Here is a 55745-nt window from a genome sequence, read left to right as displayed (position 1 = left end):
GGTGATCCGCCGTTTCGTGTCACCCGAGGGCCGACGGGCGAGTGCTCTCCGTGCCGGCGAAGGCGATCCGCCAGGGCTGAACGGGCAGCGGGCGGCTGTCCAGGGCCTGTCCGGCGGATCATGTGACCGTCTCGCTCCGACTCCGGTTCCGGCTCCGGCTCCGGCTCCGGCTCCGGCTCCGGCTCCGCGCATGATCCGTCGGGGCCACCCGCACCTCGTACCATGTAATACATGAAGAGAATCAATGACCCTTACGAGGTGGGTGAAGGCGTTCCCTCCGTCGAGGTCTTCCGCCGCCTGCGCACGGACGCCGGCCTCTCGGACAAGGCCCCCGAGGCAGTCGCCATCGCCCTGCCCAACACGTGGTACGGCGTGATCCTCCGCCACGAGGGCGAGCCCATCGGTATGGGGCGGATCATCGGCGACGGCGGTACCGCCTTCCAGATCGTCGACATCTGCGTGCACCCCGCACACCACGGACGCGGTCTCGGCAAGCGCATCATGGCCGCGCTCACCGAGGAACTGGAGCGCCGGGCGCCCGCCACCGCCTATGTCTCGCTGATCGCGGACGGCCCCGCGCGCTTCCTCTACGAGAAGTTCGGCTTTGCCGACACCGCTGGGCATGACTCGATCGGCATGTATCGCTTGATGAACGGGAGTTGAGGGACCTGCTGGGAGTGCGTACGCCACCGGACAGGGCCTGGCGCTCTCCGCTCAAGCGGAGGTGAGCCCGACCCGGCGGGCGAGCTGCTGGGCGAGCTGGGTGCGCTCCCCGCAAGAGGCTGCCCCGCCTCCAGGCGCCCGGCGGGGGGGATTCGTTCGGGTGATGTCAGTGAAGTGGGCGTTGCTCGTGGGGGGTGGGGTCGTTGGGGAGTCTGCAGTTCTCGAATCGACCGCTGTCGATCGCCATCGGCCGCCGCCCGTCCGGGCGCTCCCCGCGCTTCGCAGGAACGTATCTGCTCAAGCGTCGCGGGAACGCTCGGCGGTGGTGCGCCCCGACCCCCGACGTGGCCACCGCCACCGTCACGACGGATACGGACACGGACACCGTGAAGAAGCTCATCGCGACCGCACTCTTCGCCGACGCCTTCGCCGCCGGCACCGCCATGACCGCCCCCGAGGAGCTGACCAGTCGCACCTCCGACCTGCCGGCGGCCGACACGCTGTACGACCTGCTGCAGGCCGACCCCGTCGAGGAGGCCCCGGCCGTCCCCCAGATGTGAGCGTGCGGGGCCGGCATCGTCGCGTGCGTGGTCGTGCCCGCCTGGTGGGGCGCCAACCGTCGCATTCGGTGCGGTCAGGCGTCCGTCCGCCGACCCCCGACCGCCACTCCGCCGGGCCGGCCCGCCCTCCGACGCAGCCCGGCCCCGCTCTCCGACGCAGCCATGCCCCGGGCTTCGCCGAGGCCCGGGCGGCAGGGAGCGAGATCGAGACAGTCTGACGTGCCGCGGGCTACCGGCCCGGGCGGCGATGCTCACCCACCGTACGGGCGGAGTCGCGGCCTCCGCCCCGCTCGTCCGCCATCGCCCTGACCACGGTCTTCTTCGTGCCGCTCCTGCTCGTCGTGGCACAGTCCAAGGGATCTCTGGCCGCAGCCCGAAGGGCGGCCTGACCCGCCTCCGGAAGGGCGTCCGGCCTGGGGCTCGGCCTGCCCGGCAGGCGGCTCGGACGGGTCCTTGACCTGCCCGTTGCCCTGTGCCCCTCGCGTCGGAGCGTGCTACGCAGGACACTTGACGCCGACGTGTGACGACGGGCGTTCCGGGGACCGAGGTCCGGGGCGCGGCTCTCGGAGGGGGACGCATATGCGGGACAGCCATCGGGCGGATGCCGAGAGGCTGTTGGTACGGGCGGTGGAGGAGGAGGCGCGGCGCACCGGCGGGCGGACCGACTTCGGGGCGCTGATGTCGCGGGCCCGCGCGGCGCTCGACACCATGGCGGCGGGCGCGGCCGAGGAGTACGCCGCGTACACGCGGGCGCTGGACTCGGTGGCCGCGGGCGACCGTCCGCTGGCAGAGCGCTTCAGCAGGGCGACGCTCGGAACACCCCTGCTGGTGACGGGCGTCGCGGCCGCCGCCGCGATCGGCGCGGACCTGGCGCTCGGCGCGAACACCGGGCTGGCGTTCGGCGCGGGCGCGGTCGTCGCGGTGGCCGGTACGGCGACGACGGTCGCGAAGGTGACCGCCTCGCACTGGCCCGCAGCCCACCGCCGCGCCGCCGCGGCCGGACAGCCGGGCGGGGCCGAGCAGTTGAGGCTCCAGTGGCTGACCGCTCTGGAGGTACGGGGCATCCGCCCGTACCTGGACCAGCAGCGGATGCTGACGCCGGCGTCCCGCACCCCGAAGAAGCAGAGCGCCCCCGTCGTAAGGCAGTTGCGCGGCGGCGACCGCAGCGCGGCGGCCCGCACCCGGGTGGTGCTGGAGCAGTCCTTCGGCCATCTCCCGCAGGTGGAGGGCGCGTTCACGGGGCGGCGTACCGAACTGGCCCAGATCGCCCAGTGGGTGCACGCCGCCCGTGCCTCCACGGAGACCCGGCCGACCGTCGTCGTGCTGCACGGCGAGCCCGGGTCGGGGCGGACATCGCTCGCGGTGCGGGCGGCGCACACGCTCAAGGACCAGTTCCGGGGCGCGTGCGTGGTCGATCTGCGCGGCCAGGTGGCCGGGGAGAGCCCGCTGCCGACCCGGGACGCGCTGCTGCATCTGCTGAACCGTCTGGGCGCGCCGCGCGAGCAACTCCTGTTCCGGGAAGGGGCGTCGGCGGAGCAGCAGGTGCGGCGGCTCGGCGAGCTGTACCACCAGCACCTCACGGGGACCCCGGTCACCGTCGTGCTCGACGACGCGACGGATGCCGAGCAGGTGCGCACGCTGGTGCCGGAGCGGTCGGACAGCCTGGTGATCGTCACCGCCCGGGAACCGCTGGAGCTGCCCGAGGACCTGGCGGCCTGGGTGCACCAGCTCCCGGTGGGACCGCTGGACGCGGCGGGCGCGGAGGAGCTGCTGCGCGAGGTCGCCGAGGAGCAGGAGAGCGGACCGTACGACTACCCGTCGACGGAGGCGATCGTCGAGCTGTGCGGCGGGCTGCCGCTGGCGCTGCGGGTGGCCGGGTCGGCCCTGGGGGCCCGTAGCCGCCACACGCTGGCGGAGGATCTGGGCGCGTACGGCCCGGTGGGCGCGGTCGAGCGGGCACTGTGGCTGCGGTACGCCGACCAGGGCGACCAGGCCCGCCGGCTGCTGCGCCGCCTCGCGCTCGCGGGCCGGGCCAGTCTCGGCGCCGCGGCGGCGGCCTCGCTGCTGGCGACGGACGAGCAGGAGGCGGACCGGCTGCTGACCGTGCTGGCGCGCGCCGGGCTGCTCACCCGCGTACGGGGATCGCGCTTCCGGCTGCACGACCTGGTGCGGGCGTTCGCGCTGGCCCGGCTGCTGGACGAGGAGGAGGCGGCCGAGCGGACGGCGGCGCAGGAGCGCCTGCTGACGAACTACGCGGAGCTGGCGGACGCGGTGATCCGGATGGTCGACGGGAAGATGTCGACCCGCGCGGGCCAGTTCGGCTCGCACGGTTTCGGGTCGCTGGACTCGGCGCTGCGCTGGCTGGACGACGAGTCGAGCTTCATCACGTCCGCGCTGCGGCACGCGGAGGGCGTCGACCAGGCCACCGTGCTGCATCTGCTGGGCGCGCTGTGCGACTACTGCCTGCTGCGCGGCGACCTGTACCGCCTGGGCGAGATCAGCGAGCTGACCCAGGCCGTGGACCAGGGGCTGCTGGAGCGCTCGGTGCAGTGGCGTACGGGGATCGCGGCCCGGCAGCTCGGTGAGCTGGACAAGGCCCGCACCACGCTCTCCTCCGTCGTCGGGCTGTACCACGAGGCGCAGAACGACGCGGGCGAGGCGCTGGCCCTCTGTTCGCTCGGCATCACCCTGCACCACCAGGGCAATCTGACCGAGGCGGCGGCCCGGCTCGAAGAGGCGCTGGCGCTCCAGTCGTCCGAGGCGCAGGCCGAGGACCGGGCGTGGTCGCTGCACGCGCTGGCCGCCGTGGAGCGGGACCGGGGCGATCTGCGGAGGGCGCTGGCGCTGCTGGCCGACGCGCTGCGGCTGCACCGGGAGGGCGAGTCGCTGCACGGGGAGGCGTGGACGCAGTTCCAGCTCGGGCAGGTGCGGCTGCGGACGGGCGAGGTCGCCCTGGCGGAGGAGGCGCTGGGCACCGCCCTGGAGCTGTACGGGCGGACCCGTGACGGGCGCGGCGAGGCGTGGGCGATGACCCAGCTTGCTCGGGCCCGGCTGCTGGACGGTGACCCGGCGGCCGCCCTGGAGGGGTTGCGGGAGGCTCTGGCACGGCATCGGGACAACGAGGACGCGCGCGGCGAGGCGTGGACCCTGTACTACCTCGGCCAGGCGTTGGAGGAGGACGGGGACACCGATCAGGCGGTGCGCGAGCTGGAGCGGGCCCGCACGATGTTCTCCCGGATGCGGGACGTGTACGGGCTGGCGTGCGCCCGGCACCATTCGGGCCGGGTGACCCGGGACCAGCGGGCCGCGCAGACGGGCAACCTGCGCAATTCGGGGTTCGCCCGGCAGTTGCTGATGGACGCGCGGGCCGATTTCCGGCGGATCAAGGTGCCGTACGGGGAGGCGTGGGCGTGCGTGGAGCTGGCGCTGATCGACGCGGGCAACGGGCGGGCGGCGCAGGCGCTGGAGCTGTGCGAGGAGGCGGCGGGGCTGTTCGCCTCGTACGGGGACGCGCGGGGCGGCGACTGGGCCCGGTTCCTGCGCTGCACGCTGCTGCCGTACGCCTCTCCCGGGGGCAGCGAGGTGGGCACGGTGGTCGCGCAGCAGGAGCTGGCCGAGCTGATCGAGGCCCGGCATCCGGCGCGGGACGTGAAGCTGGAGCAGTCGGCGGCGGCGCTCGCGGTGGCCCTGGAGCGGGGCGTGGACCTGGAGGACGGCTGGCAGGCGTGGCGGCTCGGGCTGACCCCGACCCCCAGCGCGGGCCACATCATGGGCGTCCCGCTGGAGGCGGTGCAGCCGTGAGGCGGTGAGGCGGCGACCGGTGGTGCGCGGGCATCGGGCGGCCGGCGCCCGCGCCCGTACAAGAACACCGGCGCCCCGCCGCCCCACGGCCGAACCGGCGTCCGGCGGCGGGGCCGGACGCCGTGGTCCCGTCCGTCGCCGCCCTGCCTCCCGTGCGGGGCGGCGGGCGGCGGGGCGGCTACTTCCGGGGGGAGGCCGTTGCCTCGGACTCGGCCGGCTTCGCGTCCGGGTCCGGGGCCTCCTCGAAGTTCACCCGGCCCATGTGCCGGTTCATGGACTTCATCAGGGCCCACACGCCCACGGCGAGCGCGGCGAAGACGAGGAAGCCGAGGACGCCGGGGGTGACCTTGTTCTTGTCGAGCTCTTCGGCGGCGAGCGGGACGAGGTGCGTCAGTGCCTGGGTCGCGTACATATCAGGCATTGTCGCGGATGCCCGCGAAGAGGTCGCTCTCGGGGAGGGAGGTATCGACCAGAGACTTCGCCAGCTCGTACTCCTCGGTCGGCCAGACCTCGCGCTGGACGTCCATCGGGACCCGGAACCAGCCGCCCTCGGGGTCGATCTGCGTGGCGTGCGCGATCAGCGCCTTGTCGCGGATCTCGAAGAAGTCGTCGCAGGGGATGTGCGTGGTCAGGGTGCGCTCGACGCGCTCGAACTCCGTCCAGCGCTTCAGCCAGTCGCCGTACGGGGACTCCATGCCGCGGGCGAGCAGCGCCTCGTGCAGGGCGACGGTGCGCGGGCGGTTGAAGCCCTGGTTGTAGTACAGCTTCCGCGGCGTCCAGACCGGGCCGAACTCGTCCTCGGGGAACCGCTCCGCGTCGGCCGCACCGTCGAACGCGATCATCGAGATCGTGTGCGTCATGATGTGGTCGGGGTGCGGGTAGCCGCCGTTCTCGTCGTACGTGGTGATGACCTGCGGCCGGAACGCGCGGATCTTCGCCACCAGGCGCCCCGCCGCGTGCTCCGGGTCCTCCAGCGCGAAGCAGCCCTCGGGCAGCGGCGGCAGCGGGTCGCCCTCGGGCAGCCCGGAGTCGACGAAGCCGAGCCACTCCTGCTGGACGCCCAGGATCTCCCGGGCCTCGTCCATCTCCTTCTTGCGGACCTCGTGGATGTTCTTCTCGATGTACGCGTCGCCCTGGAGCTTCGGGTTGAGGATGGAGCCGCGCTCGCCTCCCGTGCAGGTCACGACCAGCACGTCCACCCCCTCGGACACGTACTTGGCCATGGTGGCCGCGCCCTTGCTCGACTCGTCGTCGGGGTGGGCGTGAACGGCCATCAGTCGCAGCTGCTCAGTCAAGGCTCGATCCTCAGTCATTGGTCGCTGGTCGCTCCGGTCGAACGGTCCTCGGAGGCCGTCGGAGGTACGGAGGTGACTCCGCCGCCTCCGTCGGAGAGGGGCCGGCCCGCTCCGCACCGGTGCGGGGTGCGATCGGGTGACGGACGGGCGGCTTCTATAGTGACTGAACGAGGGGCCGGAAAATTCCTCGATGCCGGGTCCGAAGGGAACGATCATGACGACGGTTCGCCAGGCCGTGCCCGAGGGGCGCTACGGCCGGACCGAGGATCAGCGTGCGGACCGCAAGCTGAAGATCGTCGGATCGGTCCTGGGAGCGGCCCTGCTCGGCGTGATCGGGTGGATCGGCTACGACTACGTGGGCGGCCAGGGCATCAGCGCCGAGATGATCAAGTTCAAGGTGGTCTCCGACACCCGGGCCGACGTCCATCTGGAGGTCCGCAAGGACCGGGACGGCCACGGCTACTGCGTGGTGCGGGCGCTCAGTGAGGACGGCTCGGAGGTGGGCCGCAAGGAGGTCCGGTTCGACCGGGCCGAGGACCGCGTCGACGAGATCGTGACCGTGGTGACCCGGTCCCGGGCGACCGCCGTCGAGCCGATGGGCTGCACGGCGGACGACGGCCCGAAGGGCTGACCCCCCGCGCCACCGCTGACGGCCCGCAGGGCCGACGGCGCTGAGGCACCCCCTGTGACCTGCGGTGATACGGGGCGGGGTGGCCGACCTGCGGGTGTGACGGTTTACCTTCTCCCCCTTTTCCTGCGGAATTGTTAGGCTCGTGGTTTCGCCCACCCGGCGAAGCAGATGTTTCCGGGTAGGGCGATCCTTTGTATTCCCAGTACCGACGAGGAGCACCTGTGACCCAGACCAGCGAAAACGTCACCTGGCTCACGCAGGAGGCGTACAACCAGCTCAAGGCCGAGCTGGAGTACCTGTCTGGTCCCGCGCGCACGGAGATCGCCGTCAAGATCGCGGCGGCCCGTGAGGAGGGTGACCTCCGGGAGAACGGCGGGTACCACGCGGCCAAGGAGGAGCAGGGCAAGATGGAGCTGCGCGTGCGGCAGCTCACCCAGCTCCTGGAGCACGCGAAGGTCGGCGAGGCCCCGGCCGACGACGGCGTCGTCGAGCCCGGCATGGTCGTCACCATCGCCTTCGACGGCGACGAGGACGACACGCTCACCTTCCTGCTCGCCTCCCGCGAGTACGCGAGCGCGGACATCGAGACGTACTCCCCGCAGTCCCCGCTGGGCCTCGGCGTCAACGGCAAGCGGACCGGCGACGACGCGGACTACGAGCTGCCGAACGGCAAGACCGCCACGGTGAAGATCCTGGCGGCGAAGCCCTACACCGGCTGACCCGGCCCGCCGCGCCACGCGGCACACGACGACGCGGGAGCCCCGGCCTTCGGACAGGCCGGGGCTCCCGCGTCGTTCTCTCATGCTGTCGGCGGGCCGTGGCCGGCCGACTGTCTCAGGCGGTGGCCGAGCGGTACTTGCGGACCGCGAGGGTGCGGAAGACCACGATGATCAGCGCGGACCAGAGGAGCGAGGCGATGATCGGGTGCTCCATCGGCCAGGCGCCCGTCACGGTCTTCGGGACGCCCGGCATCGTGTTCCCGAACAGTTCGCGGGCGCCCGCGACCGTGGCGCTGAACGGGTTCCACTCGGCGACGTGCTGGAGGAACGTCGGCATGCCGTTGACCGGGACGAAGGCGTTCGAGATGAACGTCAGCGGGAAGAGCCAGATCAGCCCGCCGGAGGTCGCCGCCTCCGGGGTGCGCACGGACAGGCCGATCAGCGCGCCGATCCAGGAGAAGGCGTAGCCGAGGAAGAGCAGCAGCAGGAAGCCGCAGAGGACCTTGCCGATGTTCTCGTGCGTGCGCCAGCCGACCAGCAGGGCCACCCCGGCGAGGACGACGAGGGTCAGCGTGGTCTGGACGAGGTCGGCGAGCGTGCGGCCGGTGAGGACCGCGCCCCGGGCCATGGGCAGCGACCGGAAGCGGTCGATGAGCCCCTTGTGCATGTCGTCGGCGATGCCCGCGCCGGCGCCCGCCGTGGCGAAGGTGACGGTCTGGGCGAAGATGCCCGCCATCAGGAACTCCTTGTACCGCTGCGGGTCGGTGGAGCCGCCGATGGAGATGGATCCGCCGAAGACGTAGGTGAAGAGCACCACGAACATCACCGGCTGGATGACTCCGAAAAGGATCATCTCCGGAATGCGGGTCATGCGGATCAGATTCCGCTTGGCGACGACCAGCGAGTCCTTCACCGACTGCGTGAGGCCCCCCGAGGGGCGGGGGGCCAGCGTGGGGCTGTCCTTGGCGATGGCGCTCACCGGTTCTCCTCCTTGGCGCGGGCTCCGCGAGGGCCTTGGGAACGTTCCGTTTCGGCTCGGCCCCCGGACTCCTCGTCCCCGTCCCTCCCGCCCTCGGCCGCGTGGCCGGTGAGGGAGAGGAAGACGTCGTCGAGAGTGGGCCTGCGCAGCGCGATGTCGTCGATCTCCACGCCCCGGGCGTCGAGGTCGCGGATGATCTCGGCGAGCAGCTTGGCGCCGCCGCTGACCGGGACGGTCAGTTTGCGGGTGAGCTGGACGACGGTGACCTCGCCCTTGCCGAGGGCGGCCAGTACGGACCTGGCGCGCTCGATCTCCTCCGGGCTGTGCACGACGACCTCGACGCGCTCGCCCCCGGTGCGGGCCTTCAGCTCGTCGGAGGTGCCGCGGGCGATGACCCGGCCGTGGTCGATGACGCAGATGTCGTTCGCGAGGTGGTCGGCCTCCTCCAGGTACTGGGTGGTCAGCAGCAGGGTCGTGCCGCCCGCGACCAGGTCCTCGATGACGTCCCAGAGCTGCTGCCGGTTGCGCGGGTCGAGCCCGGTCGTCGGCTCGTCCATGAACATCACGGGCGGCGACACGACGAGCGCCGCCGCGAGGTCGAGCCGGCGCCGCATGCCGCCGGAGTACGTCTTGGCGGGGCGGTCGGCGGCGTCGCCGAGGTTGAACCGGTCCAGCAGGACGGCCGCGCGGGCCTTCGCGTCCCGGGCGCTGAGCTGGTAGAGCTGCCCGACCATCTGGAGGTTCTCGCGGCCGGTCAGATATTCGTCGACCGCGGCGAACTGGCCGGAGAGCCCGATCGAGCGGCGTACCTCGTTGGGCTTCTTCAGTACGTCGATCCCGGCCACGACCGCCGTGCCGCTGTCCGGGCGCAGCAGCGTGGTCAGCACCCGTACGGCGGTGGTCTTGCCCGCGCCGTTGGGGCCGAGCAGCCCGAGGACGGTGCCCTCGGGGACGTCGAGATCGACGCCGTCCAGGGCTCGTACGTCACCGAAGGTCTTCACCAGACCCTCGGCGTGGATCGCACCTGGCATGGAGGGACTCCCCCGTCGCTCTTGAGATGACCGCGCCCGTACGGGTCTGGTGCCCGTACGGGCCTACTCGGCGATCCTAGGATTTACGGGGCGCGATCGCGCGCCGAATTAACGGCATCCGGCCACGCGGCGCGAAACAGCCTTCGGGCGGTGGCCCGGCAGGCGGCACCGCACGGCGCTCCTCCGGCCGACCACCCGGTGCCCGCCCCGCCCCGCACCCTCGACCGCCCGGCACCCTTGACCACCCGGCCGCCCGCCTCGCCCTGCACCCTTGACCACCCGGCGCCCGCCCCGCCCCGCACCCTCGACCGCCCGGCCGCCCCCGCGCGGCGACTCTCAGCCGATCACCCGGTAGCCCGCCTCGCGCAGCGCCGCCTCGACGTCCGCGCAGTGCTGCGGGCCCTTCGTCTCCAGCCGCAGGTCGACCTCCGCCTCGGTCAGTCCGAGGCGCGGGTCGGTGCGCACGTGGCTGATGTCGAGGACGTTGGCGTCGGCGACGGTCAGCGTGGCCAGCAGGGCGGCCAGCGCCCCCGGGCGGTCGGTGAGCCGCAGCCGCAGGCTGAGGTGGCGGCCGGCGGCGGACATGCCGTGGCGCAGGATGCGCTGCATCAGCAGGGGGTCGACGTTGCCGCCGGACAGCACCGCCACCACCGGGCCCCGGAACGCCTTCGGGTCGCTCAGCAGCGCGGCCACCGGGCTGGCGCCGGCCGGTTCGACGACCAGCTTGGCCCGTTCCAGGCAGAGCAGCAGCGCGCTGGAGAGCTCGTCCTCGGTGACCGTACGGACCTCGTCGACCAGCTCCTCGATCAGCGGAAACGGTACGTCGCCGGGCCGGCCCACCTTGATGCCGTCGGCCATCGTGGCCGGGTCGTCGATCGCGACGGGGTGGCCGGCGGCCAGCGAGGGCGGGTAGCAGGCGGCGCCCTCGGCCTGGACGCCGACGATCCGCACGTCGGGGCGCAGCGCCTTCACCGCGACGGCGACGCCCGCGGCGAACCCGCCGCCCCCGATGCCGACGACGATCGTGCGGACCTCGGGGCACTGCTCCAGGATCTCCAGCCCGACGGTGCCCTGCCCGGCGATGATGTCGGGGTGGTCGAAGGGGTGGATGAAGACCGCGCCGGTTTCCTCCGCGTACCGCTGGGCCGCCTCCAGCGTCTCGTCGACGACCTGGCCGCGCAGCCGCACCTGGGCGCCGTACTCCCGGGTGGCGGCGACCTTGGGCAGCGGCGCTCCGACGGGCATGAAGACGGTCGAGCGCACGCCGAGGAGGGAGGAGGCGAGCGCGACGCCCTGGGCGTGGTTGCCGGCGCTGGCCGCGACGACCCCGGCGGCCCGCTCCACGGGGGTCAGGCCGGAGATCCGCACGTAGGCGCCGCGCAGTTTGAAGGAACCGGTGCGCTGGAGGTTCTCGCACTTGAGGTGGACCGGGGCGCCGACCAGCTCGCTGAGGTGGCGGCTGCCCTCCAGGGCGGTCGTCCGCGCCACCCCGGCCAGCATCTTCTGCGCGCCCCTGACGTCGTCGAGGATCAGGGCCGGGTGTCGGGCGGTCGTGCGGAAGCTCATGACCGCAAGTCTTGCAGCTCCGAGGGGGCGCGGCGGACTTGTCCATGGCGGCCTGCGGCGATGTCCGCAGGTTTGTGCGGCACTGGTACGCGTTGCCCCGGGGCCGCGTACTCTGTCCCCCACCCATCCGACTCCGTACGAAGAGAGCCCCCGGCCATGCCCCCACAGGACATGACGACTGCTGCGTCTCCTTCCGGGGGCGCCGTCCCCGAACACCCGGGCCCCGAGGGCCTGTTGGACGCGCTCCAGCACCAGGTGGCGGTCTTCGCCCGCCGTGCCGAGCAGACCCGCCTCGGCGGGGTCGGCCAGGTGCGCAACTCGATGGACCGGGCCGCGTACCTGCTGCTGAACCGGCTCGACCGGGAGGGCCCGATGGGCGTCAAGGCGCTGGCGGCCGGGATGGGCATCGACTCCTCGACGGTGACCCGGCAGGTCGCGCCGCTCGTCGACACCGGGCTGGTCAAGCGCACCTCGCACCCGGAGGACGGCCGGGCCGTGGTGCTCCAGCTGTCGCCGCGCGGGCAGGCCCGGCTGAACGAGGTGCGGGCCTCGCGGCGGGAGCTGATGTCCCGGGTGACGGACGGCTGGAGCGAGGAGGAGCGGGACACGTTCTGCGCCCTGCTCACCCGGTTCAACGGTTCGCTCGCCGCCCGCCAGGCCGCGCACCAGCCGCCGCAGGCGGACTGAGCGGACCGGGCGGGAGCGCGGGCGGCGTACGGTCCGTCGGCGCGGGTCGCGTACGCGCCGCCCGTCCGGCCCGGCGGCCGCCCCGCCGTCGGCCGCCCCTCCTGCCGCACCCGTCACCGGCCCCTGCCCGCTCTGCGCGGCGGGGGCCTTGCCGTACGCTTCCCGAAGTTGCCCGATGATGACTTTTAAGAGGTAAAGGGGCGTGACGTGGTACAGCAGGATGGCCCGGCGGGTCCGGTGGAGTTGCTCTCCATCGACCAGGAGCGGGTGACCGCGGAGTGGATCGACGGCGTCAGCAGATCGCTCCAGGGCCGCATCAGCAAGGCCGAGGTCGACCGCGAGCTGCGTGAGCTGTACGGCGCGCTCGTGGACGGACTGCGGGCGGGGGACGAGGACGCCCGCGGCGACGGCTTCTCCGAGGTGCGGGCGCTGCTGACCGAGCTGTCGCGCAACCGCGCCCGGCAGGGTTTCACCCCCAGCGAGACGGCGATCAGCGTGCTGGCGCTCAAGCAGGCGCTGGAGCCCGCGCTGCGCAACGGTTCCGCCGAGGACACCACCGCGTACCTGCGGCTGGCCCGGATCCTGGACGATCTGGCGCTGCTCACGATCGAGGCGTACACCCGTACCCGCGAGCAGATCATCAGCTCGCAGGCGTCCCAGCTGATGGAGCTGTCGACCCCCGTGGTCAAGCTCTGGGACGGGGTCATCGCCGTGCCGCTGGTGGGCACCCTGGACTCGGCGCGCACCCAGGTCGTGATGGAGAAGCTGCTGCAGGCGCTGGTGGACACCGGCTCCGAGCAGGCCATCATCGACATCACCGGGGTCCCCGCCGTCGACACGCAGGTCGCCCAGCACCTGCTCAAGACGGTCGTGGCGGCGCGGCTGATGGGCGCGGAGTGCACGATCTCCGGCATCCGCCCGCAGATCGCGCAGACCATCGTGGCCCTGGGCATCGAGTTCGGCGACATCGTGACCAAGGCGTCCCTCGCCGACGCCCTCCAGCACGCGCTGCGCCGGTCCGGCGTCGACCTCGTCACCCGCCAGGACGGCGGCCGATGACCGAGCGCGTACCGGTCCTGCGGATCGGCGACATCCTGCTGGTCTCGATCCAGGTGGACCTGGAGGACCAGACGGTGCTGGACCTCCAGGAGGACCTGGCCGACCAGATCGTCGCCCGGTCGGCGCGCGGGGTCGTCATCGACATCACGGCGGTCGAGATCGTCGACTCCTTCGTCGGCCGCATGCTGGCCACGATCGCCTCCATATCGCGCCTGCTGGACGCCGAGACCGTCGTGGTGGGCATGCGTCCGGCCGTGGCCATCACCCTCGTCGAGCTGGGCCTCTCCCTGGGCGGTGTGCGGACGGCGCTCGACCTGGAGAAGGGACTCGCGCTGCTGCGCCGCTCCGCGACCGGTGCGGAACTGACATGACCGTGCCCTGGGCCCCGGAGGCCCCGCCGCAGACGCAGCCGATCACCCAGAACGACGACGTCGTCCGCTCCCGGCAGCAGGTCCGCACCTTCGCGCAGCAGTGCGGGCTGTCCCTGGTGGAGCAGACGAAATTCATCACGGCCGCGAGCGAGCTCGCCCGCAACACCCTGGTGTACGGCGGCGGCGGGGAGATGCGGGCCGGTCTGGTGGAGCGGCACGGGCGGCGCGGGGTCGCCGCGGTCTTCGCGGACTCCGGACCCGGTATCCCCGACACCGATCTGGCGCTGACCGACGGCTGGACCTCCGGCGGCGGTCTGGGCCTCGGGCTGAGCGGGGCGCGTCGGCTGGTCGACGAGTTCTTCCTGGACACGGAGGTGGACCGCGGCACGACGGTCACCATCGTCAAGTGGGCGCGATGAGCGAGCCGCAGCACCACCCGGGCGCGGCCTCGGGTGCGGAGCGCCGCGCGGAGGCCGGGGCGGGGCCGGAGCGGCCCGCCGAGGCCGCACACCGGCCTGAGCGCGCTGCCGAAGCCGCACCCGGACCGGAGCGCCGCGCGGAGACCGCCCCCGGGCAGGACCGGGCCGGGGCCGTGACCGGGCCCGTCGTGGTCGACTGCGAGGACGTGGCCTGGTTCCGGGACGCCGCCGAGATGCCGTCGGCGGCCCGGGGCGCGGCCGCCACCCTGGCTCGGCGGATCGGGCTGGACGGCTACCGGTCCTCCGAGGTCGCCCTGGCGGTCAGCGAGGCCGCGACCAACCTCCAGCGGCACGCGCGCGACGGGGCGCTGCTGCTGCGCGTCCTGCGCACGCCGGACCGGGCAGGCGTCGAGTTCGTCACCGTGGACACCGGCCCCGGCATCGCCGACGTCGAGGCGGCCCTGTCGGACGGGGTCTCCTCGGCCGGGACCCTCGGCATCGGGCTGGGCGCGGTCGCCCGGCTCGCCGACGCTTTCGACATCCACTCGCTGCCGGGCAAGGGCACCGTCATGGCTGCGCAGTTCTGGGCCCGCGAGGCCGGTGACGGCCCCACCGGCGGTACGACGTCGGTCGCCTCCGGTCTGACCCGGCCCATCAGCGGGGAGACGAGCTGCGGCGACGCCTGGGCCGTACGCATCGACGAGGGCGGCCCTGAGACGTCCCGGTCGTCGTCCTCCGACGCCGGCCGCGGCGGAGCGTACGGGACGCGCTCCCCCGGTCTCCTCGGCAGCGGCCCGGCCACGCCCGGGACACGTTCCTCCGCCGGTTCCGGCCGGTCCTCGGCCTCCTCGGAGCCGGCCGTCCTGGTCGTGCTCTGCGACGGCCTGGGCCACGGCCCCCTCGCCGCGCTCGCCGCCGAGGCCGCGGTGACGGCGTTCCGCCGGAGCGCCGCCCGCCACCCCGAGCCCCTGCTGCGGGACATCCACGGCGCGCTGCGCGGTACGCGCGGCGGGGCGGTCGCGGTGGCCAGGATCGAGCCGGCCCGGGGGCGCGTCCTGTACTGCGGCATCGGCAACGTGAGCGGGGTCCTCCTCGGCCCCGACTCCCGCAACGGCCTGCTGTCGGCTCCGGGCATCGTCGGCTCGCAGATGCGCAGCCTGCGGACGTTCGAGCTGCCGTGGAAGCCCGGCGGCGCCCTGATCATGCACTCCGACGGGCTGACCGAGCGGTGGAACGCCGACGCCATGCCCGGACTGCTCCGGCACACCCCGGCCGTGATGGCCGGGCAGCTGCTGCGCGAGGCCGGGGTCCGCCGCGACGACGCCGGCGTCGTGGTCGTCAAGGGGGACTGGTGAGCCTCGGCGCCACGGAACCGGCCACCCTCGCCGCGTACGACCTGACCACGCCGCAGGACGTCTTCGCCCTGCGGCGGATCGGGCAGAGCGCGGCGGAGGCCCTCGGCATGGACCGCCAGGACCAGGTACGCATCGCCACCGCGCTGAGCGAGCTGGGCCGCGACCGGCTGGGCTGCGAGGGGCTGACGGTCTCCTTCGCGCTGCCGCCGGGCCCGGAGCGCGTCCTCGCCGTCGTCTTCGGGTGGACGGGCGGCGCGAAGTCGGCCCCCGACCTCGATCCGGCCTCCCGGCTCCTGCACCGCGTACGCCACGAGACCGGCGGCGGACGGGAGCGGATCGTCGCCGAGCACCCGCTGCCGACGAGCTGGGTGGACAGTACGGACGCCCGGCGCGGGGTCGTCGACGCGCTGCGCCGCCACGCGTCCCCCACCCACGCCGAGGACCTGCGGGAGCAGACCCGCGACCTGATCACCGCCCTGGAGGAGTCCCGGGCCCAGCGCGAGGAGATGCGCCGCCTCAACGAGGAGCTGGAGGAGACCAACCGCGGCGTCCTCGCCCTCTACACCGAGCTGTCGCAGGAGCTGGAGGAGACGAACAGCGGGGTCGTCGCCCTCCACGCCGAGCTGGAGGAGAAGTCGGCCCGGCTGCGCGAGACCAGCGAGGCCAAGACGCGGTTCTGGCGCAACATCAGCCATGAGCTGCGCACCCCGGTCAACGCGGTGGTGGCGCTGACCCGGCTGCTGCTGGCGCCGGACTCCGCCCCGCTCACCGACGAGCAGCGGCGGCAGCTCTCGCTGATCGACGCCTCCGGGCAGTCCCTGCTCTCGCTGGTCGGCGATCTGCTGGACGTGGCCAAGGCGGAGGCGGGCCAGTTGGAGATCAACGCCGCGCCGACCGATCTGCGGGCGCTGCTGGCCCAGTTGGGCGCGGTGATGCGGAACACGGGGACCTCCGACGTCGCCCTGCTGATGCCGGAGCCCTCGGCGCTGCCGGTGGCCGTGACCGACGAGGCGCTGCTGACGCGCATCCTGCGCAATCTGCTGTCCAACGCCCTGAAGTTCACCGAGAAGGGCGAGGTCTCGCTGGAGTTCCGGGTGGACGCGCCGTGGATGGTCTTCACCGTCACGGACACCGGGGTGGGCATTCCGGAGGACGAACTGTCCAAGGTCTTCGAGGAGTTCTACCAGGTGCGCGGACCGCTCCAGCGGACCCACCGGGGCACCGGGCTCGGACTCCCGTACGCCCGGACCCTCACCGAACTCCTCGGCGGCGCCCTGCGGTTGTCGAGCACCCCCGGAGCGGGCACCCGGGTGGAGGTCGAGCTTCCCTTCACGCCCGTACCCCCGACATCCGCACCCGCCGCCCCGGAGAACACCCCGTGACCATGACCGCGCAGAGCGACAGCGCGCCAGGAACCGTCCTGGTGATCGACGACGACGAGACCAACCGCTACATCCTCACGAGCTGGCTCACGCGGGCCGGGCACACGGTGCTGGGCGCGGCCGACGGCTCGGCGGGGCTGGCCCTGCTGGAGGAGGCGGGCCGCTCCCTGCCGGAGGTGGCCGTCATCGACGTGCAGCTCCCCGACATGTCGGGCTTCGAGGTCTGCGAGCGGATCAAGGCCGACCCGCGCACCGCCTTCCTGCCGGTGGTCCACGTCTCGGCCGTCGCGGTCAACGCCGAGGACCACACCGAGGGGCTGAGCCGGGGCGCGGACGCCTACCTCGACCAGCCGATCGACCCGAACGAGTTCCTGGCGACGGTGACGGCCGCCCTGCGCTACACCCGGGCCCGCCGCCGGGCGGAGCACCTGACGCTGCGGCTGGCCGCGCTCAACCGGGCCACGCTGGACGTCTACCGGGCCGTCGGCTTCGCCGACTTCTGCGCGGCGGCGACCGGCGGTGCGGCCTCGCTCATGTCCGGCCCGGCCACCGCGATCTTCCTCAGCCCCGACGGCCGGCCCGTGCACAGCCACGCGGCCGGACCGGAGGCCGAGCCGGTCACCCTGCCCGCGCGGGCGGAGCTGCTGGACCGGCTGGCCTCCCCGGCCCTCGGCGGCTCCACCGGCACCGAGGCCGTCACGGTGTCGCGGGAGCGGTGGAGGACGCTGCTGCCGCTCGACCCGATCGACGACGACGTCGTCATGGTGGTGACCCGGACCAAGCGCGACCGGCCGCCCGTCTGCGTCGCCGTCCCGGCCGCTGCGGCCCGTACCTCCGACGAACGCGATCTGCTCCAGCAGTTGGTGAACGCCTGCGCGCTGGCGCTGGAGGCGTTGCGCACCTTCAACGAGGAGCACGCCCTCGCGCTGGCCCTCCAGCGCACGTTCCTGCCGGACCGGCTGCCCGACACCCCCAGCACGACGCTCGCCGTGCGCTACCGGCCGGCCTCCGACCACGCGGAGATCGGCGGCGACTTCTACGAGGCGCTGCAGACCCCGGCCGGGCTGCTGCTGGCCATCGGCGACGTGGCCGGGCACTCGCTGGTCGCGGCGACGGTGATGGGCGAGATCCGGCACGCGCTGCGCGCCTACGCCTTGGAGGGGCACCCGCCGCACCATGTCCTGGAGCGGCTGGACGCCCTGCTCTCGCACACCCGGCCGGGGCTCACGGTGACGCTCTGCCTGGTCCTGGTGGAGCCGGACGGCGGCCGGGTCCACATCGCCAACGCCGGTCACATCCCGCCGCTGCTGCTCGGCCCCGAGGGCGGGGCCGTCTACCTCGTCGACCACGGTCCGCTGCTGGGGCTGCGGCTCCCGCACCCCCCGGCGCACGTCCACCCCGTCGCCCCCGGCGCCCGGCTCCTGCTGATCACCGACGGGCTGGTCGAGGTGCGCAACCAGGACCTCGACCACAGTCTGACCGCGTTCCTCGACGCGGCGGTCTCCGGCCCCCGGGAGCTGGAGGACCTCTGCGACTTCCTCCTGGGCTCGTTCGGCGAGGGCAAGGAGGACGACATCGCGCTGCTCGCGCTGCACCTGGACGGGACGGGGTAGGGCACGCCCCCTCGACGCCGCCCGATGCCGCCCGACGCCTCACCGCCGTACGGGCCGGGCGCACGGCGTACGAACCGGTCGTGTCGCCCCTCTTGACCGCGCCCGGGTGACGGCGCTGCGATGTGGTGGTGAGCGATCGGGCGGACCACCGCGACCGGCTCCGCGCCCTGGAGTTCGACGCCTTCGTGGCGGGCGCGGGCGGCCGTCTGCTGCACACGGCGACGCTGCTCACCGGCGAGCCGCCGCAGCCCCCCGGCGCGTACCCGCGGGCCGAGCGCCTGCTGCACGCCGCGCTCTGCCGTACGTACGCGGAGTGGGACCGGCTGCACGGCGGCGACCCGTACGACCTGGCCCGCCGGGAGCTGGCCCTCCGCTTCGCCCGGGAGGCCCGGCGCCACCAGCGGCCGCGCGGCGGGCTGTTGGAGCGGCTGACCCCCGTCGAGCGGCTGGTACTGGTCCTGCGGATGTACGAGGAGGTCGGCGAGGAGCAGACGGCGGCGCTGCTCGGGCTGCCGGGCGACCGGGTCCGCGCGGTGTGCGCCCGCGCGGTGGCGGCGCTGCGGTCGGCCGGGCGGGGGCGGACCGCGCCGCCCGCCGGGGGCCGCACGGCGGGTGCGGGCCGCCGGGGCGCGGCATGAGCGGGGACCGCCCGGACCCGCGCGAGGAGCAGGTCCGCCGCATGCTGGACGGCCCGCATCCGGTGCTGCCGCCGGACCTGGCGGCACGGGCGGCGCGCCGGGGCGGCCGGCGGCTGCGATGGCGGCGGGCGGCGCACCGGACGGCGTTCTGGCTGCTGGCGGCGCTGCTCGTCGCGGCCCTCGTCCGGGCCGGGTTCGAACAGCCCTGGACGGCCGAGCCAGCCCAGGTGACTCCCCCGTTGGAGGGCTGGTGAGCCGTTGGGGCCCCGGCGGAGGCGGCCTACGCTGGAGGAGAAGGTCGTCGTACGAGCCGAGGAGGCCGTGGTGACCAGGAAGATCGCGGACTGCCGCGCCTATCCGAGCGAATCGAACTGCACCCTCACGATCACCGGTGAGGAGGAAGAGGTCGTCCGGGCCGCGAGCGAGCACGCCGCCTCGGTCCACGGACACGAGGACGGCCCCGAACTGCGCGCGCAGATCAGGGCCGAACTGGAGGACGAGAAGGCGGCGGTCTGACCGCAGGCGCCCCGCGCCGGGGCTTCGCGGCTCGGGGCCCCGCTTCGGACGGCCCGAAGGGGGCCCGCCGTGGTCGGCGGGCCCCCTTCACCGCTGCCCCGGTTCCGGGGTCAGCCCAGCGCCTGGGTGAGGTCGGCGAGCAGGTCGTCGCCGTTCTCGATGCCGACGGAGAGGCGCACCAGGTCCGCCGGGACCTCCAGCGGGGAGCCCGCGGCGGAGGCGTGCGTCATCCGGCCCGGGTGCTCCAGCAGGGACTCCACCCCGCCGAGCGACTCGCCGAGCGTGAACAGCTTCGCCCGGTTGCAGACCTCGACCGCCGCCTCCTCGCCACCGGCGACGCGGAAGGACACCATGCCGCCGAACGCCTTCATCTGCTTGGCGGCGACCTCGTGGCCCGGGTGCTCGGGCAGCCCCGGGTAGAGGACCTGGGAGACCTTGGGGTGCCGGGTCAGCAGATCGGCGACCTTGGTGGCGTTCTCGGTGTGCCGGTCCATGCGTACGGCGAGCGTCTTGATGCCGCGCAGCACGAGCCAGGCGTCGAACGGCCCGGCGACCGCGCCCATGGCGTTCTGGTGGTACGCCAGCTCCTCGGCCAGCTCCGGGTCGCTGACGACGAGCGCGCCGCCGACGACGTCGGAGTGGCCGCCCATGTACTTGGTGGTGGAGTGCACGACGACGTCCGCGCCGAGCGCGAGGGGCTGCTGGAGGTAGGGCGAGGCGAAGGTGTTGTCGACGACGAGGCGGGCCCCGGCGTCGTGCGCGACCTGGGCGACGGCGGCGATGTCGGTGATGCCGAGCAGCGGGTTGGACGGGGTCTCCACCCAGACCGCCTTGGTGCTCGGGGTGATCGCGGCCCGTACGGCGGCCACGTCCGAGGTGTCGGCCACCGAGAACTCCACGCCCCACCGCGAGGCGACCTTCGCGAACAGCCGGAACGTGCCGCCGTAGGCGTCGTTCGGGATGACCACGTGGTCGCCGGGGGTCAGCAGCGTCCGCAGGAGGCAGTCCTCGGCGGCGAGCCCGGAGGCGAAGGCGAGGCCGCGGCGGCCGCCTTCGAGGGCGGCGAGGTTCTCCTCCAGGGCGGTACGGGTCGGGTTGGCGCTCCGGCTGTACTCGTAGCCGCCGCGCAGTCCGCCCACGCCGTCCTGCTTGTACGTGGACACCTGGTAGATCGGCGGGACCACCGCGCCGGTGAGGGGGTCGGCCGTGTTCCCCGCGTGGATGGCGAGGGTCTCGAAGCTGTGCTGGTCGCTCATGGCCCCGAGGGTAGTTCGTACGGAGGGCCCTTACCGGCCACTCGCCGGTCCGGGGACAATGGGGCCATGGAGATTCTGTGGTTCCTGCTCGCGATGGGCCTGCTCGCCGCCGTCATCGGTCCGTGGGTCATGCGGCGCCGGGGCGGTGTCCGCCAGGTCGCCCCCGGTTCGCCGGACGCCGCCGACCCGGACGCGTACGGCTTCGCCCGTCAGGAGGAGCTGGACGTCCGGATGCCCGGCCCCGACCAGGACCTGCTCGACGTGCTCGACGTGGTCCAGGGCACCCAGAAGTGGCAGGCCGCGTCCCAGTTGCTGGCCGGTACGCCGAAGGAGGGCGAGCTGCGCTGGCAGCGGGTGCAGGCGTTCGCCGGCGCGGCCTCGCTGGAGCTGGCGCAGCGGCCCGGCGTCGGCGGCGCGTGGCTGCGGGCCTGGCGCTCGGAGGCCCCGAAGGACGCGGGCGGGGCGGCGGTGCACGCGGAGTTCCTGGTGCAGCAGGCGTGGCGGTCCTCGGCGGCGGGGAGCGACGACTTCCGGATCATCCTTGAGGAGGCCCGTACGGTCTGCGGCGGGGCGGCCCTGCTGGCGCCGGGCGACCCCGTCCCGTACATCGTGGAGCTGGCGGTGGCCCGGGGCCTCGGCTACACCCCGGAGCAGTTCGACCAGCTCTGGGCGAAGATCATCGACCGGGCCCCGGCGCACATGGGCGCGCACATCGCGGCGCTGCACTTCCACAGCGAGCGGTGGCACGGCTCGCGCAAGGACGCGGAGGCGTTCGCGACGGCCGCCGCCGCCCGCGCCCCGCAGGGCTCCCTGCTCGCCGCGCTGCCGCTGTTCGCGGTGTACGAGCACCTGCCGGAGATCAACCTCGTGCAGGGCTTCTACCGCAGCCAGGTGGTGACGAAGGCGGTCGAGGGCGCGATGTTCGCGGTGCACGCGGCCCGCCCCGACGACCCGATGCTCCCGCACGTACGGCATCTGCTGGTGCTCTTCCTGGTCCACATGGAGCGCTGGTCGGAGGCCATGCACCAGTTGATCCGGATCGACGGCCACGTGGGCGCCCTGCCGTGGACGACGGAGGCGGACCCGGCCGCGCGGTACGCGGTCTACCGGGCGCTGGCGGTCGCGGGGTACGAGGCGAACGGCGGCAGCCCGGCGACGCTGCCGCACTGAGCCGCCCCCGGTGCTCGGCGCGGCGGCGAGCGATGCGCCGCCGCCGCGTTGAGCACGGTGCGGTAACGGCTGCTGACCAGGGCTGATTCGCGTTGCCGCCGGTTCGCCCGGTGAGAGATACTCCGGGTCCCCCCACACGCGCGTTCGACTCGTACGTTCGGCCTTCGTGGCCGACGCCCACGGCCGACGTGCCCCCTTGTTCACTTCGCGTACCGACCCGGCGCCCCGTGCGCGCCCACGGGCGGGACGTCTTCCTTTCCCGTGGGGGGAACCGCCCGATGGGCCCAACACCGCGCGCCGCGCGCGCTCTCGTCCTGCTCGCGGGCTTCTACCTGCTCGGCCTCTTCCTGCTCGCCGCCCTGGCCGCCGCCGACTGGGCGGCGGCCGTCCACACGCCCGGCCCCTTCGCGCTGAAGGTGTTCATCGTCAGCGCGGTGCTCGCCCTCCCGATCGTCCGGGGCATGTTCATGCTCCGGACGCCCCCGTACGAGGACGTGCCCGGCGTACGGGTGGACGAGAGCCGGGAGCCACGGCTCTGGCAGACCGTGCGGGACATCGCCCAGCAGGTCGGGACCCGCGCCCCGGACGAGATCCTGCTCACCGGCGACGTCAACGCGGCGGTCTCCGAGGACTCCCGTCTCCTCGGGCTCGCGGGCGGCACCCGGCGGCTCCGCATCGGGCTGCCGCTGATGACGGGGCTGTCCGAGAGCGGGCTGCGGGCCGTGCTCGCCCACGAGATGGGCCACTACGGCAACGCCGACACCCGTCTCGCGGCGATCTCCGAGCGCGGTCGCGTCCACGTCCTGCGCACCGTCGCCCACTTCGAGGAACGCGCCGGCGCCAAGGTCTCCAAGGAGCGCGCCCGGCAGGAGAAGAAGGCCGCCGCGGCCGTCGCCAAGGGCAGGAAGGCGAAGGAGGTCGACACCACCGGCACGGGCGTCACCTACCGGGCGATGGCGCGGCTGTACACGGCGTACGGGAAGTTCTACCTGCGCGCCACCCTCTCCGGCTCCCGGCGCGCGGAGTTCGCCGCGGACGTCGCGGCGGCCCGGATCGCGGGCCGCGACGCGACCTCGTCGGCGCTGCGCGAGATCCCGGTCATCGACGCGGCCCACGACTTCTACCTGAACTGCTACGCGACGCTCGGCGTCGACGCGGGCCTGCTGCCGCCGCCCGGTGAGTTCCTCGGCGGCTTCCGCCACCTGCTGGCCGCCCGCCACGCGGAGCTGGACGCGCTGCGCGGCGAGCTGCCCACCGAACCGGTCTCCCCGTACGACTCCCACCCGCCGATCGCCGAGCGTGTCGCCCGGATCGAGGCGCTCCCGGACGACGGCCGCGCCTCGGACCCGGTCCGGCCGTCCCTGTCACTGCTGGCCGACGCGGACCGGTCCTTCGCCGCCGTCGAGGAGACCGTGCTCACGCCGGCCGCCCTGGGGCTGCGGCGGCTGGACTGGCCGGAGCTGGTCCACGCCGCGATGAGCGTTCAGACCGAGCGGTCCGCTCAGCGATTCGGCGCGCTGGCGCTCGGGACGGCGAGCGGCGAGGACACGTCTCCGCACGGGACGCACGGTGGCGGCGGCACACCGGGGCACGGGGCCGACGCCGACGGCACACCGGGGCACGGGGCCGACGCCGACGGCACGCCGGGGCACGGGGCCGACGCCCGCCCCGGCGCCGACGCCGACGCGGACCGCACGTCACGGCCGGAGGCGGCCCCGGAGGGCGACGGAGCCGGCGCCGCAACGCTGGGGACGCTGCTCGACGCGATCGACGCCGGGGCGCTGTGGCGGATCGCCGAACGGCTCCCGCGCTCCGCAGAGGCGGCTGCCGCGCACGGCCGGGCGGCCCGCGAGTTCGCCCGCCCCCAGCTCCGCGCGGGGCTCTCGCAGCTCGTCAGCGCCGAGTATCTGCGCCAGGGCCAGGCCCGCTGGCAGCTGTCCTGGGCGGAGTCCGCCGCGCTGGAGCTTCCGTACGGGCAGGTGGACGAACTCCCGGCCGCGCTGGAGGCGGCGGTGGCGGACCGCCCGGACACGGGACCGCTGCGCGCCCTGCTGGAGCCGGTGGCCGCGCCGGAGACCTCCGCGCCCGCCCAGGCCCCGGCTCCCGGCCCCACCGCGTAGCCGGGCCCCGGTCCCAGCCCGGTCCCGGCAACGGTTCACGTTCCGGTTCCGGTTCCGGTTCCGTCGAAGTCGGCGGAACCGGAACCTGTCACGCCCCACCCCGCCCACTCCACCCCGTCCCGTCCCACAGAGAGACGCCACGTGATCACCCTGCTCTGGGCCGTTCTGGCCGTCATCGTCCTCATCGTCCTGGCCATCGGCCTCTGGTTCCTGAAAGCCATCGTGCAGGGCGCCCTGGAGGGCTGGCGGAGCGGTTCGGAGGAGCCCGACGGCTCGGACGAGTCCGACGGCCCGTACGAACTGCCGGAGGAGTGCGCGGCCATCGGGCTGCTTCCCCCGGACCGGCAGAACACCGACAGCGCGAGCCCGGTGCCCGCCGAACTGACCGCCGCCCTCGACGCGGTGGCGCGCGGGGAGTGGGAGCCGGCCGCCGCGCTCCTGGGGCGTACGGCCGCCGAGCGCGACTGGGAGAACCGGTCGTCGTACGCGTTCGACCTGGGCGAGAAGGCCGCGCAGGACGACACCTGGCTGCTGGCGTGGGAGACGGCCCGCCCCGACGACCCGGACGCGGCGGTGGTGCGGGCCCGCAGCACGGTCTGCCTGGCCTGGGACATCCGGGGCGGGAAGCGGGCCCAGTACACGACGGGTGAGCAGTTCCGGGGCTTCCACGCGACGCTCCAGCGTTCGCGCGCCGAGACGGAGCGGGCCGCCGGGCTGAACCCGGAGGACCCGACCCCGTACATCACGGAGATCTGGACCGCGCTCGGCCTCGGCTACCCGCACGCGGAGATGGACCGGATCTGGGCGGCGATCACCGAGCGTGCCCCGTACCACTACGAGGCGCACTTCTCCGCGGTCCAGTACTGGTGCCAGAAGTGGCGCGGCTCGCACGAGCTGGCACGGGCGTTCGCCGCCGAGGCCGCCGCGAAGGCGCCCCTGGGCAGCCTGCTGACCGCGTTCCCGCTGATCGTGCACTTCGAGCACGACGAGACGACGGACCAGGAGGTCGACCGGACGCCGGAGATGGTGGCCCTGGTCGACGCCGCCCTCGCGGACGTGGCCGCCGCCGACCCGGCCCACCCGCGGCTGGCGGAGGTGCGCCATCTGCTGGCGTACTACCTCTCGCTCCAGGACCGCGACGAGGCGGCGGTGGAGCAGTTCCGGCTGGTGGACGGCTATGTGGGCGCCCTGCCGTGGCGCTACCGGGCCGATCCCGCCGCCGAGTACTGCTCCCTGCGCGACCAGTCGGTGCGCGCGGCGCCCGCGACCGCCTGAGCCAGGAACGGGTCGGGGCCGGGGAGCGGAGAGCCCCCGGCCCCGACGCCTTCCGGTGGCCCCGGCCGGAACGTGCCCCGTACGTCCGGAGGTCCGAACCGTGCTCCGTAGGTCCGGAGGTCCGGAACGTGCTCCGTAGGTCCGGGGGCGGGGCTCAGGGTGCGAGGGCGGCGACCGGGGCCCGCCCGGCGGCCGTGGTCACCAGAGCGCCCACCGCGAGCGCTCCGCCCACCCACATCACCGCCGTGACGCCGATGCCGTCCGCCGCGAGCCCGCCCACCAGGGCGCCCAGCGCGATGGCCCCGTTGAACACCCCGACGAAGAGCGAGGAGGCCGCCTCGCGGGCGTCGGGGGCGGCGAGCAGGAACCAGGTCTGCGTGCTGACCGAGACGCCGCCGTAGCTCAGGCCCCAGACCGCCATCAGGACGGCCGCGAGGGCGACGGAGCCGCCCAGCCACGGCAGCGCGGCGACGGTGGCCGCCAGGACCGTGGCGATCACCAGCAGGGTGCGGCGCGGGGAGCGGGCCGCACCGGCCCCGGCCAGGAAGTTCCCGGCCACACCGGCGACCCCGTAAACCAGGAGCAGTGTGCCGACGGCGCCCGCGCCGACCTCGGAGACGTCCTCCAGGACCGGCCGGACGTACGTGTACGCCGCGAAGTGCCCGGTGACCAGGAAGGCGACGACGACGAGGCCCGTACGCAGCCGGGGGTCGCGGGTCAGCCGCAGCGCGCCGCCGAGCGGAACGGGGGTCTCCGCAGGGAGCCGGGGCAGCAGCAGCGCCGCCGCGACCAGCACCGCTGCCCCGAGCCCGGCGGCGGCCCAGAACGCGGCGCGCCAGCCCGCGAAGGCCCCGAGGTACGTGCCGGCGGGGACGCCGAGGACGGACGCGACGGCGACGCCGCTGAAGACCAGGGAGGTCGCGGCCCCGGCGGACCGCGCCGGAACGAGCCGGACCGCGAGCCCGGCCGCGAGGGCCCAGACGCCGCCCATGCCGACGCCGACCAGGACCCGGGCGGCGACCATGGTCCCGAATCCCGGAGCCCACGCCGCGCCGAGGTTGCCGACGACCAGGACGGCGACCAGCGCGCACAGCGCCGTACGCCGGTCGGTGCGGCCGAGCAGCGGGATCAGCACGGGAGCGGAGAGCGCGGCGACGAGGCCGGTGATGGTGAGGGTCAGCCCGGCCACGCCCTCCGGGACGCCCAGGGAGCGGCCCATCGGCGTGAGCAGCCCGACGGGCAGCATCTCGGACGTGACCACCGTGAACGTGCCGAGCGCGAGGGCCGCGACACCCCACCAGCCGTTGCGCGGGGGCGTCGGGCCGGCGGCCCGGCCCGCTGAGGATTCCTGAACCTGCGTCATGCCCCCAGCCAAGCGAGGCCGGGTGCCGGGAACAACGGCCGAACGCTCATCCTTCCATGAGCTGGGCTCATGGATCGGGGCTCATGGATCGGGGCCCGGGCGCGGGGCTCGGGTTCAGGACTCCGGGCTCCGGGCTCCGGGCTCCGGGCTCCGGGAGACACTCGGACAAGCGACACCCGGGTGGCGGCCGGACAAACGACACCCGGGTGGCGGCACCCGGCTCGGGAAGGACGGCGGGGGAACACATGAGCAATCCGGAGATCCGGGAGCTGGAGGCGTTCCTCGCCCTGGCCGAGGAACTGCACTTCGGCCGGGCCGGGGAGCGCCTCTACCTCTCGCAGAGCAGGATCAGTCAGTTGCTGCGGGCGCTGGAGAGCCGGATCGGCGGGCGGCTGGTCGACCGGACGAGCCGCCGGGTGCGGCTCACCCCGCTCGGCGAGCAGTTGCACGCGGGGCTGCGGCCCGCCTTCGACGCGATCGTCACGACGATCGGCGAGGTGCGGGACGCGGCGCGCGGCCTCGGGGGCGTGTTCCGCGTCGGCTTCCAGGGGACGGCGAACGACGCGTTCCTGCGGGCGGTCGCGGCCTTCCGGGACGCCCACCCGGAGTGCGCGGCGGAGATCGCGGAGATCCCGCTCTCCGACCCGTTCGGCGCGGTGCACCGGGGGGAGGTCGACGCGGCGGTGGTGCTGACGCCGGTCCGGGACGACGCGCTGGTGGTGGGCCCGGTCTTCTCGACCCGGCCGCTGACGCTCGCCGTCTCCGACCGCCACCCGTACGCCCGCCGGGACGGCGTCGACGCCGAGGAGCTGGCGGACGGCCCGCTGATCGGCGTGGCGGGGGCGGCCCCGGAGTACTGGCGGCTGGCCCAGGCCCCGGTCGTCACCCCCGGCGGGCGGGCGATCCCGTCCGGGCCCGCGGTGAGCAGCCTGCAGGAGGGGCTGGCGCTGGTGCGGACGGGCCGGGGAGCGATGCTGCTGTGCCACCCTACGGCCGACTACTACGGCAGCCACGCCGTGGTCTTCGTCCCGGTGACCGGCCTCCCCGACTCCTCGCTCGCGCTGGTGTGGCACCGGCACCACGAGACGGCCAGGACCCGCGGCTTCGCGCGGGCGCTCGCGGACGTCGCCGAAGTCACCGGGTGAGCGGCCCCGCCCCGGAATCCCGGGGGCCGCTCCCGTGTTGTACGTGCCGAACACCGACACCCGGAGGAGCCCCCGCATGTTCCTGAACCGTCGCACCCCCGAGCTCCCCACCCCGGAGCAGGCCCTGCGCGGCCGCCCCGTCCCCGAGTTCACCGTCCCCTCCCGCCACACCGTCCTCGGCAACCCCCTGGTGGGCCCGTATCCGGAGGGCCTGGAGGTGGCGGACTTCGCGCTGGGCTGCTTCTGGGGCGCGGAGCGGAAGTTCTGGCAGACGGAGGGCGTGTGGACGACGCTCGTCGGCTACCAGGGCGGCTACACGGAGAACCCCACGTACGAGGAGGCGTGCTCGGGGATGACCGGCCACACGGAGGCGGTCCGCGTCGTCTTCGACCCGGCCGTCGTGTCGTACGAGGAGCTGCTGAAGCTGTTCTGGGAGTCGCACAACCCGACCCAGGGCTTCCGCCAGGGCAACGACGTCGGCACCCAGTACCGCTCGGCGATCTACACCCACTCCCCCGCCCAGGCGGCGGCGGCCGACGCCTCCCGTGAGGCGTACCAGAAGGTCCTGACGGCCTCGGGCCACCGGGAGATCACGACGGAGATCCTCCCGGCCGAGGGCCGCCCGTTCTGGCCGGCGGAGGCGTACCACCAGCAGTACCTGGACAAGAACCCGGGCGGCTACTGCGGCATCGGCGGCACGGGCGTCTCCTGCCCGATCGGCGTCGCCCCGGCCGGGGGCTGACCCGGCCCGGGCCCGTGGGGCCCTGCCGGACCGGGCCCCGCGCGAAGCCTGCCGGACCGGGACCCTGGCAGCACTCGCCGCCTGACGTTCGGGCCCGCGCGAGGTCTGCCGTCAGGCGGCCAAGAGCAGTGCGCCCACCGGCCGCCGCGCCGGGCCCGTCGGTCCAGTGGGCCGGGCCGGCGCGGCCTCACGCACCGGCCGCCGTCCACCGTCTGCGACGGAGGCACGGGAGCGGATGCGCGACCGGGCCGCCGTGAGGCTCACCAGCCGCTCGCCGGCCAGCGCCAGCACGTCCGCGAGGGTCAGGCCGAGCGCGCGGGCGGCGGCGGCCAGCACCTCGGAGGACGCCTCCTTGCGCCCGCGCTCCACCTCGGAGAGGTACGCCAGGGAGATTCGGGACGCCTCGGACATCTCCTTCAACGTCCGCCCCTGGGCCTTGCGTTCGCGGCGCAGCACGTCGCCCACGAGGTCCCGCCACAGCGGCTCCCCGAGCGGGGCGCCGCCCGGCCCCGGGGCCGCCGCCGGGACCGGGCGCAGGGGGCTCACGTCGGCCTGGTTCGTCGCTCGGATGCTCACCGCTCCACCCTAGGAGCGCGTCACGGCCCGCGCACGGTCCGCGCGTTGCGCTCCGGGCGAATCCGCTGTCGGCGAAGTTCCGTGGCCGCGGCACAGGTTGGGGGAACGGCCGGTCCGGCGCCGGTAGCAGGCGATCGCGAGCCGGTGACCACAGCGAAGCCGCTGACCACGGCGAAGCCGGTTGCGGCCGCCGCACCCGGCGCCCGTCAGATCAGGCCCTGCGCCAGCATCGCGTCCGCGACCAGCTCGAAGCCCGCGATGTTCGCCCCGACCACGTAGTTGCCGGGGCTGCCGTAGCGCTCGGCGGTCGTGTAGCAGGAGTCGTGGATGTGCCGCATGATCTCGGCGAGGCGCTCCTCGGTGTGGGCGAAGGTCCACGAGTCCCGGGACGCGTTCTGCTGCATCTCCAGCGCGCTGGTCGCGACCCCGCCCGCGTTGGCGGCCTTGCCGGGGGCGAAGGCGACGCCCGCCTCCTGGAGGACGCGGACCGCCTCCGGGGTGGTGGGCATGTTGGCGCCCTCCGCGACGGCCTTGACCCCGTTGCGTACGAGGTCGAGCGCGTCGGACTCGTGGAGTTCGTTCTGCGTGGCGCAGGGCAGGGCGACGTCCGCGGGGACCGACCACACCCCCGTACCGGCCACGAACCGGGCGTGGGCGCCGCGCCGCTCCGCGTACTCCGAGACCCGGCCCCGGCCGGCCTCCTTGATCTCCTTGAGGAGGGCGAGGTCGATGCCCTTCTCGTCCACGACGTAGCCGCTGGAGTCCGAGCAGGTCACGACGGTCGCGCCGAGCTGCTGGGCCTTCTCGACGGCGTAGATGGCCACGTTGCCGGAGCCGGACACCGCGACGGTCTGGCCCTCCAGGGACTCGCCCCGGCTGCGCAGCATCTCCTCGGTGAACAGGACCGTGCCGTAGCCGGTGGCCTCGGTACGGGCCTGGGCGCCGCCCCAGCCGAGGCCCTTGCCGGTGAGGACGCCGGACTCGTAGCGGTTGGTGATCCGCTTGTACTGGCCGAAGAGGTAGCCGATCTCCCGCCCGCCGACGCCGATGTCACCGGCCGGTACGTCGGTGTACTCGCCCAGGTGGCGGTGGAGCTCGGTCATGAACGACTGGCAGAACCGCATGATCTCGGCGTCGGACCGGCCCTTGGGGTCGAAGTCCGAGCCGCCCTTGCCGCCGCCGATGGGCATGCCGGTGAGGGCGTTCTTGAAGATCTGCTCGAAGCCGAGGAACTTCACGATGCCGAGGTTGACCGAGGGGTGGAAGCGCAGGCCGCCCTTGTAGGGGCCGAGCAGGCTGGAGAACTCCACCCGGAAGCCCCGGTTGACGTGGATGTCGCCGGAGTCGTCCGACCACGGCACCCGGAAGATCAGCTGGCGCTCGGGCTCGCATATGCGCTCGATGACGCGCGCGTCGACGAACTCGGGGTGCCGCGCCAGCACCGGACCGAGCGTCTCCAGGACCTCGCGGACGGCCTGGTGGAACTCCAGCTCGCCCTGGTTGCGGCGGAGGATCTCGGCGTAGAGCGGCTCGATGAGGTCGGCCGCCTCGTGCGTGCGGGCGGAGTCGGGCGCGTCGGGGATGAGCGGCATCTGATCAAGACCTTCCGTGGTCGGCTCGTGCGCTTCGGCGCCCCCGTCCCGGAGCGCCACCGGTCCGCATCCCCCGCCGGAGCCGCGCGGACTCCCGATCGGGGGGACCGTGTGGCCGTCGCCCGGCGGGGCGATGCGCTGGACCGTCGTACGGTTCGATTCTCCAGGGATGCCCGATGATCTTCGAGGACCATCCACATAATGACCATGATCAGCCGTTTCGCTCAGCACCCGCACGCCCGCCGCAGGGGCTCCGGCCTGCCCGGGCGCAACGGTCCGGGCGCGTCACGCGACGTCGCCCCGGAGGACCGCGGCACGGTCGCCCGTGACGAGGATCACCTTGCGGAACGGTCCCCGGGCGGTCCGCGGGGAGCCGCGCCGCACGTCGCGGGCCCGGTCGCCGCCTCCCGGGGCGCCGCAGCGGGGCGAGGGTAATGGACCGGTGAAATCCGGCCATGCGTAAGGGAGTTACCGGTCAGGAACAGGGGCACCCCGGCCGGAGATCCGTCATGATGCCCCCATGTCGAAGCCACGGGGGCGTCGGAGGAGGCAGCCTCCTGACCGGGCGCGGATGCGATACGGGACGGCCGGGACCGGCGGTGGCGCCGCCGCCCCGCACCGCCGGGGCATGTCGGCGGCACCGGCCCCGCCGCCGCACGGTGCGCGGGCGTCCGTCCCCGCGTACGCCCGCCCCGCCCCGTACCCCGCTCCGGGCCTCCGGGAGCCGCGCGTCCCCAAGGGCACCGGGGAGATGCGGCGCTTCCTGGCGGTCGGCCTGGACTGCTACCTGTGCCTGCTGGTCGTGGGGCTCCTGGTGCGGTCCTGCGTGGACTCCGGCGTGACGGGGCGCGCGGTCGCCCTGCTGGTCGTGCAGCTCGCCGTGCTGTCGTTCGCCAACCAGGTGCTGCTGACGATGGCCGTCCGGGCGAGCGCCGGAAAGCTGATCATGGGCGTCCGGGTGATCCGGCTGCCCGACGCGGGACGGCCGGGCTTCCGCCCGCTGGTGCTGCGCTGGCTGTACGGGCTCCTCTGGCTGCCGAGCCAGCCGTGGCGCCGCCTCAGGACCCCGGCGGCGGGCCCCGGCCCGGAGTGCCCCGGGACCCGTCCCGCCGACCCGCACGGGGACCTGGCGGGGGTGCGCCAGGTACGCCGCAGCGACCTGCGGTCCTACCGGGCGGCGGTGCGGGGGCGTCCGCACTGACACCGCGCGAGGCGGCTTCGCGGGAGCCTCCGCCTCAGCGCCAGTCGCCGATCACCCAGGCCACCAGGCGGGGGCGGGCGGTGTACGGATCGCACGCGACGACCGCGTCGGCGGGGACGATGTCGCGGGTGACGGCCTGCCCGAAGTCGCTGACCACCCGGTCGAAGCCGCCGGAGAGGTCGCCGGGCTCCCCGACCGTGACCGGGGCGGCGGACGCGGCCGGGGCCTCCTCCGCGCAGCCGACGTGCGGAAGGGGCTGGCCCAGATACCAGCCGCCGGCGAAGACGGCGTACAGGACGGCGGCGGCGCCCAGGCGGCGCGGGGTTATCCAGTGAGGCACGTGCGGGAGTGTTCCACAGCCCGCCGGCGGGACCCGGCCGATGGGCCGTCAGAATCCGTAGCCTTCCCGGCCGTCGCGCGGCCGGAAGCGGGCGATCCGTCAGGAACCGCCGCGCTCGCGGCCGTTCGACCACCGCAACCTGGCGGGCCGCCGGAATCCGCCGCGCTCCCGCCCGTTCCCCTCAGGAGCCGGCGTCGGCCCGTTCCCCCTCAGGAGTCGGCCTCGGCCCGCTCCCCGGCGGCGCGCTCCCGGGCGTTCCGCATGGCCGCCGCCGTGCCGACCGCGTCGTACTCCGGGCCGACGCCCGGCACGATCACCACGTCGCCGTCGAGGTGCCGGGTCCGCAGCGGCAGGATCTCCTGGTAGGCCGGGGACGCGTACCAGGCACGGGCCTCCGCCATCCCGGGGAAGCCGACGACGACCACGTCGCCCGGCCACGCCCCCTCCAGCACCTCCACCTTGCCGCCGTGCACCAGGAAGCGCCCTCCGTAGGGCTCCATGGTGGCCTGGATCCGCTCGATGTAGCGCAGCACGTCGTCCTCGACGGGGCTGTCGGAGGGGCGCAGGTGGGCAAGGGCGTACGCGGTCATGGTCCGGTCCTCCGTCGTGGGGCGGGGTGCTCTTCCTGACGCCTCCGATGCTGCCGGAGGGCCCGGAGGGCGTCGATTACCCCGGAGGTCATGACGCCGGGCCGCACGTCGCCGCAGCGGCCCCGGGACACGCCGAAGGCGGCGGCTCCCGGAGCGTTCCGGGGGCCGCCGCCTTCGGTCGGGGACGGGGGTGGCGCGGGGAGGAGAAGGGCGGGTGGATCAGCCCTGGGAGCCCGCCGTCCACTGGGCCCAGCTCATGTTCCAGCCGTTGAGGCCGTTGTCCGGGGTGATGGTCTTGTCCGGGGAGTTCTTGACGATGACCACGTCGCCGATGAGCGAGTTGTCGTAGAACCAGGCGCCCGGGGCGCTGGGGTCGTTCGCGCCCTTCACGTCGGCGAGGCCCACACAGCCGTGGCTGGTGTTGGCGCTGCCGAAGATGCCCTTGCCCCAGTAGTTGCCGTGGATGAAGGTGCCCGACGTGGACAGGCGCATGGCGTGCGGCACGTCCTTGATGTCGTACTCGCCCTTGCCGTCGTCATCGGTGAAGCCGACGGTGGCGCCGTTCATCCGGGTCTCCTTGTGCTTCTCGGAGATCACCATCTGACCGTTGTACGTGGGGTTGTCCGGGGAGCCCGCGGAGATCGGGATCGTCTTGATCGTCTTGCCGTCGCGGGTGACCGTCATCTGCTTGGTCTTCGCGTCGACGGTGGAGACCTGGTTGCGGCCGATCTTGAAGGTCACGGTCTTCTGCTGGACGCCGACGACGCCGTCCGCACCCTCGACGCCGTCGAGCGCCAGCTTCAGGGTGACGGTGGAGCCGCCCTTCCAGTAGTCCTGCGGGCGGAAGTCCAGGCGCTGGGCGTTGAACCAGTGCCCCACGACCTCCTGGCCGCTGCTGGAGCTCACGGTGATGCCGGCCTGGACGGCCTTCTTGTCCGTGATCTCCTTGTTGAAGTTGATCGAGACGGGCATCCCGACGCCGACCGTGGAGCCGTCCTCGGGGGTGAAGTTCCCGATGAAGCTGTTGTCGGGCGAGACCGTGGTGAAGGAGCTGTTCTCGTGGGCCTTGCGGCCCTTCGCGTCCTCGGCCGTGGCGTCGATCTTGTACGTGGTGGAGCGCTCCAGCTGCCCGGAGGGCTTCCAGCTCGTGCCGTCGGCCGAGATCGCGCCCTCGACCGCGGTGCCGTCCGCCGTGGTCATGACGACCTCGGTCAGCTTGCCCTTGGCGACGGTGACCTGGGCCGCGTTGTTGATGCTGGCGTTGGTCGCGCCGTTCTTCGGCTTGATCGCTATCTGTGCCTCGGAGGCATCCTCGGCCGCCGCCTTGTCGACGTCCTGCTGCGACGACTCGGAGCTGTTGGCGCTGGTCTTGCCGCCGTCGCCACCGTCGTCGTTACAGGCCGAAAGCACCAGCACGCCGCCGAGCAGTGCGGACACGGCCACCAGGCCCCTGCGCCGCTTGCTGTCCGTCATCACACGCTTCTCCATCGTTGCCGATTTCCCCAAAAAACCCCGGACGGGACCGCCAGGCGGCATTCCCCGTCAATGTTCCAAGAACACCCGGAAAGGACGCTCCGTTCCACATCCGCGACGGATGTGGGGAACACCACTCATCGACGCACCTCCGGAAGCGGCGGTTCCCGATGCCGGGAGCCGGTTTCCGCCACCGCACGGTGCGGCCCCGGTCCGCCGGGGGGCGGAGGCCGGGGCCGGTGTTCTCACACGTCACACCCGCTGCGCGGGGCCACCGTCCTTGCCGTCGTTCCTCCCATTGTGCGCGACCGCGCCGCCGTACCCCTCCTCGTCGTCCCCGTCCCGCGGCAGGAAGAGGCCCTCCTCGCCGTCGTCCGCGTCGTCCCAGTCCTCCGCGTCGGGGTCGTACTCGATGCTCTCGCTGCTCCAGGACGCCTGGGCCAGCTCGACCCCGGGCACCTCGCTGACCAGGTCGAAGGGGTCGACCAGCGACGCGAGCGCCTCTGCTCCGTCTGCCCGGACCGTGGCCTCGGCATGCATCCGCTCCTCGGCGGTGTCTCCCCCGGCGACCCCCGCGACGGGCTCCCCGTACTCGGCGGCGATGGATTCGAGGGCGGTGCCGGTCAGGGCGTCGAGGTCGGTGATCTCCAGCACCATCTCAACGCGAAGCCGAACAAACCTGGATGTCTCATCAGTGCTCATGGCCGGAGCGTACGGGCCGCCGGGGCCGCGACTTTCCACCGACCCGCTGCTTTGCTTAGCATCGGCCCACGGGGCTAACTCATGGTTGTCGCAAGGGGATCGAATCTGTGTCCGTCGCTCGTCGCACGCTGCTGACCGCCACCGCATCCGGCACACTGCTGGCCGCTCTCTGGTTCGTCCCGTCGGCCAACGCGACCGGTGAGCGGTCCGCCGAGGACGCTCAGGCCGCCGCGTCCGGGCAGTCCGCCGCCGAGGCCGGCGACGCCTCGGGAATCCGCCTCGCCGACACCGGTCCGGGCCTGGACACCACCCCGTATCTCATCGGCGGTACGGCCCTGTTGGGCATCGGCGCGGGCTTCGTCACCTACTCGGTGCGCCGCTCGGGTCCGCGCTCGGCGTACTGACCGGAGCACGCTCCACGGCATACGGAAGGGTTCCCGCACCGCGCGGTGCGGGAACCCTTCCGCGTACGCGTACGGGACCGGCTCGGGCTCGCCCGTACGCGTACGCGGCCGTGTCCTCAGGCCAGCGGGCCCGTGACCGGCTCCACCGCCGCGACCAGGCCGCCCGCCCGGACGAACGCGTCGGCCGCGGCCAGGTCCGGCGCGAGGAAGCGGTCCGGCCCCGGGCCCTCCGCCCCGGCCGCCCGCAGCGCGGCCACGGCGGCCTGCGAGGCGGGGGCGGGGACGAGCCCCTCGGCGGCGCGCAGCTCCACGGCGCGGGTCGCCGCGTACAGCTCGACGGCGACGATCCGGGCCAGGTTGTCCACGGCGGTACGGAGCTTGCGCGCGGCGGACCAGCCCATGGAGACGTGGTCCTCCTGCATCGCGGAGGACGGGATGGAGTCGGCGGACGCCGGGACCGCGAGCCGCTTCATCTCGCTGACCAGGGCGGCCTGGGTGTACTGGGCGATCATCAGCCCCGAGTCGACCCCGGCGTCGTCCGCGAGGAACGGCGGCAGCCCGTGCGACCGGTTCTTGTCGAGCAGCCGGTCGGTGCGGCGCTCGCAGATCGAGCCGAGGTCGGCGGCGACGATCGCGAGGAAGTCCAGGACGTACGCGACGGGCGCGCCGTGGAAGTTGCCGTTGGACTCGACCCGGCCGTCGGGAAGAACCACCGGATTGTCGACGGAGGAGGCCAGTTCGCGGCCCGCGACGACGGCGGCGTGGTCGAGGGTGTCGCGGCCCGCGCCGTTGACCTGGGGGGCGCAGCGGACCGAGTAGGCGTCCTGGACCCGGGGCGCGTCGTCCTGGTGATGGCCGGTCAGTCCCGAACCGGCGAGCACGCGCAGCATGTTGTCCGCGCTCGCGCCCTGACCGGGGTGCGGGCGGATGGCGTGCAGCTCGGGGGCGAGCACCTTGTCCGTGCCGAGCAGCGCCTCCAGGGAGAGGGCGGCGGTGATGTCGGCGGAGGTGTAGAGGTTCTTCAGGTCGGCGAGGGCCATGACCAGCATGCCGAGCATGCCGTCCGTGCCGTTGAGGAGGGCAAGGCCCTCCTTCTCCCGCAGTTCGACGGGGGTGATGCCGTGCGCGGCGAGGAGTTCGCCGGCGGGCCGGACCGTGCCGTCGGGGCCCTCCGCCTCGCCCTCGCCCATCAGGGTGAGCGCGCAGTGCGAGAGCGGCGCGAGGTCGCCGGAGCAGCCGAGGGAACCGTACTCGTGGACCACGGGCGTGATGCCCGCGTTCAGCACGTCGGCCATGGTCTGCGCGACCTCGGGGCGCACGCCGGTGTGACCGGAGGCGACCGTCTTCAGCCGGAGGAACATCAGCGCGCGCACGACCTCGCGCTCGACGCGGGGGCCCATGCCCGCCGCGTGCGAGCGGACGATGTTGCGCTGGAGCCGCGCCCGCAGGTCGGTGCTGATGTGGCGGCTCGCGAGGGCGCCGAAGCCGGTGGAGACGCCGTAGACCGGCTCGGGCTTGGCCGCGAGCGCGTCCACGATGAGGCGGGAGGCGGCCAGGGCGTCCACGGCGGCGGCGGAGAGCTCGACCCGGGCGCCGTGGCGGGCCACGGCGACGACGTCCTCGGCGGTGGTTCCGGACGTCCCCACCACGACAGTGTGCATATCCATATTCAGCAGCGTACGGATTGAAACCCTCCATGTCACTAGTGATGCCGCGCAGGACCCCTTACGGCACCGGGTGGCCGCGGAGGGGGTTCGCCCACCCCTCACGACGCCGAGTCGGTCCCACACCCCCTCACGAAGCCGACGCCGAGGCAGACCGCCCGCCCCTCCCCGCGACGCCGAGGCAGGCACGCAGGCAGCCCGACCCCTCACGGCCGGTTGCCGCGCAGCCTGCGCCGGTCGTGGGCCGGGGTCGGCGGGGAGTCCGCGAGCCGGACGACCTCGCCGTCCCGGCCGGCCACCACGGGCCCCGGCGAGCGGGCGGCCTTGGCCCGGTACTGCGCCGCGTCCGCGAGCCGGAACAGCCGACGGGCCGAGTGGACCGGGCCGATCGGGTCGCCGGTGGAGGCGACCCCGCAGGCCACCCCCTCGCCCAGTTCGATCACCGCCGCCCGGTCGCACAGCTCGGTGGCGACGCCCACCACCGCGTCGGCCGGCGGACCGGCCGCCAGGAGGCAGAACTCGTCACCGCCCAGCCGGGCCGCCAGGGCCTCGGGAAGCATCGCCCCGCACAGCGACAGCACGGAGGCGAAACGTTCCAGCAGGCGATCGCCGACGGCGTGGCCGAGGGTGTCGTTCACCGCTTTCAGGCCGTTCAGATCGCAGACGACGAGGCTGACGACCGTGCCGTCGAGCCGGTGCCGCTCGACGGCCTCGTCGAGCCGGATGTCGACCGCGCGCCGGTTGGCCAGCCCGGTCAGCGGATCGGTGAAGGCCAGCTTGCGGACCTCTTCGAGCCGCTCGGTCTGGGCGATCCCGGAGGCCACGACGGCGGCGAGCACGGTCGCGAAGTCCGCGTCCCCCCTCCCGAAGACGGGCCGCCCGACGGGCCGCGCCACGTACAGCTCGCCCCACGCCCGGCCGTGCAGCACGATCGGCGCGACCACGCAGCAGCCCCGGCCCCGCCGCCGGAGCGCGGCGACCCGCTGGTGGCAGTACGGCCGGGCGCCCCGCGCGGGACCGCCCGCCCCGGGCTGCCCGTCGGCGGTCTCCACCCAGGCGTCGGGCTCGCCGCCGCCCGCCCAGCGCTCGTGCAGGAACTCGGTGATCTCCGGGAACTGGTGGACCGGGTACGCCTCCTCCTCGGGGAACTCCTCCTCCCCGTCGGCCCGTTGGCCGGCGTTCACGAGCACCCGCAGCCGGCCCCGGTCCCGCTCCCACACCGAGAGCGCGGCGAAACTGCCGTGCAGCGCCTCGCACGCGCCCAGCGCCGCCGCCCGCCACGATTCACGCGGCGTGTAGGTCGCCGCCATGGCCTGCGCCAGCGCCACCACGGCCCGCAGCCGTTCGTCGTCACCACCCATTCATCCAGCTTATGTAAATCTGTCCCCTTTTGATCGTTTGGTGCGTCACTAGTTTCAACTATTTCCGCGCCGCACCGTCACCCTGCGTTACGTACGCGCTCCGTCACGCAGGGGGCCGCCCGCGCCGTCATGCACCCCGCCGCCACGTCGCCGCTCGACCGCCCGCGCCGTCACTCGCCGGGCCACACCGGCCGCCGCTTCTCGTTGAACGCGGCCACTCCTTCCGCCCGGTCCCCGGAGAAGGCCACGGACCGCCAGGCCGCGTCCTCGACCTCCAGGCCCGCCCGCAGGTCGAGCCCCTGCCCCAGCCGGAGCGCCTTCTTGGCCGCGCGCAGCCCGACCGGCGAGTTGGCGGCGATCCGGCCGCCCAGCGCGAGCGCCTCCTCACGGTCCCGGCCGGCCTCGACCAGTTCGTCGACCAGGCCCAGTTCGCGCGCCTCCGCCGCCTCCAGCCGCCGCGCGGTGAAGACCAGTTCGGCGGCGCGCGCCGCGCCCACGCGGCGCGGCAGGAGCTGTGTGCCGCCGCCGCCCGGGATGACGCCCACGGACACCTCGGGCAGCCCGACCACGGCGGTCGCGTCGGCGACGATCACATCGCAGGCGAGGGCCAGTTCGAAGCCGCCGCCGAGGGCGAAGCCGTGCACGGCGGCGATCACCGGCATCGGCAGCTCCAGGACCCCGGTGTAAGCGGCGCGGGCGGTGGGCCGCTGGCGGACGAGTTCCGCGTCGGTGAAGGAGTTGCGCTCCTTGAGGTCCGCGCCGACGCAGAAGGCCCGCTCGTGGCTGGAGGTCAGGACGGTGGCCCGGACGCCCTGGTCGGCGCCGAGGGCGTCGCAGGCGGCGGCGATGGAGCGGGCCATGTCGGTGGAGACGGCGTTCATCGCCTTCGGCCGGTCCAGGACCAGCTCGGCGACGTGCTCCTGCCCCTCATGACGTCGCACGACGACGAACTCCCCGTACCGCTGCTCGGACGTGACGGTCATGGCTGCACCCCTGTCGGTCGACGGCACCCGTTAACGAGCGTTATCCGACAGGAATCCTAGACACGAGTGCCGGGCCACCGACAGGGCGAAGCCACCGCGACCGCCCGGGAGCCGGCCTCACCACGACCGCCCGGAAACCGGCCTCACCGCGCCCGCTCAGGGGCCGCCCGGCCGCGACCGCCCAGGGGCCGGCCGGCCGCAACCACCCAAGGCCGGTCCCGCCGCACTCGCCCGGAATCCGGCCCGGCCGCAACCGCCCGGGAAACCGGCCCCGCCGCACTCGCTCAGGAGCCGGTCTTGCCGCGCCGGGCCAGCAGCCACGGCTCCACGACGCCCAGCCCGCGCACGGGCCGCTGCCACATCGGCTGGAGCCCGAAGCGGTACGTCGGCAGCGGCGGCTCCTCCGCCGGCTCGCGGCCCTCCTTCTCGGCGAGCCGGGCCCGCTCGGCGGCGGCCGCCACGGCCTCGGCGGCCTGCGCCTCGGACTCCGGGGCCTCCCCGTGGCGGACCAGCTCGGCGGCGAACGCCCCGTCCACCAGGACGGCGTCCTTCGGAGCTATCGAGGTCAGCCGGCTGGCGAGGTTCACCGTGGTGCCGAAGACATCGCCCATCCGGGTGGTGACCGTGCCGAAGGCGATGCCGACGCGCAGGGCGGGCATCGTCTCGTCCTGGCCCATCGCCTCGATCAGCCGGAGCGCTATCTCGGCGGCCGTGCCCGCGTCGTCGGCGGCGAAGAGGACTTCGTCGCCGAGGGTCTTGATGAGCCGGCCGCCGTGGGCGGCGACCAGGTCGGCGGCGGTCGTCTCGAAGGACTCGACCAGCTCGCCCAGCTCCTCCTCCTCCAGCCGCCGGGTCAGCCGGGTGAAGCCCACCAGGTCGGCGAAGCCCACCGCGAGGCGCCGGTCGACCATCTCCTCGTCGTCCGCCGCCTGCACGACCCGGCCGGTGGCGGCGGCGAGCTGGCGCCGCCACACGTAGACGAGGAACTCCTGGAGCTCCGGCAGCAACAGCTCGACCAGCGGATACGTGACCTCGGTCCGGGTCATGCCCGGCTCGGGCGGCTCGGTCAGGCCCTCCAGGAACGAGTCGATCTGCCATTCGGCCAGCCGGGCGGTGGTCTGCCCGGTCGAGCGGGCGACCTGGATCGCCATCGGCTCGCTGAGCAGCCCCGCCTCGACGAGACCGGCGAGCCGCCGCAGGGCGAGCACGTCGGCCTCGGTGAGCGCCTTGGCCTGGCCGATGTCCGCGAAGCCCATGGCCCGCCAGAACCGGGAGGCCAGGTCCATGGAGACCCCGGCGGTGCGGGCCGCCTGGAACGGCGTGTACCGGCGGTCGGCCCCCAGGATCAGCGCTTCGAGGCGGATGGCGAGGGGGTCGTCGGTCGGCTCCACCGTGTGGTCGACCTCGTGGTGGGGTGTGGCGTGGACCGAGGAGGCCGCCCCGGGCTCCTCGCCCCCGCCGGACGTCGCGTCGCCGACGGTCACCAGCCGCCTCCTGCCCGTTCCCTGCGCACTTCCCTGCCGATCTCTCTTCGGATCGCCTCAACGATACGGCAGGTGTGCCGTGGCTCACGTCCTCGGCCGCCCGTCCCGGGTGCGTCGCGCGTGACATCCGCGCGTACGCGGTATCCGCCCCGCGCGCCCCCGGCGGCCGGGCCCCGGGGCGTACGCGGACCGCGCGGCGTACGCCCCCGCGCGCCGGACCGGCTCAGGTCAGGCCGCCCGCCACGCCCCGCAGGTGGACGATGTCGCCGGCCGACACCGGCTGCTGGAGTCCGTTCTCGGTGGAGAGGACGAGCCGGCCGTCCCCGTCGATCGCGACCGCCTCGCCGACCAGCGCGTTCCCGCCCGGCAGCTCGGCCCGCACACTGCGGTCCAGCGTCGCGCACCCCGCCGCGTACGCCGCCTGGAGCCCGCTCGCGGCCGCGTCGCCGTCCGCGTCCCGCCACGCTCCGTACCAGTGCGCCAGCGAGCGCAGGACGGCGCGCAGCAGGGTCTCGCGGTCGGTGGAGACCGCCCCGGCGAGCGCCAGCGACCCGGCGGTGGGGGCGGGCAGCTCGTCGGCGCGGAGCGAGACGTTGACGCCCATGCCGACGACGATGCCGTCCCCGGCGAACTCCCCGAGGATGCCGCCGGTCTTGCGCTCGCCGCCGTCCACGGAGACCAGCAGGTCGTTGGGCCACTTCAGCGACATGTCGACCCCGGCCGACTTGGCGAGCCCGGTGGCGGCGGCCACCCCGGCCAGGAGCGGCACCCACCCCCACCGCTCCACGGGGATGTCGCCGGGCTCCAGGTAGACCGAGAGGAACAGCCCGGAGCGGGGCGGGGCGGTCCAGCTCCGCTCCAGCCGCCCGCGCCCGGCGGTCTGCTCCTCGGCGATCAGCACCGTGCCCTCGCCCGCCGCCCCGGTACGGGCGCGTTCGGCGAGGTCGGTGTTGGTGGAGCCGGTGGACTCCACGACCTCCAGCGACGTCCACAGCGCGCCGGGCCGCAGCAGTCCGCGGCGCAGCGCGGTCACGTTCAGGGGCGGGCGGTCGAGGTCCGACCAGCGGTTGTGTGGCGCATCCGGAGGTGTCATGCAACCCAGCCTAGGTGTGGCAAAGGACGCACTGCCTTTCCGGAGGCGCGCCGATACCCTACGAGTCAGTAGCCAGGCGCCGCGCCGCCGTGAAGGCGGCGGCGGACCGGGTTGCACAGCACGGCCGAGCCGGTCACGCAGCACGACCGGGTCAGCCGAGCCGCACCACCGAGCAAGGCAGCAGGGCCGCACCATCGAGCAACGCAGCAGAGCCGCATCACCCGCTTGACGATCCACCACCCGCACGACGAGTCAACAGCCGAAGAGCCGGACAGACGACCGCCCGTCCCCCCGTGGCCTCCACCGGTCGTCGTCCCCGTGACCAGGCAGGGAGCCGCCCCCCGATGTCCGAGCCGCAGACCGACATCCACACCACCGCGGGCAAGCTCGCGGACCTGACGCGCCGTATCGACGAGGCGACGCACGCCGGCTCGGCCCGCGCGGTCGAGAAGCAGCACGCCAAGGGCAAGTTGACGGCCCGTGAGCGGGTCGAGCTGCTGCTGGACGAGGGGTCCTTCGTCGAGCTCGACGAGTTCGCCCGGCACCGCTCCACCAACTTCGGCATCGAGAAGAACCGCCCGTACGGCGACGGCGTCGTCACCGGCTACGGCACGGTCGACGGCCGCCCGGTCTGCGTGTACTCGCAGGACTTCACCATCTTCGGCGGATCGCTCGGCGAGGTCTACGGCGAGAAGATCGTCAAGGTCATGGACTTCGCGCTGAAGACCGGCTGCCCGGTCATCGGCATCAACGACGGCGGCGGCGCGCGCATCCAGGAGGGTGTGGTCGCGCTCGGCCTGTTCGCCGAGATCTTCCGGCGCAACGTGCACGCCTCCGGGGTGATCCCGCAGATCTCGCTGATCGTCGGCCCGTGCGCGGGCGGTGCGGTCTACTCCCCGGCGATCACCGACTTCACGGTGATGGTCGACCAGACCTCGCACATGTTCATCACCGGGCCCGACGTCATCAAGACGGTCACCGGCGAGGACGTCGGCTTCGAGGAGCTGGGCGGCGCCCGGACGCACAACACCACCTCCGGGGTGGCGCACCACATGGCGGGCGACGAGAAGGACGCCATCGAGTACGTCAAGTCCCTGCTGTCGTACCTCCCGTCGAACAACCTCTCCGAGGCCCCGGCCTTCCCCGAGGAGGCGGACCTCGCCACCACCGACGAGGACCGCGAGCTGGACACGCTCATCCCGGACTCGGCGAACCAGCCGTACGACATGCACACCGCGATCGAACACGTTCTGGACGACGGGGAGTTCCTGGAGACCCAGGCCCTGTTCGCGCCGAACATCATCACCGGCTTCGGCCGGGTCGAGGGCCACCCGGTCGGCATCGTCGCCAACCAGCCGATGCAGTTCGCCGGCTGCCTCGACATCAACGCCAGCGAGAAGGCGGCCCGCTTCGTCCGCACCTGCGACGCGTTCAACGTCCCCGTCATCACCTTCGTGGACGTGCCGGGCTTCCTGCCGGGCGTGGACCAGGAGTACGGCGGCATCATCCGGCGCGGCGCGAAGCTGATCTACGCCTACGCGGAGGCGACGGTCCCGCTGATCACCGTCATCACCCGCAAGGCGTTCGGCGGCGCGTACGACGTGATGGGCTCCAAGCACCTGGGCGCCGACCTGAACCTCGCCTGGCCGACCGCGCAGGTCGCCGTCATGGGGGCGCAGGGCGCGGTGAACATCCTGCACCGGCGCACCATCGCCGCCGCCGAGGACCCGGACGCGACCCGCGCCGAGCTGATGGCGGACTACGAGGACGCGCTGCTCAACCCGTACGTGGCGGCCGAGCGCGGTTACGTCGACGCGGTGATCATGCCGTCCGACACCCGGGCCCACATCGTCAAGGGCCTGCGTCAACTCCGTACGAAGCGGGAATCCCTGCCTCCGAAGAAGCACGGCAACATCCCGCTGTAGCCGCCGGTCCGCCCGCCCGTTCACAGAGAGGTCTGCCCATGATCAAGGTCGTACGGGGCAACCCCACCCCGGAGGAGCTGGCCGCCGCCGTGGCGGTGGTCCAGGCGCGCGCCGCCGCCGCGTCCGCCGTGTCGTCGGGGGCGCCGCTGCCGCCCGAGCAGTGGTCGGACCCGGGCCGCATCGCCCGCTCCGGAAGCCTGCGGCCGGGCCCCCGGGCCTGGGCGCGGACGTACTGGCCGGCCTGATCCGCCGGCCCTCTCCGAGCCGCCCCCGTCCGCACCGGGGGCGGCTTGAGTACCCGTACTCAGGCGGATCGGCGGCGGGCGGAGCAGGATCGGAGGCATGCTGTGGTCCGATCCCGAGAACAAGCCGCCGAAGGAACTGCGCGACGCCCAGGCGATGATGCGCAGAGCCGGGGTGCTGCTGGCGCTGGCGATGCTGCTGGCGATGTTCGTCCTCGGCATCCGCTGAGGAACGGGCTTCCCGCCCCTTCCGGCGCCCGCCGCTTTCCACCCCCACCGCGCCTGCGGCCTTCCCCCCTCCCGCGCCCGCCGCCTTCTGCCCCTCCTGCGCCCTCCGCCTTCCGCCCCTTCGGCGTCCGGCGGACGTGCCGCCCTTCTACGATGGCGACATGACTGATCAGCGCCGCCTCGTGCTCGCCTCCGCCTCCCCCGCCCGTCTCGGTCTGCTGCGCCAGGCCGGTTTCGCCCCCGAGGTGATCGTCAGCGGGGTGGACGAGGACGCCCTGAGCGCGCCGACCCCCGCCGAGCTGGCCCTCGTCCTGGCGCGGGCCAAGGCGGCGGCGGTCGCGGAGCGCGCCGAGGCCGCGGGCGCCCTGGTGATCGGCTGCGACTCCGTGCTGGAGCTGGACGGCGAGGCGCTGGGCAAGCCGGCCGACGCCGAGGAGGCCACCGCCCGCTGGAAGGCGATGCGCGGCCGTTCCGGCGTCCTGCAGACCGGGCACAGCGTGATCGACACCGCCTCGGGCCGTACGGCGTCGGCGACGGCGTCCACGGTCGTACGGTTCGGGGAGCCGACCGACGCCGAGGTCGCCGCGTACGTCGCCTCGGGCGAACCGCTGCACGTCGCGGGGGCGTTCACCCTGGACGGCCGCTCGGCCCCGTTCGTCGAATCCATCGAGGGCGACCACGGCAACGTCATCGGGCTCTCGCTGCCGCTGCTGCGCCGCCTCCTGGGCGAGCTGGACGTCTCCGTCACGGAGCTGTGGGTCTGAGACCGGGCGGTCCTGGGGCACGCGGACGGCCCGGGGCGTCCTGGACCGGGCGGACCGGGCGTTCCGGGACTTCGTGGAGCGCGCGGGACTTCGTGGAGCGCGCCGACCGGAGTGGCGCGTACCGCCCCCGGGGCCGGTCAGACCGCCGCCGGGGCCGGTTCCTCCCCGGCGCGGTCGCCGTCCGCCGGGGCCTCGGGGCCGTACGCGAGCAGGGTGAGGACCAGCAGGGCCAGCACCGCCATCATGAACGCGAAGGCGCTCCAGCCGATCAGGCCGACCGTGACCGCGCCGAGGACGCCGTGCACGACCGCGCAGCCGATCAGGACGATGCGTCCGAGGCGGCCCGGGGAGCGGTCGCGGACACCGGCGAGCAGGGCGATCACCCCGCACAGGGCCAGCAGCAGCCCGGAGACGCCGCCCATCACCCAGGTGCCGGTGGTCATGGCCTCCGGGTCCATGCCGGCCAGCGACATGTTCTGGTTCTCCGTGATCGTGGCCAGGACGGCGTTGATGAGCACGATGCCCACCGCCTCCCCGAACAGCACGAGCGCGGTCACGATCGCGACCCCTCTGCGCATCTGCGTCCCCACCCCTGTTACCTCTGGTACGTGCGTAGCGCGGACCCTACTCATGGGTATCCCCTCGGACAAGGGGTGGGACCGGCTCGCACGCCGGGCAAAGAATCCACCGGCCGTTCGTAGGGAGTCCACAAAGAAACGCCGTCAGGCGTTAACCATCAGGACAGAGACCTGGACCACACCGGGTGGTTACTGTGCGGTTGAGGATCCCGGCGTACCGTGGTGCCACAAGGGATTTCACTACTGGGGCAAGCCTCGGATCACACTCCGTGTGGGCAAGCTCACCATTGGGGACAGGTCGTACGGCCGTGTCGGTAGTCCCTAAACTCAGCTTGTTTCGAGGAGGGAGTCATCGTGCGCAAGGTGCTCATCGCCAACCGTGGCGAAATCGCTGTCCGCGTCGCTCGGGCGTGCCGGGACGCGGGGATCGCGAGTGTCGCGGTCTACGCCGAGCCGGACCGCGACGCTCTGCATGTCCGGGCCGCTGACGAGGCGTTCGCGTTGGGCGGTGACACCCCGGCCGCCAGCTACCTGGACATGGCCAAGGTGCTGCAGGCCGCCGCGGACTCGGGGGCGGACGCGATCCACCCCGGTTACGGGTTCCTGTCGGAGAACGCGGAGTTCGCCCAGGCCGTCCTGGACGCCGGGCTGACCTGGATCGGCCCCCCGCCGCAGGCGATCCGCGACCTCGGCGACAAGGTCGCCGCCCGGCACATCGCCCAGCGCGCGGGCGCGCCGCTGGTGGCGGGCACCCCGGACCCGGTCTCCGGCTCCGACGAGGTCGTCGCCTTCGCCGAGGAGCACGGCCTGCCGATCGCGATCAAGGCCGCCTTCGGCGGCGGCGGGCGCGGTCTGAAGGTGGCCCGCACGCTGGAGGAGATCCCCGAGCTGTACGACTCCGCGGTCCGCGAGGCGGTCGCCGCGTTCGGCCGGGGCGAGTGCTTCGTCGAGCGCTACCTCGACAAGCCGCGCCACGTGGAGACCCAGTGCCTGGCCGACTCCCACGGCAACGTGGTCGTCGTCTCCACCCGTGACTGCTCGCTCCAGCGCCGCCACCAGAAGCTGGTGGAGGAGGCCCCGGCCCCCTTCCTGAGCCAGGCGCAGAACGACGAGCTGTACGCAGCCTCGAAGGCGATCCTGAAGGAGGCCGGCTACGTCGGCGCCGGCACGGTCGAGTTCCTGGTCGGCCTCGACGGCACGATCTCCTTCCTGGAGGTCAACACCCGCCTCCAGGTCGAGCACCCCGTCACCGAAGAGGTCACGGGCATCGACCTCGTACGCGAGATGTTCCGCATCGCCGACGGCGAGGAGCTCGGCTACGGGGACCCTGCGGTGCGCGGGCACTCCTTCGAGTTCCGGATCAACGGCGAGGACCCGGGCCGCGGCTTCCTGCCCGCCCCCGGCACCGTCACCCTCTTCGCCCCGCCCACCGGCCCCGGCGTCCGGCTGGACGCGGGCGTCGAGTCCGGCAGCGTGATCGGCCCGGCGTGGGACTCCCTGCTCGCCAAGCTGGTCATCACCGGCGCGACCCGCGAGCAGGCGCTCCAGCGCGCCGCCCGCGCGCTGGCGGAGTTCCAGGTCGAGGGCATGGCCACCGCGATCCCGTTCCACCGTGCGGTCGTCGTCGACCCCGCCTTCACCGCGGACCCGTTCACCGTCCACACCCGGTGGATCGAGACCGAGTTCGTCAACGAGATCAAGCCCTTCGCCGCCCCGGCCGACGCGGACGCGGAGGACGAGGCCGGTCGCGAGACCGTCGTCGTCGAGGTCGGCGGCAAGCGCCTGGAGGTCTCGCTGCCCTCCTCGCTCGGCATGAGCCTGGCCCGCACCGGCCTCGCCGCCGGCGCCAAGCCCAAGCGCCGCGCCGCGAAGAAGGCCGGCTCGGCCGCCTCCGGCGACTCCCTCGCCTCGCCCATGCAGGGCACCATCGTCAAGATCGCGGTGGAGGAGGGCCAGGAGGTCAAGGAGGGCGACCTCGTCGTCGTCCTGGAGGCGATGAAGATGGAGCAGCCGCTCAACGCGCACCGCTCCGGCACCATCAAGGGCCTCAGCGCCGCGGTCGGCGCGTCCGTCTCCTCCGGCGCCCTGATCTGCGAGATCAAGGACTGACCCGCCGCACCCTTCGAAGGGGCCCGGTCCGCGTCGCGACGACGTGGGCCGGGCCCCTTCGTCGCAGTGGCATCCTGGAACCGACGGAGGGTCCGCAGGGCCGCCGGAGTCCGAGCGGTCCGCGGGCCGAGGGAGGGGTGGGAGCCATGACAGGGGCGATCCCGATGGAGACGAGCACGGCGCGGCCGGCGGCCCGGCCGATGCGCGCGGACGCGCGGCGGAACCACGACCGGCTGGTCGGCGAGGCCCGCAGGTCGTTCGCCGAGCACGGTACGGACGCGTCGCTGGAGGACATCGCCCGGCGGGCGGGCGTGGGGATCGGCACCCTCTACCGGCACTTCCCGAACCGGGACGCCCTGATGAACGCGGTCTTCCAGGACGCCCTGTGCTCCCTGCTGACCCGCTCCCGCGAGCTGGCGGCGGCGGAGGCCCCGTGCCGGGCGCTGGTGGAGTGGCTCGGCGCGATCGTCACCCATGCGGGTGAGTACCGCGGGCTGGCCCACGCCCTGATGTCCGCCTCCCGCGACGCGACGTCGCCGCTCACCCAGTGCCACCAGCCGCTCCGGGAGGCGGGCGCGGGGCTGCTGCGCCGGGCCCAGGAGAGCGGGTCCGTACGGGACGACGTCTCCATCGACGACCTGCTCCAGCTCACCAACGCGATCGCGCTGGCGGCCGAGCAGTCGCCGGACGACCCGGAGTTGACGGACCGGCTGCTGCGGCTGACGCTGCGCGGGCTGAAGTAGCCGTCCGGGGGCGGAAGGGGGCGGCCAAGGAGCGGGGCCGGGGCACCCGCGCCGCCATCGTCCGGGCCCGCGCCGGGCCCTTCGCCCCATAGGCCCGCGCCCTCGCCGGCCCCTTCGGCCCGCGCCCGCACCGGCCACTCGCCCACCGGCCCGCGCCCGCACCGGACCGTTCGGCCCGCGCCCGCCCCGTTCCGCCGCCGCTCCGGCCGGCCCGGTCTACCGCCTCCGCAGGTCCGCGACCCGGGCGCGCTCGCCCGACGACTGGTCGGACAGCGGGGTGGCGCTCCGCAACTGCGGTACCGGTCCCCCGTTCCGCGCCGCCGTACGCCGCTGGCCGGGCAGCGGCATCTCGCGGCGCGGCCGGCGCTCCCCGGGCGATCCGTCCCCGCCGGACGCGTCCGCGTCCGGCCCGGCCACCGCGATCTCCACGCCCTGGTCGGCCAGTGCCTGGAGTTCCGCCGCGGCCCGCTCGTCGTGGAGGGGCGGCTCGTCCGTGACCAGCCGGGTGATCAGCTCGGTGGGCACCGTCTGGAACATGGTGTCCGAGCCGAGCTTGGTGTGGTCCGCGAGGACGACCACCTCGGACGCGGCCTGGACGAGCGCCCGGTCGACGCTGGCGGAGAGCATGTTGGAGGTGGACAGGCCGCGCTCGGCGGTGAGGCCGCTCCCGGAGATGAACGCCCGGGAGACGCGCAGCCCTTGGAGGGACTGCTCGGCCCCGCTGCCCACCAGCGCGTAGTTGGTCCCGCGCAGGGTGCCGCCGGTCATGACGACTTCGACCCGGTTGGCATGGGCCAACGCCTGGGCCACCAGCAGCGAGTTGGTCACGACGGTCAGCCCGGGGATCCGCGCGAGCCGGCGGGCCAGCTCCTGCGTGGTCGTACCGGCGCCGACCACGATGGCCTCGCCCTCGCCGACGAGGCCGGCGGCCAGGTCGGCGATCGCGGTCTTCTCCGCGGTCGAGAGATGGGATTTCTGCGGAAAGCCGGACTCCCGCGTGAGACCGCCCGGCAAGACCGCACCGCCGTGCCGGCGGTCGAGGAGTCCTTCTGCCTCCAGTGCCCGCACGTCCCGCCGTACGGTCACTTCGGAGGTCTGGACGACGCGGGCGAGCTCACGGAGCGATACCGCCCCGTTGGCGCGCACCATTTCGAGGATCAATTGACGACGTTCTGCAGCGAACACGAAACTGACAGTAACCTGCCCGGCGGTGGGTTTTCAGCAGTTTGCGCCGAATAACAGAAGTTGTACTTCACAGGGGCCCCCAAGTGATATAGGAGGCCCCTGTGTTGATCGGGGGTGATCGCGGACGGTCCTCAGCACCGCCCCGGCTGCCGGGGATTGTCCGGTTTCCCGGGCCCTCAGCCCTCGTCGGTGAGCTTGCGGGTGTGGAGCTGGCGGGCGACCTCGGCGATCGATCCGGACAGGGACGGGTAGACGGTGAACGCGTTTGCGATCTGTTCCACCGTCAAGTTGTTGTCGACCGCGATCGAAATGGGGTGGATCAGCTCGCTGGCGCGCGGTGCGACGACGCAGCCGCCGACCACGATCCCCGTACCGGGGCGGCAGAAGATCTTGACGAAGCCGTCGCGGATGCCCTGCATCTTGGCGCGCGGGTTGCGCAGCAGCGGCAGCTTGACGACCCGGGCCTCGATCTTGCCCGCGTCGACGTCGGCCTGGCTGTAGCCGACGGTGGCGATCTCCGGGTCCGTGAAGACGTTGGCCGAGACCGCCTTGAGGTTGAGCGGGGCCACCGCGTCGCCGAGGAAGTGGTACATCGCGATCCGGCCCTGCATCGCGGCGACCGAGGCCAGGGCGAAGATCCCGGTGACGTCGCCGGCCGCGTAGACGCCGGGGGCGCTGGTGCGCGAGACCCGGTCGGTGAGGACGTGCCCGGAGTCCTTGAGCCGGACGCCGGCCTCCTCCAGGCCCATGCCCGCCGTGTTCGGGATCGCGCCGACCGCCATCAGGCAGTGCGAGCCGGTGATGACCCGGCCGTCGGCGAGGGTGACCTCGACCCGGTCGCCGACACGCTTGGCGGACTGGGCGCGGGAGCGGGCCATGACGTTCATCCCGCGCCGGCGGAAGACGTCCTCCAGGACCGCGGCGGCGTCCGGGTCCTCGCCGGGCAGCACCCGGTCGCGGGAGGAGACGAGGGTGACGCGGGAGCCGAGCGCCTGGTACGCCCCGGCGAACTCGGCGCCGGTGACGCCGGATCCGACGACGATGAGCTCCTCGGGCAGCTCGTCGAGGTCGTAGACCTGGGTCCAGTTCAGGATGCGCTCGCCGTCGGGCTGCGCGTCCGGGATCTCCCGGGGGTGGCCGCCGGTCGCTATCAGCACGGCGTCGGCGGTCAGCCGCTCCTCGGTGCCGTCGGCGGCGGTGACGACGACCTGGCGGGAGCCGTCGGCGGCCTGGAGCCCGTCGAGCCGGCCCCGGCCGCGCATCACGCGGGCGCCGGCCCGGGTGACGGAGGCGGTGATGTCGTGGGACTGGGCGAGCGCGAGGCGCTTGACGCGGCGGTTCACCTTGCCGAGGTCCACGCCGACGACGCGGGCGGCCTGCTCCACGTGCGGGGTGTCGTCGGCGACGATGATGCCCAGCTCCTCGTACGAGGAGTCGAAGGTGGTCATCACCTCGGCCGTCGCGATCAGGGTCTTGGACGGCACGCAGTCGGTGAGGACCGAAGCCCCGCCGAGACCGTCGCAGTCGACGACGGTCACCTCCGCGCCGAGCTGGGCGCCCACCAGGGCCGCCTCGTAGCCGCCGGGGCCGCCGCCGATGATCACGATCCGGGTCACGAAAAGTCCGCCTCGCGTTGGGTTGCCCCGCGGCCGCCCTGCCGCCCCGGCCGGGGGTCCGGGGGATCGCCCCGGGGGTCTGCAGTACGTACTCCATTGTCCCGCACGCGCCAAGGTGCTTCGCCCCGGGGCCCTCCAAACGGGACGGCGGCCCGCTCCGTACGGGACGGCGGCCCGCTCCGTACGGGACGGCAGCCCGCTCCGTGCGGGTCGGCGGCCCGGTCTCCGCACGCGACGCCGACGCTCCCCGGGCCGGTTCGCCGGAGTTCGTCCGCGGGGGCGCGCACCGCCCGCGCCCTCCCCCGACCGGGGCCTTCGTCACAGGAACCGCCTCTCCCGCGCCCGCCTCCCGTACCCTCGATCACATGTCGCTCTACGCCGCGTACGCCGGCAACCTCGACGCGCGGCTGATGACCCGCCGCGCCCCGCATTCCCCGATGCGCAGCACCGGCTGGCTCAACGGCTGGCGGCTGACCTTCGGCGGGGAGCAGATGGGCTGGGAGGGCGCGCTGGCCACCGTGGTGGAGGCGCCGCGCTCCCAGGTCTTCGTCGCCCTGTACGACCTGGCGCCGATGGACGAGGACTCGATGGACCGCTGGGAGGGCGTCGGTCTCGACATCTACCGGCGCATGCGCATCCGGGTGCACACCCTGGACGGCGAGGAGCCGGCCTGGATCTACGTGCTGAACGGGTACGAGGGCGGGCTGCCCTCGGCGCGCTACCTGGGCGAGATCGCGGACGCCGCGGAATCCGCCGGCGCACCCCACGACTACGTGATGGAGCTGCGCAAGCGCCCCTGCTGAGCCGCCGGGACCGTCCGGGCACGGGCGGCGGGCGCGGCGGGCCCCGCCGTGCGCCGCTCCTGGTGCTCGTGCCGGGCCGAGCCCCGGCGTGACCCGGGCCGCCGCCCCACGGCGCACGAGAGCCTTCCGCGCCCCCACCCGGGGGCCCGTCGGCGCCTCGATCGTACGAACGCACAAAGACCTCCCGCGCGTCTTTGCGCCGGGGCATCTACGCGCGTAGGGATTCAACGGTTACCCTCGTCCGCGTGAACGCATCTGTTATTCCGGACCACATCCAGGGCGACCCGCAGGCCGCCGCCGCCGGGGCCGCCGCCCGCCTGCGCGAGCTGACCGGCGCCGAGACCCATGACGTCGCCCTGGTCATGGGCTCCGGCTGGGCCCCCGCGGGCGACGCGCTCGGCGTCCCGGAGGCCGAGTTCCCCGTGACCGAGCTGCCCGGCTTCCCGGCGCCCGCCGTCGAGGGCCACGGCGGCACGGTCCGCTCGTACCGGATCGGCGAGAAGCGCGTGCTGGTCTTCCTCGGCCGCACCCACTTCTACGAGGGCCGGGGCGTCGCCGCCGTCGCCCACGGGGTCCGTACGGCGGTGGCCGCGGGCTGCCGCACCGTCGTCCTCACCAACGGCTGCGGCGGTCTGCGCGAGGGCATGCGCCCGGGTCAGCCGGTGCTGATCAGCGACCACATCAACCTGACGGCCGCCTCCCCGATCATCGGCGCCAACTTCGTCGACCTGACCGACCTGTACTCCCCGCGGCTGCGCGCGCTGTGCCAGGAGATCGACGAGACCCTCGAAGAGGGCGTCTACGTCCAGTTCCCCGGCCCGCACTACGAGACCCCGGCCGAGATCAACATGGTCCGGGTCATGGGCGGCGACCTGGTGGGCATGTCCACCGTCCTGGAGGCCATCGCGGCCCGCGAGGCGGGCGCCGAGGTGCTCGGCCTCTCCCTGGTCACCAACCTGGCGGCGGGCCTCTCCGGAGAACCCCTCAACCACGAGGAGGTCCTCCAGGCGGGCCGCGACTCCGCGACCCGGATGGGCGCACTGCTGGCGAGGGTGCTGGAGCGCATCTAGTTCTCAGCCCCTCCGGCGGGAGCGGGCCGCTTCCGCCCCCTCCCGCCGAAGGACCGGGCCGCTTCCGCCCCTCCCGTGTTGAGGACCGGGCCCCCATCCAGCCCCTCCGGCGTTCGAGGAGCGGGGTCCGGGGCGGAGCCCCGGCGTCCGCCCACCCGCACCGCCCCACCACCGCACCGCACACCCCCGAAAGGCGGCCCCCGTGCAGCACGACCTCATCGCACAGGCCAGAACCTGGCTGGCCGAGGACCCCGACCCCGAGACGCGCGACGAGCTGGCCGCGCTGATCGAGTCGGGCGCCACCCAGGAGCTGGCCGTCCGCTTCGCGGGCACGCTCCAGTTCGGCACCGCCGGGCTGCGCGGCGAGCTGGGGGCCGGGCCGATGCGGATGAACCGCTCCGTGGTGATCCGGGCCGCGGCGGGCCTCGCCGCGTACCTGAAGGCCCAGGGGCAGGACGGCGGGCTCGTCGTCATCGGCTACGACGCCCGCTACAAGTCCGCCGACTTCGCGCGCGACACCGCCGCCGTGATGACCGGCGCGGGCCTGCGCGCCGCCGTGCTGCCGCGCCCGCTGCCCACCCCCGTCCTGGCGTACGCCATACGGCATCTCGGTGCGGTCGCCGGGGTCGAGGTCACCGCCAGCCACAACCCGCCGCGCGACAACGGCTACAAGGTCTACCTCGGCGACGGCTCGCAGATCGTGCCGCCCGCCGACGGCGAGATCGCGGCCGCCATCGCCGCGGTCGGCCCGCTGGCGGACGTCGTGCGCCCCGAGGACGGCTGGGAGGTCCTCGGCGAGGACGTCCTGGACGCCTACCTGGCCCGTACGGACGCGGTCCTGTCCGCCGGCAGCCCCCGTACCGCCCGGACCGTCTACACGGCGATGCACGGCGTCGGCGCCTCGGTGCTGACCGCCGCATTCGAGCGGGCCGGGTTCCCCGCGCCGGTGCTCGTCGCCGAGCAGGCCGAGCCGGACCCGGCGTTCCCCACCGTGGCCTTCCCCAATCCGGAGGAGCCCGGCGCGATGGATCTCGCCTTCGCGACCGCGCGCCGGGCCGCGCCGGACCTGATCATCGCCAACGACCCGGACGCGGACCGCTGCGCCGTCGCCGTGCCCGACGGAGCCGCCGACGGCGGCTGGCGGATGCTGCGCGGCGACGAGGTGGGCGCGCTGCTCGCGGCGCACCTGGTGGAGCGGGGCGCCTCCGGCGTGTTCGCCGAGTCGATCGTGTCGTCGTCGCTGCTCGGCCGGATCGCGGAGAAGGCGGGCCTCGGGTACGAGGAGACGCTGACCGGGTTCAAGTGGATCGCCCGGGTGGACGGTCTGCGCTACGGGTACGAGGAGGCGCTCGGCTACTGCGTCGACCCCGAGGGCGTCCGCGACAAGGACGGCATCACCGCCGCCCTGCTCGTCGCCGAACTGGCCTCCGTCCTCAAGGAGCGGGGCCGTACGCTGCTCGACCTGCTGGACGACCTCGCGCTCGCCCACGGCCTGCACGCCACGGACCAGCTCTCGGTGCGGGTGGAGGACCTCACCGTCATCGCGGACGCCATGGCCCGGCTGCGCGAGCAGCCGCCGACCGCCCTCGCGGGCCTGGCGGTCACCTCGGCCGAGGACCTGACGCGGGGCACGGACCGGCTGCCGCCCACCGACGGGCTGCGCTACCACCTGGAGGGCGCCCGGGTGATCGTCCGCCCGAGCGGCACCGAGCCGAAGCTCAAGTGCTACCTGGAGGTCGTCGTCCCGGTGGCGGACGCGGCGGGGCTGCCCGCCGCGCGCGCCCGGGGCGCGGAACTGCTCGCCGCGATCAAGCGGGACCTGGCGGCGGCCGCCGGGATCTGAGCCGCTGGAAGGCGACGGACGAGGGCCGGGCCCGGTGGGAATCCTCCACCGGGCCCGGCCCTCGGTCGTGGTCGCGCCGGAGGGCGACGGCCTGCAAAACCCCGTCAGCCCGCCGCCCACACGATCGCGAGCAGGACGGCGCCGACGACGGCCGGGGCGATCACCTCGTACGCCCAGCGCACCGAGACCGCGGCCGCCCCCTCCGGCGTCGTCCCGCCCGCGCTCTCGGCCAGGTCCCGCAGATCGCGGACGGTCTGGTCGGCGGAGGCGGTACGGGCGGCGGAGTCGCGGACGTCGGCGCTGACCGACGTACGGCCGTAGGGGTCGTCGTGCGCCGCCCGGGCCGCACTGCGCGCCGCGCGCTTGCGGGCGCGCAGGGAGACCGGGACGGCCCAGAGCTGGTACTTCGTGCCGTCCTGGGCGAGCAGCTCGGAGGAGTACGAGGCGCGCACATCGGCGACCTCGGTCCACGGGAGCAGGATCGTCCGGAACGGGTTGCGGACGCGGATGCGGTCGTCGTTCGCGAAGACGGCGGGCCGCAGGGTGAAGGCCACGACCAGCGGCACCACGAGCAGCAGCGCGCCCGCCGCGAGCCACGGCACGCGCCCCTCGCCCCGGATCATCGCGTCGCCGGCCATCCAGGCGACCAGCAGGAGCAGCAGCGCCCCGCAGACCAGCGCGGAGACGGACCGGTAGGTCCGGTCGGCGTGCTGCGGCTCTGCGGGTGGTGTGGGGCTCGTCATGGGGCCGATTCTGCCTGACGGGCCCGGAGCGCGGCGGAGCGGCCGCCCCGCCGGCGGGGCCGGGACGGGCCGGGGGG

53 protein-coding genes are annotated in these 55745 nt (G+C 73.9%); 31 read left to right on the top strand and 22 right to left on the bottom strand.

All coding sequences use genetic code 11. The features are described from left to right. Positions 1 to 231 precede the first annotated feature (231 nt). The 3 genes from IF19_RS0129125 (at position 232) to IF19_RS0129115 (ending at position 5024) form a co-directional block, all read left to right on the top strand. Positions 232 to 663, top strand: a complete 432-nt coding sequence (locus IF19_RS0129125; protein ID WP_030115200.1) for a GNAT family N-acetyltransferase — start codon at positions 232 to 234, stop codon at positions 661 to 663. A 203-nt stretch (positions 664 to 866) separates the two neighbouring features. Then, a complete protein-coding gene (locus IF19_RS1000000137480; RefSeq protein WP_128647605.1) occupies positions 867 to 1223 on the top strand; it encodes a hypothetical protein in 357 nt (118 codons plus the stop codon). 579 nt (positions 1224 to 1802) lie between these two features. Further along, positions 1803 to 5024 (top strand): tetratricopeptide repeat protein, encoded by a 3222-nt coding sequence (locus IF19_RS0129115; RefSeq protein ID WP_030120381.1) that lies wholly within the window; start codon positions 1803 to 1805, stop codon positions 5022 to 5024. Positions 5025 to 5202: 178 nt separating this feature from the next. Here IF19_RS0129115 and IF19_RS0129110 read toward each other — a convergent pair whose 3' ends face one another. Next, on the bottom strand, positions 5203 to 5436 hold the full coding sequence (locus IF19_RS0129110; RefSeq protein ID WP_030115196.1) for a hypothetical protein: 234 nt from the start codon (positions 5434 to 5436) through the stop codon (positions 5203 to 5205). 1 nt (position 5437) lies between these two features. Further along, a complete protein-coding gene (gene mca, locus IF19_RS0129105; RefSeq protein ID WP_030727122.1) occupies positions 5438 to 6319 on the bottom strand; it encodes a mycothiol conjugate amidase Mca in 882 nt (293 codons plus the stop codon). A gap of 214 nt (positions 6320 to 6533) precedes the next feature. On the opposite strand from mca, the gene IF19_RS0129100 reads away from it, so the two are divergent. Together IF19_RS0129100 and greA are read left to right on the top strand one after the other, a co-directional pair. Further along, on the top strand, positions 6534 to 6950 hold the full coding sequence (locus IF19_RS0129100) for a DUF4307 domain-containing protein (protein ID WP_030115194.1): 417 nt from the start codon (positions 6534 to 6536) through the stop codon (positions 6948 to 6950). 221 nt (positions 6951 to 7171) lie between these two features. After that, the gene (gene greA, locus IF19_RS0129095) at positions 7172 to 7669 is read left to right on the top strand and encodes a transcription elongation factor GreA (protein ID WP_030115193.1); all 498 of its coding nucleotides are present in this window, start codon (positions 7172 to 7174) and stop codon (positions 7667 to 7669) included. A 115-nt stretch (positions 7670 to 7784) separates the two neighbouring features. Here the strand turns inward: greA and IF19_RS0129090 are convergent, their stop codons facing one another. From IF19_RS0129090 to ilvA, 3 genes are all read right to left on the bottom strand, one after another. Continuing rightward, positions 7785 to 8648, bottom strand: a complete 864-nt coding sequence (locus IF19_RS0129090) for an ABC transporter permease (protein ID WP_030115192.1) — start codon at positions 8646 to 8648, stop codon at positions 7785 to 7787. Beyond that, on the bottom strand, positions 8645 to 9679 hold the full coding sequence (locus tag IF19_RS0129085; RefSeq protein WP_030115191.1) for a daunorubicin resistance protein DrrA family ABC transporter ATP-binding protein: 1035 nt from the start codon (positions 9677 to 9679) through the stop codon (positions 8645 to 8647). The genes IF19_RS0129090 and IF19_RS0129085 overlap by 4 nt, the downstream gene beginning before the upstream one ends. 336 nt (positions 9680 to 10015) lie before the next feature. Beyond that, positions 10016 to 11245 carry a threonine ammonia-lyase gene (gene ilvA / locus IF19_RS0129080; RefSeq protein ID WP_030120382.1) on the bottom strand — a complete coding sequence of 410 codons (1230 nt, stop codon included), beginning with the start codon at positions 11243 to 11245 and terminating at the stop codon, positions 10016 to 10018. A 156-nt stretch (positions 11246 to 11401) separates the two neighbouring features. On the opposite strand from ilvA, the gene IF19_RS0129075 reads away from it, so the two are divergent. From IF19_RS0129075 to IF19_RS0129030, 10 genes are all read left to right on the top strand, one after another. Beyond that, a complete protein-coding gene (locus IF19_RS0129075) occupies positions 11402 to 11932 on the top strand; it encodes a MarR family winged helix-turn-helix transcriptional regulator (protein WP_030115188.1) in 531 nt (176 codons plus the stop codon). Positions 11933 to 12139: 207 nt separating this feature from the next. Further along, on the top strand, positions 12140 to 12991 hold the full coding sequence (locus tag IF19_RS0129070; RefSeq protein ID WP_030115187.1) for an STAS domain-containing protein: 852 nt from the start codon (positions 12140 to 12142) through the stop codon (positions 12989 to 12991). Continuing rightward, positions 12988 to 13362, top strand: a complete 375-nt coding sequence (locus IF19_RS0129065) for an STAS domain-containing protein (protein WP_030115186.1) — start codon at positions 12988 to 12990, stop codon at positions 13360 to 13362. The genes IF19_RS0129070 and IF19_RS0129065 overlap by 4 nt, the downstream gene beginning before the upstream one ends. Further along, positions 13359 to 13781 (top strand): ATP-binding protein, encoded by a 423-nt coding sequence (locus tag IF19_RS0129060; protein ID WP_030115185.1) that lies wholly within the window; start codon positions 13359 to 13361, stop codon positions 13779 to 13781. The genes IF19_RS0129065 and IF19_RS0129060 overlap by 4 nt, the downstream gene beginning before the upstream one ends. A gap of 173 nt (positions 13782 to 13954) precedes the next feature. Then, positions 13955 to 15136, top strand: coding sequence for an ATP-binding SpoIIE family protein phosphatase (locus IF19_RS0129055; protein ID WP_030115184.1), 1182 nt, complete (start codon positions 13955 to 13957; stop codon positions 15134 to 15136). Then, positions 15133 to 16518: a sensor histidine kinase gene (locus IF19_RS0129050; protein WP_030277737.1), complete on the top strand. Its 1386-nt coding sequence runs from the start codon at positions 15133 to 15135 to the stop codon at positions 16516 to 16518. The genes IF19_RS0129055 and IF19_RS0129050 overlap by 4 nt, the downstream gene beginning before the upstream one ends. Next, the gene (locus IF19_RS0129045) at positions 16515 to 18131 is read left to right on the top strand and encodes a fused response regulator/phosphatase (RefSeq protein WP_030115181.1); all 1617 of its coding nucleotides are present in this window, start codon (positions 16515 to 16517) and stop codon (positions 18129 to 18131) included. Before IF19_RS0129050 ends, IF19_RS0129045 begins: the two co-directional genes overlap by 4 nt. Before the next feature lie 128 nt (positions 18132 to 18259). Beyond that, positions 18260 to 18769, top strand: coding sequence for a sigma factor-like helix-turn-helix DNA-binding protein (locus tag IF19_RS0129040; RefSeq protein WP_030115180.1), 510 nt, complete (start codon positions 18260 to 18262; stop codon positions 18767 to 18769). Further along, a complete protein-coding gene (locus IF19_RS0129035; protein WP_030115179.1) occupies positions 18766 to 19023 on the top strand; it encodes a hypothetical protein in 258 nt (85 codons plus the stop codon). The genes IF19_RS0129040 and IF19_RS0129035 overlap by 4 nt, the downstream gene beginning before the upstream one ends. 70 nt (positions 19024 to 19093) lie before the next feature. Next, a complete protein-coding gene (locus tag IF19_RS0129030) occupies positions 19094 to 19285 on the top strand; it encodes a DUF1059 domain-containing protein (protein ID WP_030115178.1) in 192 nt (63 codons plus the stop codon). A gap of 110 nt (positions 19286 to 19395) precedes the next feature. Here IF19_RS0129030 and IF19_RS0129025 read toward each other — a convergent pair whose 3' ends face one another. Then, positions 19396 to 20541, bottom strand: a complete 1146-nt coding sequence (locus tag IF19_RS0129025; protein ID WP_030115177.1) for a cystathionine gamma-synthase — start codon at positions 20539 to 20541, stop codon at positions 19396 to 19398. Positions 20542 to 20607: 66 nt separating this feature from the next. Here IF19_RS0129025 and IF19_RS0129020 point away from each other — a divergent pair, with 66 nt between their 5' ends. From IF19_RS0129020 to IF19_RS0129010, 3 genes are all read left to right on the top strand, one after another. After that, entirely contained in the window at positions 20608 to 21711 is a 1104-nt protein-coding gene (locus tag IF19_RS0129020) for a hypothetical protein (protein ID WP_030115176.1), read from the top strand. 278 nt (positions 21712 to 21989) lie between these two features. Then, positions 21990 to 23831 carry a M48 family metallopeptidase gene (locus tag IF19_RS01000000135080; RefSeq protein ID WP_050493990.1) on the top strand — a complete coding sequence of 614 codons (1842 nt, stop codon included), beginning with the start codon at positions 21990 to 21992 and terminating at the stop codon, positions 23829 to 23831. Between the two features lie 141 nt (positions 23832 to 23972). Further along, positions 23973 to 25106, top strand: a complete 1134-nt coding sequence (locus IF19_RS0129010; RefSeq protein WP_170757295.1) for a hypothetical protein — start codon at positions 23973 to 23975, stop codon at positions 25104 to 25106. 154 nt (positions 25107 to 25260) lie between these two features. Here IF19_RS0129010 and IF19_RS0129005 read toward each other — a convergent pair whose 3' ends face one another. After that, positions 25261 to 26469, bottom strand: coding sequence for an MFS transporter (locus IF19_RS0129005; protein WP_030115172.1), 1209 nt, complete (start codon positions 26467 to 26469; stop codon positions 25261 to 25263). A gap of 245 nt (positions 26470 to 26714) precedes the next feature. On the opposite strand from IF19_RS0129005, the gene IF19_RS0129000 reads away from it, so the two are divergent. Both IF19_RS0129000 and msrA read left to right on the top strand, forming a co-directional pair. Beyond that, positions 26715 to 27614: a LysR family transcriptional regulator gene (locus tag IF19_RS0129000; protein WP_030115171.1), complete on the top strand. Its 900-nt coding sequence runs from the start codon at positions 26715 to 26717 to the stop codon at positions 27612 to 27614. A 76-nt stretch (positions 27615 to 27690) separates the two neighbouring features. Further along, the gene (gene msrA, locus IF19_RS0128995) at positions 27691 to 28356 is read left to right on the top strand and encodes a peptide-methionine (S)-S-oxide reductase MsrA (RefSeq protein ID WP_030115170.1); all 666 of its coding nucleotides are present in this window, start codon (positions 27691 to 27693) and stop codon (positions 28354 to 28356) included. A gap of 111 nt (positions 28357 to 28467) precedes the next feature. On the opposite strand, the gene IF19_RS0128990 is transcribed toward msrA, so the two are convergent. Together IF19_RS0128990 and gdhA are read right to left on the bottom strand one after the other, a co-directional pair. Beyond that, positions 28468 to 28932 carry a helix-turn-helix domain-containing protein gene (locus IF19_RS0128990; protein ID WP_030115169.1) on the bottom strand — a complete coding sequence of 155 codons (465 nt, stop codon included), beginning with the start codon at positions 28930 to 28932 and terminating at the stop codon, positions 28468 to 28470. Positions 28933 to 29138: 206 nt separating this feature from the next. Then, positions 29139 to 30524, bottom strand: a complete 1386-nt coding sequence (gdhA, locus tag IF19_RS0128985; RefSeq protein WP_030115168.1) for an NADP-specific glutamate dehydrogenase — start codon at positions 30522 to 30524, stop codon at positions 29139 to 29141. Positions 30525 to 31275: 751 nt separating this feature from the next. Between gdhA and IF19_RS0128975 the strand changes: the two genes are divergently transcribed. Then, a complete protein-coding gene (locus tag IF19_RS0128975; protein ID WP_030120386.1) occupies positions 31276 to 31725 on the top strand; it encodes an RDD family protein in 450 nt (149 codons plus the stop codon). Between the two features lie 34 nt (positions 31726 to 31759). On the opposite strand, the gene IF19_RS0128970 is transcribed toward IF19_RS0128975, so the two are convergent. The 4 genes from IF19_RS0128970 to IF19_RS0128955 all read right to left on the bottom strand — a co-directional run bounded on the left by IF19_RS0128970 (position 31760) and on the right by IF19_RS0128955 (position 34830). After that, positions 31760 to 32065: a hypothetical protein gene (locus IF19_RS0128970; protein WP_030115166.1), complete on the bottom strand. Its 306-nt coding sequence runs from the start codon at positions 32063 to 32065 to the stop codon at positions 31760 to 31762. Positions 32066 to 32274: 209 nt separating this feature from the next. Further along, complete coding sequence (locus IF19_RS0128965; protein WP_030115165.1) at positions 32275 to 32655, bottom strand: DUF1330 domain-containing protein; 381 nt, start codon at positions 32653 to 32655, stop codon at positions 32275 to 32277. 219 nt (positions 32656 to 32874) lie between these two features. Then, complete coding sequence (locus tag IF19_RS0128960; protein WP_030115164.1) at positions 32875 to 34143, bottom strand: L,D-transpeptidase; 1269 nt, start codon at positions 34141 to 34143, stop codon at positions 32875 to 32877. 237 nt (positions 34144 to 34380) lie between these two features. Further along, positions 34381 to 34830 carry a hypothetical protein gene (locus IF19_RS0128955; protein WP_223873003.1) on the bottom strand — a complete coding sequence of 150 codons (450 nt, stop codon included), beginning with the start codon at positions 34828 to 34830 and terminating at the stop codon, positions 34381 to 34383. 107 nt (positions 34831 to 34937) lie between these two features. On the opposite strand from IF19_RS0128955, the gene IF19_RS0128950 reads away from it, so the two are divergent. Then, a complete protein-coding gene (locus IF19_RS0128950; RefSeq protein ID WP_030115162.1) occupies positions 34938 to 35234 on the top strand; it encodes a hypothetical protein in 297 nt (98 codons plus the stop codon). A 116-nt stretch (positions 35235 to 35350) separates the two neighbouring features. Here the strand turns inward: IF19_RS0128950 and hutH are convergent, their stop codons facing one another. The 5 genes from hutH to IF19_RS0128925 all read right to left on the bottom strand — a co-directional run bounded on the left by hutH (position 35351) and on the right by IF19_RS0128925 (position 41819). After that, positions 35351 to 36901 (bottom strand): histidine ammonia-lyase, encoded by a 1551-nt coding sequence (hutH, locus tag IF19_RS0128945; RefSeq protein WP_030277735.1) that lies wholly within the window; start codon positions 36899 to 36901, stop codon positions 35351 to 35353. Between the two features lie 203 nt (positions 36902 to 37104). After that, complete coding sequence (locus tag IF19_RS0128940; protein WP_030115160.1) at positions 37105 to 38259, bottom strand: GGDEF domain-containing protein; 1155 nt, start codon at positions 38257 to 38259, stop codon at positions 37105 to 37107. 170 nt (positions 38260 to 38429) lie between these two features. Next, a complete protein-coding gene (locus IF19_RS0128935; RefSeq protein WP_030115159.1) occupies positions 38430 to 39242 on the bottom strand; it encodes an enoyl-CoA hydratase/isomerase family protein in 813 nt (270 codons plus the stop codon). A 284-nt stretch (positions 39243 to 39526) separates the two neighbouring features. Next, positions 39527 to 40726: an adenylate/guanylate cyclase domain-containing protein gene (locus IF19_RS0128930; protein WP_030194987.1), complete on the bottom strand. Its 1200-nt coding sequence runs from the start codon at positions 40724 to 40726 to the stop codon at positions 39527 to 39529. 223 nt (positions 40727 to 40949) lie between these two features. Next, entirely contained in the window at positions 40950 to 41819 is an 870-nt protein-coding gene (locus tag IF19_RS0128925; protein ID WP_030115156.1) for a biotin--[acetyl-CoA-carboxylase] ligase, read from the bottom strand. 344 nt (positions 41820 to 42163) lie between these two features. Between IF19_RS0128925 and IF19_RS0128920 the strand changes: the two genes are divergently transcribed. From IF19_RS0128920 to IF19_RS0128905, 4 genes are all read left to right on the top strand, one after another. Further along, on the top strand, positions 42164 to 43744 hold the full coding sequence (locus IF19_RS0128920) for an acyl-CoA carboxylase subunit beta (RefSeq protein WP_030115155.1): 1581 nt from the start codon (positions 42164 to 42166) through the stop codon (positions 43742 to 43744). A 38-nt stretch (positions 43745 to 43782) separates the two neighbouring features. After that, entirely contained in the window at positions 43783 to 43989 is a 207-nt protein-coding gene (locus IF19_RS0128915) for an acyl-CoA carboxylase epsilon subunit (RefSeq protein ID WP_030115154.1), read from the top strand. Between the two features lie 97 nt (positions 43990 to 44086). Then, entirely contained in the window at positions 44087 to 44215 is a 129-nt protein-coding gene (gene mmpB / locus IF19_RS1000000138745) for a morphogenic membrane protein MmpB (RefSeq protein ID WP_006127106.1), read from the top strand. A 160-nt stretch (positions 44216 to 44375) separates the two neighbouring features. After that, complete coding sequence (locus tag IF19_RS0128905) at positions 44376 to 44978, top strand: nucleoside triphosphate pyrophosphatase (RefSeq protein ID WP_030115153.1); 603 nt, start codon at positions 44376 to 44378, stop codon at positions 44976 to 44978. Positions 44979 to 45115: 137 nt separating this feature from the next. Here IF19_RS0128905 and IF19_RS0128900 read toward each other — a convergent pair whose 3' ends face one another. Then, a complete protein-coding gene (locus IF19_RS0128900; protein ID WP_030115152.1) occupies positions 45116 to 45556 on the bottom strand; it encodes a hypothetical protein in 441 nt (146 codons plus the stop codon). 354 nt (positions 45557 to 45910) lie between these two features. Here IF19_RS0128900 and IF19_RS0128895 point away from each other — a divergent pair, with 354 nt between their 5' ends. Both IF19_RS0128895 and IF19_RS0128890 read left to right on the top strand, forming a co-directional pair. After that, on the top strand, positions 45911 to 47665 hold the full coding sequence (locus tag IF19_RS0128895; RefSeq protein WP_030115151.1) for an acetyl/propionyl/methylcrotonyl-CoA carboxylase subunit alpha: 1755 nt from the start codon (positions 45911 to 45913) through the stop codon (positions 47663 to 47665). 200 nt (positions 47666 to 47865) lie between these two features. Next, positions 47866 to 48408, top strand: coding sequence for a TetR/AcrR family transcriptional regulator (locus tag IF19_RS0128890; protein WP_098008326.1), 543 nt, complete (start codon positions 47866 to 47868; stop codon positions 48406 to 48408). 216 nt (positions 48409 to 48624) lie between these two features. Here the strand turns inward: IF19_RS0128890 and IF19_RS0128885 are convergent, their stop codons facing one another. Next, the gene (locus IF19_RS0128885; RefSeq protein WP_078580988.1) at positions 48625 to 49593 is read right to left on the bottom strand and encodes a DeoR/GlpR family DNA-binding transcription regulator; all 969 of its coding nucleotides are present in this window, start codon (positions 49591 to 49593) and stop codon (positions 48625 to 48627) included. A gap of 176 nt (positions 49594 to 49769) precedes the next feature. Then, positions 49770 to 51209 (bottom strand): NAD(P)H-quinone dehydrogenase, encoded by a 1440-nt coding sequence (locus tag IF19_RS0128880; RefSeq protein ID WP_030115148.1) that lies wholly within the window; start codon positions 51207 to 51209, stop codon positions 49770 to 49772. A gap of 365 nt (positions 51210 to 51574) precedes the next feature. Between IF19_RS0128880 and IF19_RS0128875 the strand changes: the two genes are divergently transcribed. From IF19_RS0128875 to IF19_RS0128865, 3 genes are all read left to right on the top strand, one after another. Next, the gene (locus IF19_RS0128875; RefSeq protein WP_006127099.1) at positions 51575 to 52012 is read left to right on the top strand and encodes a gamma-glutamylcyclotransferase family protein; all 438 of its coding nucleotides are present in this window, start codon (positions 51575 to 51577) and stop codon (positions 52010 to 52012) included. Positions 52013 to 52257: 245 nt separating this feature from the next. Next, positions 52258 to 53082, top strand: a complete 825-nt coding sequence (locus tag IF19_RS0128870) for a purine-nucleoside phosphorylase (RefSeq protein ID WP_030115147.1) — start codon at positions 52258 to 52260, stop codon at positions 53080 to 53082. A 202-nt stretch (positions 53083 to 53284) separates the two neighbouring features. After that, positions 53285 to 54925, top strand: coding sequence for a phospho-sugar mutase (locus IF19_RS0128865; RefSeq protein WP_030277733.1), 1641 nt, complete (start codon positions 53285 to 53287; stop codon positions 54923 to 54925). A gap of 104 nt (positions 54926 to 55029) precedes the next feature. Here the strand turns inward: IF19_RS0128865 and IF19_RS0128860 are convergent, their stop codons facing one another. After that, the gene (locus IF19_RS0128860; protein ID WP_030115143.1) at positions 55030 to 55668 is read right to left on the bottom strand and encodes a PH domain-containing protein; all 639 of its coding nucleotides are present in this window, start codon (positions 55666 to 55668) and stop codon (positions 55030 to 55032) included. Positions 55669 to 55745 lie beyond the last annotated feature (77 nt).

It is taken from the genome of Streptomyces californicus, from assembly GCF_000717645.1.
GTDB classification, from domain to species: Bacteria; Actinomycetota; Actinomycetes; order Streptomycetales; family Streptomycetaceae; genus Streptomyces; species Streptomyces californicus.
The sequence above is the reverse complement of the archived record's forward strand: the minus strand, read 5'-3'. Positions and strand labels throughout refer to the sequence as shown.

What these genes read in the sequence shown, in the direction of transcription:
- IF19_RS0129125 (WP_030115200.1), top strand. Translation starts at nt 232, where the DNA reads ATGAAGAGAATCAATGACCCTTACGAGGTGGGTGAAGGCGTTCCCTCC.
- IF19_RS0129115 (WP_030120381.1), top strand. Translation starts at nt 1,803, where the DNA reads ATGCGGGACAGCCATCGGGCGGATGCCGAGAGGCTGTTGGTACGGGCG.
- IF19_RS0129110 (WP_030115196.1), bottom strand. Translation starts at nt 5,436, where the DNA reads ATGTACGCGACCCAGGCACTGACGCACCTCGTCCCGCTCGCCGCCGAA.
- IF19_RS0129100 (WP_030115194.1), top strand. Translation starts at nt 6,534, where the DNA reads ATGACGACGGTTCGCCAGGCCGTGCCCGAGGGGCGCTACGGCCGGACC.
- IF19_RS0129085 (WP_030115191.1), bottom strand. Translation starts at nt 9,679, where the DNA reads ATGCCAGGTGCGATCCACGCCGAGGGTCTGGTGAAGACCTTCGGTGAC.
- ilvA (WP_030120382.1), bottom strand. Translation starts at nt 11,245, where the DNA reads ATGAGCTTCCGCACGACCGCCCGACACCCGGCCCTGATCCTCGACGAC.
- IF19_RS0129075 (WP_030115188.1), top strand. Translation starts at nt 11,402, where the DNA reads ATGCCCCCACAGGACATGACGACTGCTGCGTCTCCTTCCGGGGGCGCC.
- IF19_RS0129065 (WP_030115186.1), top strand. Translation starts at nt 12,988, where the DNA reads ATGACCGAGCGCGTACCGGTCCTGCGGATCGGCGACATCCTGCTGGTC.
- IF19_RS0129060 (WP_030115185.1), top strand. Translation starts at nt 13,359, where the DNA reads ATGACCGTGCCCTGGGCCCCGGAGGCCCCGCCGCAGACGCAGCCGATC.
- IF19_RS0129035 (WP_030115179.1), top strand. Translation starts at nt 18,766, where the DNA reads ATGAGCGGGGACCGCCCGGACCCGCGCGAGGAGCAGGTCCGCCGCATG.
- IF19_RS0129025 (WP_030115177.1), bottom strand. Translation starts at nt 20,541, where the DNA reads ATGAGCGACCAGCACAGCTTCGAGACCCTCGCCATCCACGCGGGGAAC.
- IF19_RS0129020 (WP_030115176.1), top strand. Translation starts at nt 20,608, where the DNA reads ATGGAGATTCTGTGGTTCCTGCTCGCGATGGGCCTGCTCGCCGCCGTC.
- IF19_RS01000000135080 (WP_050493990.1), top strand. Translation starts at nt 21,990, where the DNA reads ATGGGCCCAACACCGCGCGCCGCGCGCGCTCTCGTCCTGCTCGCGGGC.
- IF19_RS0129005 (WP_030115172.1), bottom strand. Translation starts at nt 26,469, where the DNA reads ATGACGCAGGTTCAGGAATCCTCAGCGGGCCGGGCCGCCGGCCCGACG.
- IF19_RS0129000 (WP_030115171.1), top strand. Translation starts at nt 26,715, where the DNA reads ATGAGCAATCCGGAGATCCGGGAGCTGGAGGCGTTCCTCGCCCTGGCC.
- msrA (WP_030115170.1), top strand. Translation starts at nt 27,691, where the DNA reads ATGTTCCTGAACCGTCGCACCCCCGAGCTCCCCACCCCGGAGCAGGCC.
- gdhA (WP_030115168.1), bottom strand. Translation starts at nt 30,524, where the DNA reads ATGCCGCTCATCCCCGACGCGCCCGACTCCGCCCGCACGCACGAGGCG.
- IF19_RS0128975 (WP_030120386.1), top strand. Translation starts at nt 31,276, where the DNA reads ATGCGGCGCTTCCTGGCGGTCGGCCTGGACTGCTACCTGTGCCTGCTG.
- IF19_RS0128965 (WP_030115165.1), bottom strand. Translation starts at nt 32,655, where the DNA reads ATGACCGCGTACGCCCTTGCCCACCTGCGCCCCTCCGACAGCCCCGTC.
- IF19_RS0128960 (WP_030115164.1), bottom strand. Translation starts at nt 34,143, where the DNA reads ATGGAGAAGCGTGTGATGACGGACAGCAAGCGGCGCAGGGGCCTGGTG.
- IF19_RS0128955 (WP_223873003.1), bottom strand. Translation starts at nt 34,830, where the DNA reads ATGAGCACTGATGAGACATCCAGGTTTGTTCGGCTTCGCGTTGAGATG.
- hutH (WP_030277735.1), bottom strand. Translation starts at nt 36,901, where the DNA reads ATGGATATGCACACTGTCGTGGTGGGGACGTCCGGAACCACCGCCGAG.
- IF19_RS0128940 (WP_030115160.1), bottom strand. Translation starts at nt 38,259, where the DNA reads ATGGGTGGTGACGACGAACGGCTGCGGGCCGTGGTGGCGCTGGCGCAG.
- IF19_RS0128935 (WP_030115159.1), bottom strand. Translation starts at nt 39,242, where the DNA reads ATGACCGTCACGTCCGAGCAGCGGTACGGGGAGTTCGTCGTCGTGCGA.
- IF19_RS0128925 (WP_030115156.1), bottom strand. Translation starts at nt 41,819, where the DNA reads ATGACACCTCCGGATGCGCCACACAACCGCTGGTCGGACCTCGACCGC.
- IF19_RS0128920 (WP_030115155.1), top strand. Translation starts at nt 42,164, where the DNA reads ATGTCCGAGCCGCAGACCGACATCCACACCACCGCGGGCAAGCTCGCG.
- IF19_RS0128915 (WP_030115154.1), top strand. Translation starts at nt 43,783, where the DNA reads ATGATCAAGGTCGTACGGGGCAACCCCACCCCGGAGGAGCTGGCCGCC.
- mmpB (WP_006127106.1), top strand. Translation starts at nt 44,087, where the DNA reads ATGCTGTGGTCCGATCCCGAGAACAAGCCGCCGAAGGAACTGCGCGAC.
- IF19_RS0128905 (WP_030115153.1), top strand. Translation starts at nt 44,376, where the DNA reads ATGACTGATCAGCGCCGCCTCGTGCTCGCCTCCGCCTCCCCCGCCCGT.
- IF19_RS0128900 (WP_030115152.1), bottom strand. Translation starts at nt 45,556, where the DNA reads ATGCGCAGAGGGGTCGCGATCGTGACCGCGCTCGTGCTGTTCGGGGAG.
- IF19_RS0128890 (WP_098008326.1), top strand. Translation starts at nt 47,866, where the DNA reads ATGCGCGCGGACGCGCGGCGGAACCACGACCGGCTGGTCGGCGAGGCC.
- IF19_RS0128875 (WP_006127099.1), top strand. Translation starts at nt 51,575, where the DNA reads ATGTCGCTCTACGCCGCGTACGCCGGCAACCTCGACGCGCGGCTGATG.
- IF19_RS0128860 (WP_030115143.1), bottom strand. Translation starts at nt 55,668, where the DNA reads ATGACGAGCCCCACACCACCCGCAGAGCCGCAGCACGCCGACCGGACC.